We start from the raw sequence: 57,217 nt of genomic DNA, 5'->3' as shown, positions 1-57,217 counted from the left end.
CCGAGGACATGAAGGACGAGGGCGTGGAGTCCGGCGAGCCGTCCGTGGCCGTCGCTGGCTGAGGCCTTCGGAAGGGCTTCCGGGGCGGGGCGCCAGTGGCGCCCCGCCCTTTCGCGTGTCCACCGCCGGGTCTCGGGCATCCGTTGTGCATATTCGGACATCCACGCCACAGGGGTGCGTGACAGAGGTCATCAAGGCTGAATTTGTGAATTGACCCACATGGGGCGGCGTTTCATTGCGCCACACCGCAAAGAACGCGGGGCTTCTCGGTCGAACCTGCAACGTTCGATGGTTCTGTAGCCCAGGTAACATCGCTACTGTTGCCGAGGCGCGTTTCCCCCCTGTTCAGGGTCCGTTCGGATCCGCTCCGCGAGCGCGCCCGGAATCTGTCGCCTGACATCCCCCGAGGAGACCCTGGTGGTTGAGGAGAAGACGGTCGGCGCCCCCGCGCCGGCGGCGCCGCGAAGGACGGTGAAGCAGCGGCTGATGCGGCGCAAGCCGGTGGAGCGGCTCACCGAGGAGGCCGGCCACGGCGAGGGCGGCAGCCTGCGGCGCACCATGGGCCTGCCCCAGCTCACCATGATCAGCATCGGCGCCACCCTGGGCACCGGCATCTTCGTCGTCCTGGGCGAGGCGGTCCCGGTGGCCGGGCCCGCCGTGGTGCTCTCGTTCGTGATCGCCGGGGTCACCGCGCTGTTCTCCGCGCTGGCCTACGCCGAGCTGGCCGGGATGATCCCGGCCTCGGGGTCGGCCTACTCCTACTCCTACGCCACCATGGGCGAGCTGGTCGCCTGGGTCTGCGGCTGGTGCCTGATGCTCACCTACGGGGTGTCGGTGGCCGCGGTCGCCGTCGGCTGGGGCGAGTACATCAACGAGCTGCTGCGGCTGGTCACCGGCGCGAGCCTGCCGGCCGCCCTCACCCAGCCGCCCGGCGCCGACGGCGGCATCGTGAACATCCCCGCCGCGGTCGTGGTGGTGCTGGCCATGGTCGCCCTGATCGGCGGCGTCCGGGAGAGCGCCTGGCTCAACGGCGCGATGGTGGTCGTCAAGGTCGCCGTGATGGTGATGTTCGTGGCGATCGCCGCCACCGCCGTGCAGGACGGCAACTTCGCCCCCTTCATGCCGCTGGGCATGGCCGGGGTGAGCGCGGCCGGCGCGACGCTGTTCTTCTCCTACATCGGCTTCGACGCCGCCTCCACCGCGGGCGAGGAGGCCAAGGACCCGCAGCGGGACCTGCCGCGCGCGATCATGCTCTCCCTGGTCATCGTCACCGCGATCTACTGCCTGGTGGCCTTCGTCGCGGTGGGCGCCATGCCCTGGACCGACTTCCAGGACACCGAGGCGAGCCTGGCGCACATCCTGACCGTGGTGACCGGCACCCCGATCTGGTCGGTGGTCTTCGCGATCGGCGCGGTCATCGCCATCGCCAGCGTGGTGCTGGTGGTGCTCTACGGGCAGACCCGCATCCTGTTCGCGATGTCCCGCGACGGGCTGATCCCCAAGGTCTTCTCCAAGCTGGACCGGCGCGGGAACCCGACGGCCAACATCTGGATCCTGTCGGCGGTCATCGCCGTGCTGGCGGCCGTGGTCCCGCTGGGCCACCTGGCCGACGCGACCAGCATCGGCACCCTGTTCGCCTTCGGCCTGGTGAACGTGGCGGTGATCGTGCTGCGCAAGCGCCGCCCGGACCTGCGGCGCCGCTTCACGATGCCGCTGGCGCCGCTGACCCCGGCCCTGGGCGTGCTGTCCTGCGCCTACCTGATGCTCAGCATGGGCGTGGCGACCTGGGTGACCTTCGGCGTGTGGATGGTGGTGGGGCTGGCCGTCTACTTCGGCTACTCCATGCGCCGCTCCACCCTGGAGACCGAGCCGGAGACGGCCGAGGCCTGAGCCTTTCGGCCGCTGGAGCGATGAGGGGCCGTGCCGCCGAACGCGGCACGGCCCCCGGCATTCCGGGAGGCGCTTCAGGGCGCCCGCCCCGTTCAGGGGGGGGAGCCGTGCACCGGTGTGCGTCTGTGGCGGGGTGTGCAATGAAGCGGTCGATGGTCTCGAAAATACGCAACACATCACCTGTGTCCATGCAATGTATTCGTTGATCCGTGCGTCTACAGTGGGTCCGGCTCAGGTGCGGACCACCCGCGCCGTTCTCCGAGGAAGGGGTGGGGGATGCCGGACACCGGACCCGTGCTGCGGATCGCCCTGGACCAGGGCGCCGGGCGCAGCGGGGACGCCTCCGACGGGCTCGCGCGGCTGGAGCGGGTCGCCCGTGCCGCCGCCGAGGCCGGGGCGGACCTGCTCATCGGCCCCGAGTGCTCGCTCACCGGCTACAACCTGGGCGCCCGCACCGCCGAGCTGGCCGAACCGCTGGACGGGCCCATCGGGGCCCGCGCCGCGCGGATCGCCGCCGGCGCCGGGATCGCCCTGGTGTACGGCCAGCCCGAGCGCGACGGGGACGCCGTGTACAACACGGTGCGCCTGGTCGGCGCCGACGGCGCGCCGCTGGCCGCCTACCGCAAGGCCCACCTCTTCGGCGACCTCGACCGGGACGCCTTCCGCCCCGGCCGCGAGGCGGTCGTCCAGGCCGAACTGCGCGGCGTCCGGGTCGGCCTGCTGATCTGCTACGACGTGGAGTTCCCCGAGGCCGTCCGGGCCCACGCGCTGGCCGGGACCGAGCTGCTGGCCGTCCCCACCGCGCTCATGCACCCGCACACCGGCGTGGCCACCGCGCTGGTCCCCGTCCGCGCCATGGAGAGCCAGCTCTACCTGGCCTACGTGAACCGCTGCGACACCGAGGGCGCCCTGGACTACTGCGGGCTGAGCACCCTGGTCGCCCCCGACGGCACCGAGGCGGTGCGCGCCGGGGCCGGCGAGGAGCTGCTCATCGCCGACCTGCACCGCTCGGCCCTGGAGGAGGCCCGCGGCGCCACCACCTACCTGCGCGACCGCAGGCCCGACCTGTACGGCTCGCTCGCCGTCTGAGGCGGGGGGACCGGCCCCGTCCCCACACCGCCCCCGCCCCGCGGCCGGCCGCCCGCCGCCGGCCGCCCGCCACCGCAAGGAGGATCACCGAATGACGTCCGCCGTGCCCACCGCCGTTCCGGAGGAGCGCACCGAGCGCCGCCCGCTCACCATGTGCGGCCCCGACTTCCCCTTCGGCTACGACGCGTACCTGGAGCACCCGGCCGGCCTGGGGGCGGTGCCGCCCGAGGCGCACGGCACCGAGGTCGCCGTCATCGGCGGCGGACTGTCCGGGCTGGTCACCGCCTACGAGCTGATGAAGATGGGACTGCGCCCCGTCGTCTACGAGGCCGACCGGCTCGGCGGCCGCCTGCGCACCGAGCGCTTCGACGGCGCCCCCGACGACGTGGTCGCCGAGATGGGCGCGATGCGCTTCCCGCCGTCCTCCACCTCGCTGTTCCACTACATCGACCGGGCCGGCCTGGGCACCGTCCCCTTCCCCAACCCGCTGGCGCCCTCCACGCCCAGCACCGTGGTCGACCTCAAGGGCGAGGCGCACTACGCGCGCACCACCGACGACCTGCCGGAGGTCTACCAGGAGGTCGCGCGGGCGTGGAACGCCACCCTGGAGGAGGGGGCGAGGCACACCGAGATGCAGCGGGCCATCCGCGAGCGCGACGTGCCCGCGATGAAGCGCATCTGGGACGGGATGGTCGAGCGCCTGGACAACCAGACGTTCTACGGGTTCCTGTGCGACTCCCCGGCCTTCGCCTCCTTCCGCCACCGGGAGATCTTCGGCCAGGTCGGGTTCGGCACCGGCGGCTGGGACACCGACTTCCCCAACTCCATCCTGGAGATCCTGCGGGTCACCTACACCGGCGCCGACGACGACCACCTGAGCATCGTCGGGGGCAGCGAGCAGCTGCCGCGGTGGCTGTGGGAGCACGCCCCCGACAAGCTCGTGCACTGGGACCAGGGCACCACCCTGTCCTCGCTGCACGGCGGCGCCCCGCGCCCGGCGGTCACCGCGCTGCGCCGCACCGCCGCCCCGGGCGACCCGGCGGGCAACATCACCGTCACCGACGCCGACGGGTCCATCCGCACCTACCGCGCCGCGGTGTTCACGGCGCAGAGCTGGATGCTGCTCAGCAAGATCGCCTGCGACGAGGACCTGCTCCCGATCGACCACTGGACCGCGATCGAGCGCACCCACTACATGGAGTCCTCCAAGCTGTTCGTGCCGGTGGACCGCCCGTTCTGGAAGGACACCGACCCGGCCACCGGGCGGGACGCGATGAGCATGACGCTCACCGACCGCATGACCCGCGGCACCTACCTGCTGGAGGGCGAGGGCGACGGCCCGGCGGCGATCTGCCTGTCCTACACCTGGTGCGACGACTCGCTGAAGTGGCTGCCGCTGTCGGCGCACGAGCGCATGGACGTCATGCTCAACTCGCTGGCGCAGGTCTACCCGGACGTCGACATCCGCGCGCACATCACCGGCGACCCGGTGACGGTGTCCTGGGAGGCCGAGCCGTACTTCATGGGCGCCTTCAAGGCCAACCTGCCCGGCCACTACCGCTACCAGCGCCGGCTGTTCACCCACTTCAAGCAGGACCGGCTGGACCCGCGCCACCGCGGCCTGTTCCTGGCCGGGGACGACATCTCCTGGACCGCCGGGTGGGCCGAGGGCGCGGTGCAGACCGCGCTCAACGCGGTGTGGGGCGTGATGAACCACTTCGGCGGCGCCACCGACCCCGCCAACCCCGGGCCGGGCGACGTCTTCGACGGGATCGCCCCGGTCGAGCTGCCCGAGGACTGACCGGGCGCCGATCCTCGCACCGGCCGAATCCACACCGGCCGAAGCGCCGACCCGAGACGGCGGCGGGCCCACACCCTCGAACCAGGGTGTGGGCCCGCGCGCGCCGCGGAGTCCGGCGTCAGGCGGGGCGCCCCTCGGCGGACCCGGCCAGCATGGGCTGGTCGACCAGCCGCGACAGCACCAGCGTGCTCTTGGTCCGCACCACGAACGGCTCGGCGCAGATCCGCTCGATGGTCTCCTCCAGGTGCTGCATGTCCCGGGCCCGGACCTGCACCATCGCGTCGGCCTCGCCGGTCACCGTGCAGGCCGAGGTCACCTCGGCGTAGCCCGACAGCCCGGCCCGGATCTCCGCCGGGGAGGTGCGGGGGCGGCAGTACACCTCGATGAACGCCTCGGTGGTCCACCCGATCGAGGACGGCTCCAGCACGACGGTGAACCCGCGGATCGCGCCGGACTCCACCAGGCGGTCGACGCGGCGCTTGACCGCCGAGGCGGACAGCCCCACGGCCGATCCGATGTCGGCGAAGCTCGTGCGCGCGTCGGCGCCGAGAATGGCGATGATCCGCTCATCGACCCGATCCAACCGCACTGCCCGCTCCTCACGTCGCGCCGGGCGCGTCCGGGGCCCGGCCTGACCGATGCTACCCACCGGCACCGGGGCGCGGGTCCGGCCTCCGGGGCGGATCGGCCGTGTCGTTTCACCCCATCCGGCGCCGTGACAGGGATGATCGGCAGTATCACCGAGGGTGAGGGGTGTGCGGTGGGGGCGAAAGGTGTACCCGCGGCCGTGCCGGCCGCGCTGCTGCTCGCGCTCGCGGCGACCGCGCAGGGCGCGGCGGCCGCGGACGCGGAGGGGGACGGGGCCGGAGGGGAGCGCAGGGCCGCCCTGGAATGGGGCGCGTGCGACGACCTGACGGCCGAGAGGGTCGAGGCGACCGGGGCGGACTGCGCAGAGCTGGAGGTCCCGCTGGAGACGGCGCGGTCCGACGGCGCGGACGCCCGCGCGGCCGAGACCGTGCGCCTGGCCCTGTCCCGTGTCCCCGCGCGCGGGGCCGACGGCGGGGCGGCCGAGGCGTCGCGCGTGTTGCTGGTCAACCCCGGCGGCCCCGGGAGCGCCGGGCGTGAGTGGGCCCTGCGGATCGCCGAGCAGCTCCCCGACGACCTGCGCGAGCAGTACGACGTCATCGGGTTCGACCCGCGGGGGACCGGGGCGAGCACGCCCGCCGTCACCTGCGACGAGTCCTACTTCGACCCCGTCCGGCCGGACACGGTGCCCGCGTCCCGCGAGGACGAGCGCGCGCTGCTGGAGCGGGCCCGCGGCTACGCGGAGGCGTGCGGGGAGAAGAACGCCGAGCTGCTCGGCCACATGCGGACCGAGGACAGCGCGCACGACATCGACCGCATCCGGCGCGCCCTGGGCGAGAACACCGTCGACTACCTGGGGTACTCCTACGGGACCTACCTCGGCGCCGCCTACGCGACGCTCTACCCCGAGCGCGCCGGACGCCTGGTGCTCGACAGCGTCGTCCACCCCGGCCGCCCCTGGTACGAGAGCAACCTGCGGCAGAGCCGCGCCCTGGACGACGCCCTCCGCAACTTCTTCGACTGGACGGGGCGGCACGACGACGTCTACGCCCTGGGGGCCGACGCCGACGCGGTCGAGAAGACCTACTTCCGCGTGCGCGAAGAGCTCGCAGAGGAGCCCGCCGGGGGAGCGGTGGGGCCGACCGAGTACGAGAACGCCTTCATGTCCGCGGCCTACGCCTCGGCGGTGTGGCCCCGCCTGGCCGCGGCGCTCTCCGACCATGTCTCCGGCGAGGACGAGGCGGCCCTGGTCGACGCGTCCGACCGCTTCGGCGAGGGGCCCGACGACGAACCCGGGTACGCCGCCTACCTGGCCACCCAGTGCACCGACTCCCCGTGGCCGTCGGCGTGGCCCGTCTGGCGCGACGCCGCCGAGCGGTCCTCCGCGGAGGCGCCCGTCAGCGGGTGGAACAACATCTGGTACAACGCGCCGTGCCGGACGTGGCCGGCCGAGGCGGGGGCGTGGCTGAACGTCGGGTCCGCCGCCGGTGCCGAGCGGGGCGCCGCGGACCAGGGGCCGCTGCTGGTGCAGGCCACCGAGGACGGCCCGACGCCCGTCGAAGGCGCCTACGCCCTGCGCGACCGGTTCCCCGGTGCGCGCCTGGTGATCGAGGACGGGGGCCTCAGCCACGGCGTCTCCCTGGCGGGGAACACGTGCGTGGACGAGGCGGTCGCCGACTACCTGCGCGACGGGACCCTGCCCTATGAGGCCTCCGGGCGCGCGGCCGACCTGGTGTGCGAGGCGGGACCGGAACCCGAGGCGAAGCTTCCGCAGAGCGCGGCCGAGGTCGACCGGGAGGAGCGGGTGCGGCTGATCGGCCCCTAGCCGGGAACGCGGCCCGGGGAGGCGGAACGGCCCCGGGCGGACGGGGCGGCCCGGGGAGCGGTCCGGGCCGTCGGGGCACCCCTGCGGAGGGGGCGGCGGCCGGACCCCGGTCCCGCGCTCTGAGCGGGGGCGGAGAGCGACCGAAACCGCGCGGTCGCATAGTCTGGAAACCGGGGCGCGGCGCACTCCGCCGCGGGGCGGGCCCATGCACACGAAGGCGCCCGGAGGTCGGCGGAAGGCGGCCCGTGGGCGGTTGGCGGCTGAAGGCAGGCGGGGTGATGCGGGTGCTGCGAACCTCCTCAGTTCGCGTGCTCGACCGGCGCGATACCGAGGACGTGCACGCACTTCTCGACCGCGACCCCGTGGGCAACGTCTTCGTCAGCTCGCGCCTGCGCGCCTCGGGCCTGGACCCGGCCCGCCTCGGCGGCGAGGTGTGGGGCTACATCGAGAACGGCCGCCTGAGCTCCCTGTGCTACTCCGGCGCCAACCTGGTCCCGGTGGACGCCGGTCCCAGCGCGGTCCGGCAGTTCGCCGAGCACGCGCGCTGGCGCGGCCGCCGCTGCTCATCGATCGTCGGCCCGATCCCGGCCGTCACCGACCTGTGGGAGCGGCTGGGCCCGTCCTGGGGCCCGGCACGGGCGATCCGCGACCGCCAGCCGGTCCTGGAGCTGATGGGGGCCCCGCGCCCCGACCCCGACCCGCGCGTGCGCCGGGTGCGGCCCGAGGAGCTCGACGTCCTGCTCCCGGCCTGCGTCGCGATGTTCACCGAAGAGGTGGGCGTGCCCCCGGACGCGGGCGACGGCGGCGCGCTGTACCGGTCCCGGGTGGCCGAGCTGGTGCGCAGCGGCCGGGCCTTCGCCCGCATCGAGGACGGGCGCGTGGTGTTCAAGGCCGAGGTCGGGGCCGTCACCCCGCACGCCTGCCAGGTCCAGGGCGTCTGGGTCCACCCGGACCTGCGCGGCCGCGGCCACGGGGTGGCGGGCATGGCCGCCGTGGCCCGCCTGGCGCGCGAGCACATCGCCCCCCGGGTGACGCTGTACGTGAACGACTTCAACACCTCGGCTCGCGCCGTCTACGACCGCGTGGGCTTCCGCCAGGTCGGCGAGGTCATGTCGATCCTGTTCTGAGGGCCCAAGCGGATCGGCGGGCGTGCTCGGCGTTGATCTCGGGAGAAACGACGCTTCCGGGCCGCTTTTAGGGGCGCATTTCCCGAGATCAACGACGCAGGGTCTGGCTCCCGGCATCTCAGACGTTGATCTCGACGAAAGTGCTGCCAAATCCGCCGGAATGACAGCACCTTCGTCGAGATCATCGACGAGGGGGCGCCCACTCGGCGGGGCGCCACCCTCATGCCGCGGCGGTCCCGACGGCCGCTCCTGCAATGAGGGTGAAGGACAGCACCAGCAGCGCGATGCCTGTGCGCAGCAGCCGGTACTTCCGCACGACGATCCGGCTGACGGTGCGCAGGTGGCCGAGGAGCGCCGACAGGTCGCCGTCCAGGGCGCTGCGGAGCTCGGTGTCCGTGCCGATCCGCTCGATGTCCAGGAAGGACACCGCCGTGGTCACCGGGCGCCGCTGGGCCGTGGGCAGACGGGGGTAGACGGCCGAGGCGAACGCCGCCGTCGCCGCCCCGAACGCCAGGCACCCGCCCCAGAAGAGCCGGTCCCACGGCGTGCGGAGGGCGCCGGGGGACCAGTCCCCCGACAGGACCGCTCCGAGGAAGGCCCCCAGCACGACACCGGAGGCGGCCAGAAGGATCGCCGCCTTCTGATCGGCGTGCCTGATCTCCGCGTAGGCGTCGGCGACGAGGGCGCGGGCGCGCGAGCGGCGGGCAGCGCGCCGGGAGGCCGCGGCGCGCAGTGCCGCGGACGCGGCGGCCACGAGCGCCGTCAGGGCACCGCGCGGCCGTGCACCTCCGCCCTGTCCGGGCCGCGCACCGCCGCCCCGTCCGGGCGGTGTGGGCGAGGAGCCGGTGCGGTGGACCGGCGCATCGGGGACGACGGCGGGGGAGGGCGGGGACACGGCGGGCGCCGTCCGGCGTGCGCTCACTGCTCCTCCGCTCGCCGCTCCGGGGCCACGCGGACCGGCGCCGGGGTGCGGCCGCGCAGGTCGTCGAAGCGCTCTTCCAGGTCGCGGGGGTGGTAGCGGGCCAGGCAGCGCACCGTCGCGGCCGTGTTGCCCCCGCCGAGCCCGGCGAAGTCCACCGCACCGCCCGGCAGCGGTGTGCGGGAACCGGGCGGCGCCACCGCCCCCAGCTCGTTGAGCGCGGCGGCCACCGCGGGGCCGCTCTCGGACCGGGCGTCGATCAGGCGCAGGCATTCGTGATGGACGTCCTCCCATGCGCGAACGTGCGTGTGCACGGCCGTGCGCGCCCGGTCGCGCAGCCGGTGCAGCCCGGAGCGGCTCCGCCGGGTGCGCACCCGTGCCAGCAGTGACGAGGCGTCGACGAAGGGGGCCACCCGTCCGTCGCCGTCCCGGGCGGCCGCGGCCGAGCGCCTCTGGGCCGCCAGACAGGTCGCGCCCGCCAGTGCCGTCAGCAGCGCGGCACCGACCGCCGTGCCGATGGCGAGTGGGCCGGACGGCGCCGCGGCGTGGCCCCACAGGGCCGCCAGGGCACAGGCCGAGGCCAGCACCGCGCCGTAGAGCAGCGGCGGCCCCCAGCGGGTGCGCCCACGGGGCGGGGACGACCGTCCGGCCGACGCGCCCTCCGTCCCGCGCCGGGGACGGGGCCGCCCGACGGCGATGTGCTCACCCGCTCCCAGCAGGCACACCAGGAGCAGCAGCCCGGGCAGCGGGGCGAGCACGGGACGCGGGTCGACCGCCTCCCCGCCGGCCCCGCCGTTCGCCCCGCCGGCCGCCTCGATGGTCGCCTCGACCAGTTCCGCCCCGGCGACCAGCAGCAGCGCGCCCAGGAGGAGGGCGGACAGGGGGAGGACGGCGCCGAACCGGCGCCGGCGCGGGGTCCCGTCGGTCCCCTCCCGTTCATCCTCCGCCTCCACGGTGCTCGGGAACCCCGGGAACGGTGTCGGCGGAGGGGACAGCAGGGCGGCCGGCTCGGCCCGCTTCACCGGTGGGTCCGGCAGCGCGTCCTCGAACGCGTCGAGCGCGGCCTCGGCGTCCCCGGACGTGCGGGCCAGCCTCTTCGCGCTCTCGGCGAGCCGGTACCGGTTGCCCGCGGGCTCCGGCGCGGGTTCCGGCGCGGGCCGGTCGCGGACGTCGTGCGCGCCTTCGTCGGCCGCCTCGTGTGTGCTGGTCACGGGTGCGCTCCTTCCCGGTCCGTGTCCCTGGCGGTGTCGCCCCCGTCGCCGTCCGCGTCACGGGAGGGGGAGCGGTACCGGCCCGCCGCCGGTTCCGCGTCGCGGGCGAGCCCGTCGATGAGTTCCCGGATCTCGCGCTCGTAGGCCTCGGGCGAGCTCTCTTCGAGGACGCGCCCCGCCTCCCACAGCGACGCGAGCTCGGGGGCCGGGGTGTCCACGTCGCGGAAGACCCGGAAGTAGGAGGCGACCTCCTCCGGGGTGAGCCGGTCCGGGAACGGCCGCTCGGGCAGCACGTCGGTCGGCGACGCGGTGAGCGGTGCCACCGGGCCCGAGCGGCCGTGGACGAACCGGGCGGGAAGGTTGACGCACTGCCACGCGCGCACCACCTCGATCCGCGCCATCGCGAGCAGCTCGTCCCGCCGCGAGCGCAGCGTCGCGTGCGCCTGGCGGTGCCGGGAGACCTGGGCCGTCACCGCCTCGCACAGGCGGTCGCACGTGCTCAGCTCCCGCCTGTAGTCGGCCTCCGCGCGGTCGCGGGCGGCGATGTAGGGGTTGTGCACCATGTACTCCAGCACCACCGCTCCGACCGCGAACGTGCCGAAGAGGGCCATGAACACTTCGGGAGGGACCGTCACCGGGTCCTCGGTGAACGTGCCCGACTCGCCCATGAGCGCACGGAACCGGGCCAGCATGAGGAAGAGGAAGCCCATCCAGCCGAGCGCGAGGAGGGAGATGATGATCCAGGGCAGGGCGGGCCACGACCGCAGGAATCCCGCGGTGGCGCGCCGCGCCCGGCTCAGCGCGCCATCGGGGGCGTCGGGGTCGGGACCGGCCGGCGCGGCGTCGCCGCGCCGGGCCCAGAAGTCCGCCCGATGGGAGAAGACCTGGGACGACAGCATGCGCCCCAGGGCGAAGAGCAGGACCGCCAGGATCGGCCCCATGAACCAGGCGAGGACGGAGGACCACTCGCCGACCGGGATGCCGAGCGAGTCGACGGCGATCCGGTGCAGGAACCACGCCTCCAACAGGCCGATGGCGGCGATGGTCGTCCAAGCGGCGATGCGCAGGGGCAGGCCGGGCCGCACCCTGTCGGCGGGCGGCAGGACCCCGTAGACCCGGTCCAGCTCGTCGAGCCGCCGCCGGGCCGTGCTGAGCGGGCGGCCGCGCACGTGCAGCCGGAGCCGGTGGAGCTCCACACCCACGGCCGCCGCGGTCTGGGTGACGGAGTTGATGAACGCGCCCAGCTCGGCTCCGCGGTTCACGATGATGCGCGTGGCGTTGAACGAGGCGCTGAGCTGGTGCGCCATCTCGTGGTTGGCGACGAGGTGGGGCGCGTCGGCGGGCGGGAAGTGGCCCCGCCCCGACACCGCGTCCTCCAGCGGGCACCCGCAGCTCCCCTGGTGGAAGGAGAGCGGGATGAACCCGTCGCCGGGCAGCGCGGGGAAGTCGCCCTGTGGGCCCCTGCCGCCGCCCGCACCGCCCGCGCCGCTTGGGTCTCTCGGGCCGCCCGGGTCTCTCGGGCCGTTCGGCCCCCACCCGCCGGGGAAGTCGTCGTTTCCGGGCATCGTGCCCCCTCAGTCCGCGATCTCGATGTCGACGCGGCGGTTCTCCTGGGCGCACGCGGCGTCCAGCAGCTCGCCGTCCCGGTAGTCGCCCTCGCACACCGGGTCCCGCTCTCCCGCACCGGACACGCTCACCTCGGCGAAGCCGGCGGACTCCAGGTACTCCGCGACGGCCTCGGCGCGCCGCAGGGAGAGGTCCTCGTTGTAGCCGCCGCTCCCCTTGCTGTCGGTGTGGCCGGTGACCGTCACCCGCGGCGCCTCGTCCGCGCCGTCGCGGAGGTGCGCGGCGGCCTCGTCGAGCAGCGTCTCGGCCTCGTCCAGCAGTTCGGCCGAGTCGAAGGCGAACAGGAGCTGGGACGGCAGGGAGACGGTCCCGCGGTCGGGGAACTCGGCCCGGGGCAGGGCCACCTCCGGATCCTCGGCCTCGGGCGCCGCCGCGTCCACGTAGCCTCCCGGCGCCTGTGCCTCCTCCAGGCAGTCCGTCCCGCCGAACGCCGCGCACACCTGCTCCCAGTAGCTCCGGACGGCCGCGTCCTGCGAGGGGTCGCGCGCCTCGGCGCCGGTGTCCTGCAGGTGCAGCCGCACGTCGACGCCGGACAGCTCCAGCCCCCGGTCCTCGCCGGAGGCCGCGCAGTCGGCCGTCACCTCCTCAGAGCCGAGGCCGTCGCCGAAGTAGCGGTCCATGTCCAGGCACCCGGTGTTGGCCAGGCCGTCGGTGTAGACCAGGAGCCGCCGGTCGGCGCCCTCCCCGTCCTCCGCGTTCCCCGCCTCACCCGCGTTCCCTTCCATCCGTCCGGCCCCGGCGGTCAGTGCGCGCAGGATGTCGCTCCCGGCGCGCAGCGCACCGTCGCCCGGGACCCGCTCCCGCAGCTCCTCCTTCAGGCATTCGGTGACCGCCCGCAGGTCCGTGGCCTGCCGCCCGTCGGCCAGGCCGACGGCCTCGGGCAGCGGGACCCGGTCGAGCGGGAAGGCGGGTGCGCCGGGGCCGCCGAACAGGCCGACCGACAGCAGGCGCTGGTCGGGTCTCCCGAAGACGTCGGCGTCCACGGCCTCGGCCGCGATCCGCTCGGCGAGGTCGGGATACCCCTGGTCGGTCCACATGGAGGCGCTGACGTCGATCAGGACGACCACCTCCGCGGTCACCGGTGCGTCGGAGGCCCCGGTGGAGGACAGGACCGCGTCGCACCGCACGCCGTCCGCGGCCGGGACCGGGTCGGGGAAGCAGGCCGCCGCCGCGGGCAGGAGGAGGGCCGCCGCGGCGGCCGTCACCAGGCGGCCCGCCGGGGGCCGCCGCTCGCTCATCGCGCTCATCCCTCCAGGTCCCCTCTCTCACGGGCCCGCTCGATCTGCTCCACAGGGACGCCCAGGTGTTCGAGGACCGCGCGCAGGGCCGTGTCACTGGCGAAGGCGAACTCCAGCAGGCCCGCCTCGTCCCGCCCGGCGGCGTCGATCATCCCCGCGAGCTGCTGTGCCAGTTGCGACCCCTCCCGGTTGCGGCGGTCCAGCGCCTCCCTGAGCACCGCCTCGGCGCCGCCGGGGGAGGCGTCGGCGTCGGTGGCCATCCGCAGTGCGTCGACGGCCACCCAGTCGGCCTGGTTCTCGTCCACCCGGCCCATCCGCCGCAGGGTCCGGAGGAACAGGTCGTGCCAGTACTCCTGGCGCTCGGCGAGCCGGGCGACCTCCTGGACGGCCAGGGCCTGGCGGCCCGCCCGCCGCGTCTGCTCGAGCCACTGGTCCTGCACCAGCCGGCGCACCGCGTCGCACGGGTCGACCCAGGCGTGCACCTGTGCGTCGACGAGTTCGTAGGGGGCGTCGAGGAGGGAGCGGTCGCGCCCGGGGCGCGCGGCCGGGCCGTGGCGGGGCGGTTCGGGCCGCCGGGGGATCAGGAAGTGCTCGCGCGCGTTGTCCTCGTTGATCAGCCGTTCCAGCTCGGCGGCCTGGTAGGGGGGCAGCCGCCGTCCGAGGGGGCGGACCCTGCTCATCAGCTCGCCGCGCACCGAGGCCCGGCGCTCCTCGACGAAGGCCTCCACGGCCTCCTCGATCTCCCGGCGCTCCTCGGGGTCGGCGCACGTCACGCTCGCGCTCCAGACGACCCTGATCCGCACGTCGAAGGTGAAGGCGTCGTCCCGGGTGGGCGTGGCGAAGTGTTCGAGGTCGTCGGAGATGTCCAGGTGGACCGTCTCGGGCTCCTCCGGCTCGTCGGGGAACCAGCCGGGGCGGTCGTCGGGCTCCCGGCCGCCGAACAGGCGGTCCATCAGGCGGCGGAACAGTCCCGGCCCCTCGCCGGGGCGGGCGCGTCCGAACGTGTAGCGGCCGGTGGCCGGGTCGCGCGGCTGGTCAGGCCGGCCCATCGGCGGCCTCCTCTCCGGGGGATGCGTCCGGCCCGCGGCGGGGCCGGCGCGTGTGGGCGGTGCGGGCGCGGACCCGCTCATAGCGGTCGATCAGGTCGTGCAGGTCGGGGACCCTGCGCAGGTGGGCGAGGAGTTCGTCCATGCGCGCCCGCCGCCCCGGGGCGGTCACGGCCGCCCCGTCCCCGGCGGCGGGGCCCGCGGCGGTGTCCCATTGCAGGAGGATCCGCCAGGCGGTGGGGCCGTGGATGTCGTCGAGCAGCGCCGCGGCCCACAGCCGGGCGATCCCGGCCAGCAGCTCCGACGGGTCGGGGCGGTCGCTCGTGCGGGCGGGGGCCGAGGAGTCCGAAGGCGGGTCCGGCCAGGGGGCGTCCAGCCACGTGAGCAGGTCGGGGTGGGGGCCGCGGGCGGCTCCGGCCTCGGCCCCCGGCGGGCGCTCACGGAGCCGGCAGATGTGCATGAGGGCGATGAGTGCCGCCTTTGAGGCGCCCGGGCGCGCCGCGTCGGCCTCGCGGGCGATGAGGGAGACGGCGCCATCGCGCATCCCCGCGTCGTATGCGCCCTGCAATGCTTCGACGACCAGCATGGTGCGCATCAGGGTCCCAACGGAGTCGATGCCGCGGCGCGTGTTCTCGGCGATGCGGTCGAGCTCATTCCTAATGGTGGCGAAGACGGTGCCCGGGACCCTGCACGCCACCCGGGACCCGTAGGCCAGGACCGCGGTGCGGCGCAGAGGGATGTCGTTCGACCGCATCCAGCGATCCAGCAGGCGCAGCGCGCGGGGCTCCTGCCGGGTCTCGACGACGAGGCGCTCCAGCACCCAGGCCGCCACGCGGCGACAGTGCGTGAACGCGGCCGACCCGGCCCCGCCGGTACTGAAAGCGGGGCGGCGTCGCGCCCACGGTTCCAGGACCGTGCGGGTGATCTCGTCGAAGTCCTCGGTGGCGAGTCGCGCCAGGGTCAGCTCGACGCCGTTCTGGACGCCGGTATCGCCTTCCTCGGATGTCTCGCAGAGCCGGGCCAGCCATTCCAGCAGCGGCCTGCGAGCGGCCTCATGGTCGATCCACACTTGGTCGACGACGGCCGCCCACAGGTCGGGCTGCCTGAGCCGGACGGCGGCGTCGCCCGGGGAGCCGGCCGTGTCGCCGGAGCCGCCGCCGTCGGCGGCGGCGACCAGGTCGACGTGGCGGAGCCGGTGGTTGAGCGGCAGGGAGAACGCCTCGCGCCGCCAGGGGCCGTTCGGCCTTTCGGCTTGGTGGAGCCGTGCCGCCAGGTCCTCGGCGGCGGTGATGACCTTGGCGAGGGAGCAGCCGTCCAGGACGGCGGTGGCGATCACGTAGGCCTGGTCGACGGGGGAGCGGCGGCGGGAGGTCCCGCGCAGCAGGGCGCGGGCGCGGTCGGCGAGGCGGCGCGCCCGCACCTCGCCGACACGGCGGTCGGTGTCCTCGGGGAGGGCGTCCCCGGGATCGGCGAGCGTCGCGAGGAGGTTTCCCAGGGCGGCGGCGTCCTCGGGGGTGTCGGCGGTCTCGGCCCAGGTCCGGGCTGCGGAGGAGCGTTTCTCGGCCTCCTCCAGCACGGGCCGGGCGCGCCTGGTGACCGCGGCGTCGACGGCATCACGGTTCTCCGTCGGTGCCGTCCCCCGCGTGAGCAGGGCGGCGGCGAGGGTCCGTTCCAGGACGCCCCGCAGGTCCACGGGCGTGTGCTCGACGGGGGTCCACTGCAGGTGCCGAACGGTGGCGTCCCGGTCGACCAGGACGCACAGGCGCGCGTCATGCCGGTCGAGCGTGGATGAGAGCGCCGACAGCTCGGCGGCGGCGGCGTCGGCGAGCCACGGTGCACCCGAGGCGTCGAGCACGTACCCGCAGGCCTCATCGTCCGGGTCCCTCAGCATTGCGTCGAGCGCGCCCAGACCTGTCGAGGCGGGGACGGTGCGGATGGGGCGTTCCGGAGTGGGGGCGCCTTGCCGTGCCAACTCGCACACGGCGGAGGTCGTCCGGCCTGAGCCCTCGGGGCCGCGTAGGAGGACGATCCGGTCCCGCTTCAGTCGCCGGGCCAACTCGGTGTCACTCGCCGTTGTGACACGTACGGCGAGCGCCGTTCCGACCTTGTCGACGGCGCCCATCCGGGCCGATGAGCCGTCCCGCTGGGTGAAGACGTTGTAGTAGGTGAACCTGTCGCCGTAGTGGTCGCCGAAGGTCATGTCGCCCTTCTTGACCTTGAACGACTTGCCGCTCGTGCGGGCGTATCTGCTGTCGCGGCGCTTCTGCTCGGAGAAGGCGAACGCCTTGAGCTCCTCTTCCTCCGGGTCCGGGGGCCGTTCGCCGTCCGCCCCGCCTCCCGCGTTCGGATCCTCGGTCGGTTCGGCTCGGTAGGGGCTGGGGGGAGCGGGGGAGTCGCCCGCGCCTGCGGCGGGCGCACCTTCAGGGGAATCGGGCTCGGGGGGCGGTTGCTGGGGGTGCTGGTCGTTGTCCTCGGCCATGGCGCGCTTAGCGGTAGTTGCGGATGTTGGGCCCGTAGTGGTCGCCGAAGGTCATGTCGCCCTTCTTGACCTTGAACGTCTGTGAAGGCGTAGGCGGCTCCGCGCGCCCCGGTCCGGCTCCGTCGTCCGGGGCCTTCCCGGAGGGGGCCGCCGCGGGCGCGGGGCCCTCCGGCGCCGACCGCCCGCCGGAGCCCTCCCGGCCGCCCTGCTGCCCGGCCCCGGTCCCCTGGCCGGAGGCGGAGGAGACGCAGAGCCAGGCCTCGGCGCGGAACGCCTTGGACGGGATCTCGATGGCGACCCGCTCGAAGGGCCACCGGTACAGGCCCGCCGTGCCGTCGGCGACGGCGTCCTTGTACAGGTCGTGCGACAGGACGGTGACGAAGTCGGCGCCGGGGGCGTCGGCGAGGGCGTTGCGGACCAGGTCGCAGTCGCGCAGGCGGCAGGCCTCGTTGATCGGCGTGCCGACGAACCCGTTCCGGCCGTAGGCGACGTTGCCCTGGTGCACGGCGACCCGCAGGCGCACGCGGTAGGCGTCGTTCAGCGGCCGGTTGTGGTGGTGCAGCGCCTGCGCCAGGCCGTCGAGGAACGCCGAGAGCGCGGTGTCCTCCGGGGTCCCGACGGGGAGCACCGCGATCTCCCCGTCGCCCTGCACCTGCAGCTCCCATGAGGCCCGGTCCAGGCCGCCCTCGGTGCAGGCCGCCTCCAGGACCTCGTGGAGGTCCTCCTGGAGGCGCACCTGCCCGGTGTAGTCGCGCGCGCTGTAGGCCTCGGCGTCGGTGGCGATGATGAGCCGACGCGTGCGTTCGGGGATCCTGCCGCCCATTCCGTCCCGTCCTTTCCCCGCTTTGTTCCTGAACCGGAAGCCGGTTCGCGGTTCTCGGGGGCAACTATGGGCGGAAGGCCCGGGACGAAAGGCGGGTTTATCGGCAATTCGAAAGAGACCTGGAGCTCACCGGCATCAGGGGGCGGCGGGCCCGTCGGCGGCGACGGGGGCGCGGGCCACGGTGCCCACCTCCGGGTCGAAGTACTCCATCAGCGCGTTGATGTCGGCGATGTCCTTGGCCCGGCCCAGGCGCCGCTTCCAGCGCAGGACCCGGTCGAGCGGTGCGAAGGGCAGGCCGTGGATGTACTCGCGGGTCTCGATGAACTCGTCCAGGTCCCACATGGACGGGAACCAGCCGTTGAGCACGTCCAGGCGGCCGCCGTCGAGCACCACCCGCCGGACGCCCTCCCACGGCGCGGTGACCACCGGGCCCAGCGTCCGCGCGATGTCCCAGGCGCGGCCGCGCACCACCACGTCCAGGTCGGTGATGTCGGCGCGGATGCCGCGCGCCAGGAGCGGCCCGCTGCCCGCGATGATGTAGTCCTCGGCCGGCAGGCCGAGGCGGGCGAGGTCGACGAAGAGGGGATGGCTGTGCAGGAGTGCGTGCTGCTGTGTCACCCGAGTGCCTTCTCTCCTAGGACGATGCGGATCACCGCGGCGATCAGGAGGGCCAGGCCGATACTGCTCATCGAGCCGATGAGGAAGTACTCGGCGAACCGCTTCTGGTTGCTCTGCAGTTCGGGGAAGCGCGCAAGCGCCTTGATGCCGACGACCACGACGATGGCCTCCGGCCGTCCCGCGACGGTGAGGGCGTAGGTCATGGACCGCTCCAGCCATCCGATGGCGGTTCCCGCCCCTTTCAGGGGCTCCATCTCCTCCGCCTCCGCCTTCTTCAGTTCGGCGTAGAACGGGTGGAGCGTGTGCGTGACGACCTCCCCTCCGATGAACGTGGCGATCAGAAGCCCCGACACCGTGATCGCCGTCCTGTCGTCCAGGATAAGATCACGCGCCCCGGTGAGGACCTGCGTCCCCGTGTGCAACGCCGCGGCCGTGACCGCCAGGGCGGCGGTCAGCCCCAGCGGGGCGAAGATGGTCCCGGCCACCGACCGCGAGATGAGGATGCGCGGGGAGCCCTGCATGTGGGCGTCGGTGCGGGCCAGCCGCCACAGCCCCCAGGACGCGGCCGCCGTCAGCGGCAGCAGGACGGCGGTTGCGGGGGAGGGCAGCACCGGTGCCAGCGCGTAGGCCGCGTACAGCACGGTCAGGGGCAGTGCGAGCAGCGGCCGGGGGCGGACGGGCGGGACGGAGTAGGGGAGCAGCAGGGCGGCGACGAGTCCGATGACGACGCGTTCCAGCTCCAATGCGGCTCCTCTTCAGTTGTCCGGGACCGGCCGCCCGGACGGCCGCGCCAGGAGCGGCCGGCGGGCGGGGCAGTCGATTATCGCCCGGGTAAATGCCCGAAAACAGGGGGAAGAGGGCCCATTTCCGGCATGGGTGCGCCCCGGTCGCAGAAGGCCGTTCGGCTCACTCGGGAAGGGAAGAAGGGAGGGAACGGGGCGTTTCGGGTCCGCTCCCCCCGCTCTGCGCTGGGGCGCCGTGGAAGGGAGGCGCGGCCGCGGCGGTCCGCGCGCGGGCGGCCGGCGGGGAAGGAAGGGCGCGGGGGACCGGGCGGGGCGGCCGGTTCCGGCCCCGCCCCCGCACCGTTGATCTCGGGAAAAGCGCCCCTAAAAGCGGCCCGGTAGCGTCGTTTCTCCCGAGATCAACGCCGAGAACACACGCCTGTCCGCGCGGGCTCTCAGTCCCGGAACTCCGGGATCACGTGCTCGGCGAACATCTCCAGGTTGCGCTTGACCGTGTCCAGCGGCAGCACACCCTGCTGGCCCTGCATGAACAGGCCGAACCACTCCAGGTCGGGGATCTCCTTCAGCATCGCCTCGATGCCGCGCTTGACGTCGTCCGGGCCGCCGATCAGGGCCATCTGCACGTCGGCCATCCGCTTGAAGTCGCCCTTCTCCGGGCTGATGGGGGCGGCCGCGTCGTCGTCCTCGGTGCGCAGCACCTCCAGGTACCCGAAGGGGCCGAAGAACGACGCGAAGTCCTTGTGCATCTTGGACCCGTAGGTCGCGATCGCCTCCTCGCGGGTGTCGGCCATGCCCACGATCTTGAGGATCCCGGTGTGCTCGCCCAGCCGGTAGTCGCGCCCGTGCTCGGCGGCCACGCGCCGGTACAGCTCGGCCTTCTTGCGGTGCTCGCCCGGCAGCGGGGTGAACATCCACGGCAGGATGTCCTCCCGGGCGGCCCGCACCACCGACCGGTCGCTGACGGTGAAGGGCTGCCACAGCTCCGGGTGCGGGTCCTGGTAGGGGCGGGGGACCACGCTCACCCGCTGGATGCGGCCCTGCTCGTCCAGTTCGCCCGGGGCCCCGAAGGTGCGCGTCCACTCCTGGGCGGGCCAGCCCTCGATGCCCTCGTAGGGGTCGGGCACCTGGTAGTCCAGCACGTCGCTGCGGTAGCGCAGCGTCTCCTGTGTCCAGGCCATCCTCATGATCTTCAGCAGCTCGCCGAAGACGTCGAAGTTGCGGTCGTCGGTGCGCGAGCCGTCGCTGCGCGCGGCCCGCGACCTCCACCGCTGGCCCAGCACGTCGGCCCAGCGCGACTGGTACCCGCGGGCCACCCCCAGGCGCAGCCGCCCCTGGCAGAAGTGGTCGAGCAGGGCCACGTCCTCGGCGGCGCGGATGGGGTCCCAGGCCGGCAGCACCAGCCCCAGCGGGGCCAGCAGGATCCGCTCGGTGCGCGCCGCCAGGTCGGCCAGCACCATCAGCGGGTTGACCGAGAACTCGAAGCCCTCGGAGTGGAAGTGGTGCTCGGTCAGCATCAGCGCGTCGAAGCCGATCCGGTCGGCGTGCACCGCGATCTCCCGCACCTCGTGCAGCAGGCGCTGGTAGGAGGCGGGGTCGCGGCCGATGGGGCGCAGGGCGCGGGCGTTCTCCTCGGCGGCGTACCCGGAGCCGGGGATCTGGGGGTTCATGAACAGGCTGAACTTCACTGCGCTCTCACCTCTCGTGGTCGTCTCCGGCCAGCCAGCCCTCCAGTGCCCGGAGGAACTCGGCGGGCCGCTCCTCGTGCAGCCGGTGGCCCGCGCCCTCCCAGCACTCCACCCGGGACCCGGGCGGGAGCAGGGGGCGCTCCCAGGCGGCCCGCCCGGGGTGGTGCCACAGGGACAGCGCGGGCTGGGGGCGCCGGGCCAGGTGCCCCTGTGCGGCGGGGCGCGGCCCGATCGCCCCGGGGTCGGTGAACATCCCGGCGAAGGCCTCGGCCAGCACGCGGGGCCGGGCGGCCCGCAGCCGCCGCTCGTGCCAGGTGCGGATCCAGCCGGGGGTGGCGGGGGTGGTGCTCCAGGCGTCCAGGGCCAGGGCGGTGCCCACCGGGTCGGGCCCCCTCAGGGCGCGCACGGCGGCGGGCAGCGGGTCGGTCTCGTCGGGGCCGAAGCCGTAGCCGGGGTCGACGGTGACCACCGCCTCCACCAGGTCCGGCCGGTCGGCGGCGAGCAGGCTGACCACCTGCCCGCCCATGGAGTGGCCGACCGCGGTGACCGGGGCGGCGCCGGCGCCCTCGACGAGGCGGGCCAGGTCGGCGGCCATGGCGGCGGAGGTGCAGGGGGTGGCGGGGCCCGAGGATGCCCCGTGCCCGCGCAGGTCGGGGGCGAGCACCCGGTGCCGCTCGGCCAGCGGGCCGATGTGGTGCACCCACTCGTGGGAGTCCGATCCCCACCCGTGCACGAGCAGCAGGGTGCGCCGGGGGTCGGCCGGGCCGTCGTCGGTGTGGAAGAGCCGCACGTCGGAGAGGTCGGTGAAGGCCATGGACGCTCCCGCGGGGGATGCGAGCGGTCAAAAAGCAGAACGTGTTTCAGTTTTTCGGGCGTGTTCACGGTAACCCGTCCCCACCGGCCCGATCAATCGCCGCGGGGTCCGTTCCGAGGGCGGGAGGGGAATGGGGGCGGCCCTCGGGGCGGCGCCGTCGGGCGGCAGGCGCGTGCGCGGTCGTCGAAGGGGCGGCGACGGTGAGGGCGGGGCGGTCCCCGGCCCCGGCGGACGGGCGCTGGGCCTCCCGGTGGCCCGGTGGCGGCCCCCGAGGCGGCGAAGGCGGCGGTTCCACCGCCCGGTCACCCTTGAGGCGACCGTTCCACCGTGCTGGACGGCCGATCCGGCGTACCCGCGCCCCGAAGGCCCGGTACGCACCGCCCTTCCGGGCACGCCGCCCGCCCGCATGCCGGTGCTCACGCCCCCGGGACGACGAGCGCGCGGGCGGTCTCCCCGTTCCGGACGCGGCCGATGGCCCCGTTCACGCCGTCCAGGCCCACGCGCTCGGTGATCAGCTCCTCCAGGCGCAGCCGCCCCGCCCGGTACAGGTCGACCAGGCGCGGCAGGTCCGTGTGCGGGGACGCGTCCCCGCCCTGGCAGCCCATCAGGCGCCGGGAGGCGAACAGCGCCCCGGCCGGCACCGCCGCCTCGGCGCCAGGCGGCGGGCTGCCCACCATCACCGTGGTCCCGCCCGGCCGCGTCGCGCCGAAAGCCCCGGCCAGCGCCCCCGGTGCCCCGGTGGCCTCGATGGCGTAGTCCACCCCGCCCGGGACCAGGTCGCGCACCCGCTCCTCCAGGCCCTCCCCGGCGGCGACGGTGTCGGTGGCGCCGAAGCGCTCCGCCGCCTTCGCCTTGGCCTCGACCAGGTCGGCGGCGATGATCCGGGCGGCGCCCGCCACCACCGCCCCCTGCACGGCGTTCAACCCCACGCCCCCGCAGCCCACCACCAGCACCGAGGCGCCGGGCCCGACCCGCGCCGTGGTGAGCACCGCACCCACCCCGGTGACGACCGCGCAGCTCAGCAGCGCCATCGGGGCGAGCGGGACGTCTCCGGGCAGCGGCACCAGCGCCCGCTCGGAGACCACCGCGTACTCGGCGAAGGCCCCGATGCCCAGGTAGGGCCGCAGCTCGGCGCCGTCCATCCGCAGGCGCGTGCCGCCGTCGGGCATCATCCCCATGATCGCCTTCAGGCGCGCGTCGTCCGTGCACAGGTGCGCCTGGGCCCCGGCGCACATCCGGCACCGCCCGCACGGCCGGTTCATCGCGATGAGCACCGGGTCGCCGGGTGCCACGGCCCCGACCCCGGGGCCGACCGCGTCCACGGTCCCCGCGCTCTCGTGCCCGCACACCACCGGCGGCCGCGGCACCACCGGGCTGTGCCCGTCGATCGCCTTGAGGTCCGACCCGCACACGCCCGAGGCGGCGACCCGCACCCGCACCTCGCCGGGGCCGGGGTCGCCCGCCTCCACCTCGCGGACCTCGAGCGGGGCGTCGAAGGCGGTCAGCACCGCCGCGCGCATCAGCATCCGTCACGTCCTTCCCGTCCGGGCCGCCTCAGCCCGGCTCGATCCACACGGCCTTGAGGGTGAGCCACTCGCGCAGGGCGCCGGGGCCGTTGGAGGGCAGGTTGCCGCTCTGCCCGCGCCCGCCGAAGGGGACCGCCCAGTGGATGCGCCGGAAGGTGTTGATCCACACCGTCCCCGCGTCGATGGCGGCGACCGCCCGCCGGGCCCGCGCCAGGTCGCGCGTCCACGCGCCCCCGGCCAGCCCGAACTCGGTGGCGTTGGCGATGGCGTAGGCCTCCTCCTCGGTGGTGAAGGGCAGCGCCACGGCCACCGGGCCGAAGATCTCCTCCTGGCAGATCCGCAGGCCGGCGTCGTCGGCCCGGAACAGGGTCGGCTCGACCCAGTACCCCCCGGCCAGGCCGGGGTCGGGCTCGGTGAGCGCGCCGGGGCCCGAGCCGCCGCCGAACAGCAGCTCCGCGCCCTCCTTGGGGCCCAGCTCCAGGTAGGAGAGCACCTTGCGGTACTGCTCCTCGAACGCGATCGGGCCCATATCGGTGCCGGGCGCGCCGGGGGCGCCCACCCGCAGCGCCCGTGCGTGGGCGTGCACCCGCTCGGTGAACTCCTCGAAGACGGTGTCCTGCACCACGAACCGGGAGGCGGCCACGCACGACTGCCCCGCGCCGCCGGTGTAGACCGCCCCGGCGGCCCCGGCGGCGGCCGCGTCCAGGTCGGCGTCGTCGAAGACGATGCAGGGCGACTTGCCGCCCAGCTCCAGCGAGAGGTCGGTGATCCCGGCGGCGGACAGCCCGATGACCCGCCGCCCGGTGGCGGTGGAGCCGGTGAAGTGCACCTTGGCGACATCGGGGTGGGCCACCAGCGCCTCTCCCGCGCGCTCCCCGGTGCCCGCGACCACGTTGACCGCGCCGGGCGGAAGGCCCGCCTCCTCCAGCAGCGCCCACCCGGCCAGCACCGAGCAGCAGGCCTGTTCGGCGGGCTTGACCACGACGGCGTTGCCCGCGGCCAGGGCGCCGGAGACCTTGGCGAAGAACATGGCCAGCGGGGCGTTCCAGGGCAGGATCACCCCGACGACCCCGTAGGGCTCCAGGAGGGTCGAGACCGCGGCGGTGCCGCCCAGGTCGAAGGTGTCGCCGGTGACGGTTTCGGCCAGGCCCGCGTTGTACTCGATGTGCATGGCGTCGCCGGGCAGGTCGGCGCCGCGCGTCTCGCGCAGCACCCGTCCGTTGTCGCGGCTCTCGATGCGGGCCAGGTCGTCGGCGTGCCCGGTGACGGCGTGGGCCCAACGGCGCAGCACGGCGGCGCGCCGTGCGGGCGGGACGGACCGCCACTCGGGCGCGGCCCGCCGGGCGGCCCGCACGGCCTCGGCGACGTCGTCGGGGCCGGAGTCGGGCACCCGCGCCCAGACCCGCCCGGTCGCGGGGTCGGTGCTGTCCAGCCACCCGCCGCCGATCGCGGGCCGGGACTCGCCGCCGATGTGGTTGAGGTAGGTGGGCAGCGTCATCGGGGGTGTCCTTTCGCGGCCGCCCGTGCTCCGGCGGCCGGGCCGCGGGTCCGGCGGAGTGCGGAGGCGGGGGCGTGGGGGAGTCGTGCGCGCATCGTAACCCGCATACCAAGCGAGCGCTAGGTTGTAAGAGGGGTGGGGTCCCCCTCGGTCACGTCCCGGCCGGGCGGGGCCGGGACCCGCCGCCCCCGCCTCGTTGATCTCGGGAACTGCGCCCCTGAAACCGGCCCGGAAGCGTCGTTTCTCCCGAGATCAACGCCGAGCACACGCGGTGCGGGGCGGCTTGGGCGAGGTTTTGCTGTTCGGATGGCACCCCCGCGGCACGCCCGGCCGGGCTCCTCCGGCCCCCGGGGCTACCGTGGGGCGGGGACCCCCGTCCCCCTTCCGGGGCCGGGGCCGCCCGGGGCACGGGGCGCGGCCGAGGGCGCGCCCGGGACTGCGCGAAAGGCGGGGGCATGACGCGGGGCGTCTACATCGCGGCCACCGACGCCGACAGCCAGCAGGCCGTCGTCGCGCTCGGGACCGCCGAGCAGCTGTCCAGCACCGTCCACTCGGTCGGGGTGTTCCGCCCCGTCGTCGACGGGCGCGGGCGCGACCCCATCGTGGAGACCCTGCGCACCCGCTTCGGCCTGGGCGACGACTACGAGGACTGCGTCGGCGCCACCTACGGCGAGGTGCGCACCGACCCCGAGCAGGCGCTCTCGCGCATCGTCGACGCCTACCACGCGGCCGCCGCCCGGCACGCCGCCGTGGTCGTCGTCGGCTCCGGCTACACCGACGTCGGCTCGGCCACCGAGTTCTCCTTCAACGCCCGCGTCGCCGCCAACCTCGGCACCCCCGTGCTGCTGGTGGTCTCCGGCGCCGGGCGCGGCGAGCCCGAGGTGCGCGACGTCATCGCCATCGCCCGCCAGGAGCTCGACCGCGAGCACGCCTCCCTGCTGGCCACCGTCGTCGACCGGGTCGACCCCGACCAGGCCCACACGCTGCGCCGGGAGCTGGCCGGGGAGGGCTACGTCCTGCCCGAGGTGCCCCGGCTGCGCGCCCCCACCCTGCGCGACCTGCAGCGGGCCTGCGAGGCGCGGCTGCTCTTCGGCGAGGAGAAGCGGCTCGGCCGGGAGGTGTCCGGCCTGCTGGTGGCCGCCATGTCGCTGCCGAGCATCCTGGACCGGCTCGAACCCGAGCACGCGGTCATCATGGCCGCCGACCGCGCCAGCGCCCTGCTCCCGGCGGTCAACGCCGCCCACACCTCGCCCGACTTCCCGCCGCTGGCCGGGGTGGTCCTCACCGGCGGCGCCGACCTCCCCGAACCGGTGTGGCGGCTGCTCACCGGGATGGACATCCGCCTGCCGGTGCTCGCCACCGACCTGGACACCTTCCCCACCGCCACCCGGGCGGCCCGCACCCGCGGCCGCATCGCCCCCGGCGCCGGGCCCAAGATCGAGACGGCGCTGCGGGCCTTCGCCGAGTCGGTCGACGGCCGCGACATCGTCGAGCGCCTCCAGGTGGCCCGCTCCGCCGCGGTCACCCCGCTGATGTTCGAGCACACCCTGCTGCAGCGGGCGCGCGCCGACCGCCGCCGCATCGTGCTGCCCGAGGGCACCGAGGAGCGGGTGCTGCGCGCCGCCGACCTGCTCCTGCGCCGCGACGCCGCCGACCTGGTGCTGCTCGGCTCGCCCCGGAACATCGCCGCCCGCGCCGCCGACCTCGGCCTGGACGTGGGCGCCGCCGAGGTGGTCGACCCCGAGGCCTCACCGGAGCTGGTGGAGCGCTTCGCCGACGAGTACGCCCGGCTCCGCGCGCACAAGGGCGTCACCGTCGAACTGGCCCGCGACACCGTCCGCGAACTGTCCTACTTCGGCACCCTGATGGTGCAGTGCGGCATGGCCGACGGCATGGTCTCCGGCGCGGTGCACACCACCGCCCAGACCATCCGCCCCTCCTTCGAGCTGTTGCGCAGCTCCCTGGTGTCGAGCGTGTTCTTCATGTGCCTGGCCGACCGCGTGCTGGTCTACGGCGACTGCGCGGTCAACCCCGACCCGGACGCCGAGCAGCTCGCCGCCATCGCCGTCGACTCCGCCCGCACCGCGCGCGGCTTCGGCGTGGAACCGCGGGTGGCCATGCTGTCCTACTCCACGGGGGCCTCGGGCACCGGCGCCGACGTGGACAAGGTGCGCCGCGCCACCGAGCTGGTCCGCGAGCGCGCCCCGGAGCTGGCCGTCGAGGGGCCCATCCAGTACGACGCCGCCATCGACCCTGGCGTGGCCCGCACCAAGCTGCCGGACAGCGAGGTCGCCGGGCGCGCCACCGTGTTCATCGTGCCGGACCTGAACACCGGCAACATCCTCTACAAGGGCGTGCAGCGCAGCGCGGGGGCGGTGGCGGTCGGCCCGGTCCTGCAGGGGCTGCGCCGCCCGGTCAACGACCTGTCGCGCGGAGCGCTGGTGGGCGACATCGTCAACACCGTCGCCATCACCGCGGTCCAAGCGCAGCAGGCCGACGGGGATCCTCGTTGATCTCGGGGAAGTCGGGGTTAAACCGGACACGATAACCCCGACTTCCCCGAGATCAACATGAGGAGGAGGGAGCGGTCTACTGTCCGGCCGCCTCCGGCGCCTGGAGGTCGGCGTCGGACGGGGGAAGGGACAGCTCGAAGTCGGGCGTGTCCGCGATGAGCGCGCGCGTGTACTCGTGCCGCGGCCGCGCCATCACCTCGCCCACGTGCCCGTACTCCACGATCTCGCCCTTGTTCAGCACCGCGACCTTCTGCGCGATGTTGGACACCAGGGCGATGTTGTGGGTGACGAACAGCAGCGCCATCCCCTCGTCCTGCAGGTTGCGCAGCAGCTCCACGATCTCGGCCTGCACCGACACGTCCAGCGCGGAGGTGATCTCGTCGCAGATCAGCAGGTCCGGGCCGGTGGAGATGGCGCGGGCGATGCTCACCCGCTGCCGCTCGCCGCCGCTCAGCTGCTCGGGGTAGCGCGCCGCGTACGACGCGGGGAGCGCCGCGCGCTCCAGCGCGCGCGCCACCACCGCGTCGGGGTCCTTCGGCTTGCCCGCCAGGTGCCGGTACGGCGCCAGGATCAGGTCGCGCACCCGCTTGCGCGGGTTCAGCGCCTCGTAGGGGTTCTGGAAGATGTACTGCACCCGGCGCCGCTGCTCGGCGGTGCGCTTGTAACTGCTGTGCGCCAGCGCCTCCCCGTCGAACACCAGACCGCCGGAGAACTGCGTGTGCAGGCCGGCGACGGACCGCGACAGCGTCGTCTTGCCCGAACCGGACTCGCCCAGCAGCGCCACGCACTCGCCGCGCTGGACCTGCAGGTCGATGTCGCGCAGCACCGTGGTGCCCCCGTACCCGGCCTGGAGCCCGCTCACCTCCAGCACCGGCCCCTCGGCCGGGGCCTCCGGCTCGGGGTGCCCCTCGGTGCGCAGCAGCGGCACCGCGCGCAGCAGCCGCCGCGTGTACGGGTGCTCGGGCTCGGCCAGCACCTGGGACGCCGCGCCGCGCTCGACGACCTCGCCCTTGTACATCACCGCGATGTCGTCGGCCAGATCGGCGACGACCGCCATGTCGTGGCTGATGTACACCCCGGCGGTGCCGTAGTCGCGGGTCATCGACCGGATGGTCTGCAGCACGTGCGCCTGGGTGGTCACGTCCAGCCCGGTGGTGGGCTCGTCCATGACGATCACGTCGGGGTACCCGGCGAAGGCCATGGCGATGGCGACCCGCTGCTGCTGGCCGCCGGAGAGCTGGTGGGGGTAGCGCCCCAGGAAGGCGTCGTCGTCGGGCAGCGCCACCTCCCGCAGCACCTCGCGCACCCGGTCGGCGCGCGGCCCGCGCTCCTGCTCGTCCCACTCGTGCAGCGCCTCGGTGAGCTGGGTGCGCAGCCGCAGCGCCGGGTTGAGCGCCGACGCCGGGGACTGCGGGATGTAGGCCACGGCGCGGCCGCGCAGCGCCCGCACCTCGTTCTCGCCGAGCCCGGTCAGCGCGGTTCCGGAGACCTCGATGGAGCCCTGGGAGACCTCGGTGGCGCGCTTGCAGTGCGCCAGCAGGGACAGCCCCAGGGTGGTCTTGCCCGAGCCGGACTCGCCGACCAGGCCGAGGATGTGGCCGCGCTCCAGGGTGAGCGACACCCCGGAGATGATCTCCACCTCGGAGGGGTGGCCCACCACGGCCAGGTCCTCGACGCGCAGCGCGGTGCCGCCGCGCCCGGCGGCCGCGCCCGTTCCCGTACCTGTGTCCGCGCCCGTGTCCGCGTTCGCTTCGGAGCCGGTCATTACTTCTCCACCCCCCGGTCGATCCCGATGGAGGCCCGGGAGAGCCCGTCGGTGATGAGGTTCGCGCCGATGGTGAGCACCGCGACCGCCGTGACCGGCAGCACGACCGCCCACGGCTGGATGGTGATGGCGGTGCGGCCCTCGTTGATCATCAGGCCCCAGTCGGCCTGGGGCGGCTGCAGGCCCATGCCCAGGAAGCTCAGCGTGGCGATGGTGCCCACCGAGTAGGTGATCCGCAGGCCCAGCTCGACCAGCAGGGGGCTGGTGATGTTGGGCAGGATCTCGGTGGCCATGATCCGCCACCGGGGCACGCCGATCGCCTCGGCGGACTTGACGAAGTCCTGTTCGACCACCTTGAGGGTGGCCTCGCGGGTCACCCGCGCCACCCGGTTGGCGTGCGAGACCGCGATGATGGTGACGATCAGCCACACCTTGGGGCCCAGGATCGACAGCAGCAGCAGCGCCAGCACCAGCTGCGGGAAGGCCAGCAGCATGTCGTTGGTGCGCATGATCAGCTCGTCGGCCCAGTTGCGCAGGTACCCGGCGACGATGCCGAGCACGGCGCCGGCGGTCACACCGGCCAGGGCCGAGGCCACGGCGATGGTCACCAGCGTGTAGCCGCCGTGCAGGAAGCGGCTGAACACGTCCCGGCCGACGTCGTCGGTGCCGAACAGGGTGCCCGCGGCCGAGGCGCTGTTGGGCATCCCCGCCCCCTCGGTGGGGGAGAACGGGCTGACGAACGGCCCGGCCACGGCGACCAGCAGCACGGCTCCGGCCAGCAGGACGCCGATCTTGGTGCGGTGGAAGCGCCAAGCGGTGCGCAGCAGGCCGGGGCGGCGGACGGGGGCGGCGGGCGCGGCGGGCGCCGCGCCGGATGCGGTGGCGGCGGTGCTCATCGGGACGACACCCTCACCTTCGGGTTGGCGGCCAGCCCGACGACGTCGGCGATCAGGTTGACCAGCACGTACACGGCGGCGATCAGCAGCGTGACGGCCTGGATGACCGGGAGGTTGCGGGCCTCGATGGCCTCCATCAGCGCCTTGCCGATCCCCGGGAAGTTGAACAGGAACTCGATCGCGACCACGCCTCCGGCCAGCCAGCCCAGCTGCAGCGCGATGACCTGGGCCACCGGCCCGATCGCGTTCGGGGCGGCGTGGCGCCAGATGACGGTGCGCTCGGGCAGGCCCTTGAGCCGGGCCTGCTGGACGTACTCGCTCTCCAGGACCTCGATCATGGAGGCGCGCATCATCCGGATGATGGGCGGGCTGACCGCGATCGCCAGCGTCAGCACCGGCAGCACCAGCTGGTCGGGGTTGGCCAGCACCTCGGTGGAGCTTCCCGCGTAGACCGCCGGCAGCAGCTTCAGGCCGCCGGTGGCCAGCAGCAGGATCCCCGCGATGCCGATCGCGAACTCGGGCACGGCGGCCAGCACCAGGGTGGCCATCGAGGAGGCGTGGTCGAAGCGGCGGTCCCGGCGCAGCGCGGCGAAGGCGCCGATCGCCATCGCGACCGGGGCGGCGATCACCGCGGTGACCAGCATCAGGGTCAGGCTGGCCTGGATGCGCGGGCCGAGCAGCTCGGAGACGGGCATGCCGCCCGACAGCGAGGTGCCGAAGTCCAGGACCGCGACTCCGCTGAGCCAGCTCCAGTACTGCAGGGCCAGCGGCTGGTCGAGGTTGAGCTGTTCGCGCAGCGCCGCCAGCCGGGCCGGGTCGGCGGCCTCGCGGCCGAGGATGGCCTGGGCCGGGTCGCTGGGCAGGGCCTGGGTCGCCGCGAAGACCACGAGCGAGACCACGAACAGGGTCAGCAGCCCGTAGAACAGGCGGTACAGGATGAGTCGGAGCATGGTGACCTTCGGTGTCTGCGGGAGCGGGCGTTCGTCGAGGGCGGCGCGCCGGCGCGCCGCCCCCGTCCGGTCAGTGCTCGACCGTCAGGCTTCGACGGTCACCGCGTGGAAGTTGTAGCCGCCCAGAGGGTGGCCGACCACCGAGGGCTCGAAGCCCTTCACCTTCTTGCTGAGCCCGTCGATCATGCTGGGGAAGCCCCAGACGATGTAGCCGCCGCGCTCGTACTCGATCTTCATCGCCTGCTGCACGAGCTTCTCGCGCTCGGCGTCGTCGGTCTCGGCGCGCGCCTTGTCGACGATCCCGATCCACTCCTCGTCCTCCCAGTGCGTCTCGTTGAACGGCGCACCGGGGTAGGAGCCCTGGGCGGTCTGGGACAGGTAGTGGCGGGCGCTCCAGAAGTCCTGGGCGAAGGTCCACTTCAGGTAGTTGTCGCCGTAGAACTCCTCGCTGGTCACCCGCTTGAGCTTGACGGTGACCCCGGCCTCCTTGGCCTGCTCCTTGAACACCTGGGCGGCCGCCTCGGCACCGGCGTTGATCGGGCCGGTGACCAGCTCGACCTCCAGGTCGTCCTCGTAGCCGGCCTCCTTGAGGAGCTTGCGGGCCTCCTTGATGTCCTGCTCGCGCTGGGGCAGCTCCTCGTCGTAGAACGGGTCGAACCGGCCGTACACGTCGTTGCCGACGAGCCCGTGGCCGTTGAGGGCCTGGTCGATCATCTCCTGGCGGTCGACGATGAGCCGGAACGCCTGGCGCACCTTCTCGTCGTCGAACGGCTCCTGGTCGACCCGCATGGTGAACGGCAGCCACATGCCCGACTCCGACTCCATGATCTGGAGGGACTCGTTGGACTCGATGACCTCGATCTGCGAGTGCGGCACCTGGGCGATGGCGTCGACCTCGCCGCTGACCAGGGCGTTGACCCGGGCGCTCTCGTCGGCGAAGTTGATGATCTCCACCTCGTCGATCTTGGGGCGGCCGTCCCAGAAGTCGTCGAAGGCGGTGAACACGCTGCGCTCGCCCTTGGTGAACTCCGAGAAGGCGAACGGGCCGGCGCCGACCGGGTTCTCCGGGTCGTAGCCCTCGGGCACCAGGCCCATGGCGTACTCGGCGCACAGCTCCTTGAAGGTGACGTAGCCCTCCTCGAAGGGGATCTCGACGGTGAGGTCGTCCACCTTCTTGATGTCGTCGCGCTTCATGGTGGACAGCTGCTGGGCACTGGTGCCCGGCTTGTCCGGGTCGGTGATGCGCTTGAGGGTGAAGATCAGCGCGTCGGCGTTGACCGGCGAGCCGTCGTGGAAGGTCAGGTCCTTCTTGAGCACGGCCGTCCACACGTCGGCCTTGTCGTTGGGCTCCAGCGACTCGGCCAGCGCCATCTCGATGGAGAAGTCCGCGGCGAACCGGCACAGGCCGGCGTACAGGTTGTAGACGCGGGCGATGTCGGGGTTGTCGGTGGGGTTGTGGGCGTCCACCGTGTCGTTGGACGACCCGCCGGCCACGCCGACCCGCAGGCGGCCGCCGCCCTCGCCGCTCCCGCCGCCGGAGCCGCAGGCGGACAGGGCGGGGATGACGACGGCGCCGGCCGCGCCCGCCATCAGGACGGTGCGGCGGCTGGGCGCCGCCTTCGCGTCCGCGGCGGGCTGATGGTCGGACTCGGTGGGCAGGGACGACACGTGACACCTCGGTTCGACTGGGGTCGGGACAGGGTGCGCTTCGACGCCGCGTCGGGGGGAGGCGCGAAGGGAGGGGGCACCCGCGGCGCACGCATGCGCCGACCCGATCGATAGTCATCACCACGAACATGCACGTCAAACCGTGGTCAAGCGGTGACACAGGGTGAAATCGGACTGTGACGGACACCCGATGGCATTTCGTCACGGCGCGTAGTTAAAATGGGTGTGACCAGGGGTGATGCGATTATCGCAAGTTGCGTCAGGCGCACCGCCGTCCGGATGGCGCGAGTGTGCGTCGCGGCCCCGGAAGGCGCCTCCGGGGCCGCGAGGTCGTGACCGAATCGATGCGGGCGATACGCGAAAACGTGTTGTTTGAGGTTGATTTCGCCCGTTTTGGGTTATATCAAGCGCACGCTTGGTAAAGATCGGATCAGCGCGGCCCCGCCTCCGCGCCGGCCAGGGTCCGGCGGCTCTCGGCCAGCGCCTCGGGGCCGACGGTGAAACCGGGGTCCACCTGCGCCCGAAGGTCGCGCCCGGTGGCCGCCTCGGCCCACGCCTCGGCGTTGCGCAGGTGGAACTCCACCCCCTGGCGGGTGAACTTCTCCCAGTCCTTGGGTGTGGCGTCCACCGCGTCGCGCATCCAGGCCAGCGTCTTGAGGTTGGCCTCCTCCAGCTCGCCGAGCGCGGGGTGGCGGCCCTTCTCCATGGCGCGCACGAAGCGCGAGTGGCCGAACGAGGCGACCAGCGCGTCCCCGACGTGCTCGCGGAGGAACTCCAGGTCGGCCTCGTCCTCCACCTTGTTGCCGACCACCATGATCCGAACGTCGTGCTCGCGCGCGTAGTCGGCGTACTGGCGGTACACCCCCACCCCGCGCAGCGTCGGCTCGGCGACCAGGAACGTGACGTCGAACCGGGTGAACAGGCCGGAGGCGAAGGAGTCGGCCCCGGCGGTCAGGTCGGCCACCGCGTACTCGCCCGCCCCGTCCACCAGGTGGTTCAGGTAGAGCTCGGCCGCGCCGACCTTGGAGTGGTAGCAGGCCACCCCCAGGTCGTCGGGGGTGAACGGCCCGGTGGCCATGAGCACGGCGCCGCCGGGCGCGCGCAGGCCGAACCGGCGGTGCACCGGGTTGTCCCCGTCCAGGCCGAGCAGGCGCGAGCCGCGCCCGGGAGGGGTGGTCTTGACCATGTCCTCGGCCGAGGGGATGCGCGGGTTGGTTCCGCGCAGCAGCTCCTTCAGCTCGGCCAGGTGCCCGCCGAGCGGGGGGAGGCCGGCGAGCTCGGCGGCGGGCACGCCCAGCGCCGCGCCGAGGTTCTGGTTGATGTCGGCGTCGATGGCGGCCACCGTGTGGCCCGACTCCGCGAGGAATCGGGTGAACAGGGCGGACAGGGTGGTCTTGCCGCTTCCGCCCTTGCCCGCGAACGCGATCTTCATCTGGTGCCTTCCGAACGTGGTCCCTGGGCCCCGCGGTGCGGGGTGCCCGCGATGATAACGATTATCGTTCCGCAATGAGGCGGTGTCGGGGATTTCACCCCGGCCGCATCCCGGCGCGTCGCGGGGCGTCCGGCGGGCGGCCGCGGCGCCCCGGCCCGCCGCCCGGCGCCGGTCAGGGGCGGGAATTCCCAGGTCGGAAAGGGTGTTGACGCCCGGGCGTGTCCTTTGTCGTATCGGGACCGGACACGGAGGCGCGTTTTGTGGGGTTGCCGCCGCCCCTCGGGCCCGGATGTGCTGTCCTGGTCATGGTGCGCCTTTGTCTAAGGTGAGGTCGGCGGCTACCGTCGGCCGGTGATGGGAGTGACACGGGGATGACCGAATCGCAGCGACTCCAGGAGTACGCCGCTGCCGACCCCGTCGCCGCCCCCGGCCTGGCCGAGGAGGAGTTCGCGGAGGCCGCCACCGACCACACCGTGTGGAGCTGCGTGGGCAACCTGACCGCCGTGCGCTCGATCCGCGCGCGCGTGCGCGATGTGCTGGAGAGTGTCCGGCTCCCCGGCGGCCCGGTCCCGCCCGACTCCGTGGACGACGCCGAGCTGGCCGCCAGCGAGCTGGCGACCAACGCGCTGCTGCACTCGCGCTCCGGGCAGGTGGGCGGCGTGATGACGCTGTCCATCCGCACCGAGCGCGGCCTGGTCCGGGTCGCCGTGGCCGACCAGGGCGAGAAGAACGCGGAGGCCGGTCCCGACGGCGAGTTGCGCGACGCCGACGGGGACTACGGCCGCGGCAAGCTCATCATCGAGAGCTGCACCTCCCGCAGCGGCGAGTACCGGGGCGAGGGCACCCACGTCGCCTGGTTCGAGATCGACCTCCCCGAGTCCTGACCCCGTCGGTCCCGGGAGAGGCGGCGCTACGGGAGCACGCCGGGTCGCGGGTCCACGCCGTCCGTGCGAGCGCCGCCCCTGCGTCGTTGATCTCGGGGAACTCGGGGTTAAACCGGACACGATAAGCCCGACTTCCCCGAGATCAACAACAATGCGCACCCGCCTGTCCTCGCAGGCACTGAAGCGGGCACCTGCGGTCCGTCCCGCCCACCCGCACCGCGGAGACCCGAAACGGGAGGTGTCCGTTTCGACCCCGGGTCCCCGGCATCGGCGGGGAGCGGGTGTGGTGCTGTCCGTTATGTACCTGTTTTCTCCGTGATGTGAGGGTCGACCGTGGAGCGGGTAGGTTCGCTCCCGGCCGGGGCGTCCCCGGCGGCGCCGCCCCAGGCGCCCGGCGAGCGGAACAGGAGACGGGCGGCATGGCGGTCGACCCCGAACTTCAGGCCTACATCGACACCCTCACCGAGGTGGTCTTCGACGACGCGCTGGACGTCCCGGCCGAACGGGCCCGCGAGCGCGCGGAGGCGCTGGAGGCGCCCCGCCTCGCGCGGCTCCACTCCGTTGAGGACCGCACGGTCCCCGGCCCCGACGGAGCTCCCGAGATCCCCGTGCGCGTCTACCGGCCCACCGCCGAGTCCGGCCTGCCCGCGGTGCTCTACCTGCACGGTGGCGGCTTCGTCGTCGGAGGCCTGGACACCCACGACAACGCGGTGCGGCTGCTGGCCGAGCAGGCCGGGGCGCTCGTGGTGTCGGTCGACTACCGGATGGCGCCCGAGCACCGCTTCCCCGCCGCCCTGGAGGACTGCTTCGCCGCCTACGCCTGGCTGCGCGACAACGCCGCCGCCCTGGGCGCCGACCCCGCCCGCATCGCGGTCGCCGGGGACAGCGCGGGCGGCTTCCTGTCCCTGAGCACGGCCTTCATCGCCGCCGAGCGCGGTGTGCCCGGGCCGGTCCACCTGGGCCTGGTCTACCCCGGCACCGGCGCCGCCTCCGGTGAGGGCTTCGCCGGGCCGGGCACGGACGGCGCCGACGAGTCGGGCGGCATGAGCGCCGACGAGCTCGGCTGGTACCTGCGCACCTTCCTCGGCGACTTCCCGCTGTCCGAGCTGCCGCACTACGTGCCCCCGGCGCGCGCCCGCGACCTGTCGGTCCTGCCGCCCACGTTCATCCTCACCGCCGAGCATGACCCGCTCAAGGAGGACGGCACCGCCTTCGCGAAGCGCCTGGAGCAGGCCGGGGTCCCGGTCGAGGCCTGGGACGCCCCCGGCATGGTGCACAGCTTCCTGCGCTGGATGCACGCCGTGCCCGCGGCACGTCGGTCGGCCCAGCCCTTCTACGACGCGATGCACCGGGCGCTCCATCGCTGATCCCGGGGAAGTCGGGCTCATGCTGTCCGCTCACGTTTTGCGTTTTCGGCGTGGGAGCGGGCGGCTGGGCAGGTACCCCGCTTCAGGGCCCCGGCCGGGCGGCGGGTGGCCGGGCTGCGGGGCGGCGCGGCCGGGTGGGTGGTCGCCCGCGCTCGTGGCGGCCGTCGGCCCGGTGCGCCCCTGCGCGGCGATGATCTCGACAAGGGTGCTGTCAAAACTGCCGGAATGGCAGCACTTCTGTCGAGATCATCGCCGGGGGACGGGGTTCGGCGGCGGAGTCGGCGGGGCCGGACCCCTGCGGTCCGCCCGCGCCTGTCCGTGCGGGCTCTCATGGCGCCCCTCTCGGCCCCGGCTCTCCCGAGATCGGCGGGGACGTCGGCCCCGGTCCGGGGCGGGGAGGTGCGCCGGCGGAATCGGACGGGAGCCGACGCACCTCCCCTGGACCGGGTGCGCGCATCAGCCGATGCGCGCGGGGGCGGGCGACCCCTGCACCGTCACCCCCAGGGCGGCCAGCTCCGAGGGCGGCGCGCCGGGGGAGGCCACCACCGAGGCCCCGCTCCACAGCGCCACCGCGGCCAGCACCACCTGCTCCGGCTCGGGCATGGCGGCGTCCAGGGCGACCGTGTCCTCCGGGGTCAGGGCGAGCTGGGCGTCCAGCGCGCGGAACCGGTCCAGGAGTTCCTCCTGCCCGTGCACCGCGGTGCGCACCGACCGGGCGTCGGCCCGGTAGGTGAGCAGCCCGCCCCCGGCCTCCCCGGCGGCCCGGTCCGGATCGGCCCCCTCGGGCCCGGGCAGGAGCAGCTCGTCGAACGGCGTGGTCTCGGGGGCCTGGCCGAAGGCCACCACCTGGCGCACCCGGGACCGGTCGGCCAGCGCCAGCGCGTCGGAGGCCAGCGCCTCGGAGACCAGCAGCATCCGGGTGTCGGTGGAGGTGAGCACCTCGGCCGCGGCCGGGTCGGCCCCCTCCAGCGGCAGCACCACCGCCCCGGCGGCCAGCGCGGTGAACACCGCCAGCAGGCGCTCGGGGGAGGGCGGCACCAGCACCGCCACCACGTCCCCCGGGTGCACGCCCCGGCGGGCCAGCCCCGCGGCGGCCCGCTCGGCGGTGGCCGCGAAGACGATCGCCGGGGTGCGCGCGCCGCCGGCCGCGGTGACCGCGGGGGTGCGCGCCGAGCTCTGCAACCGCTCCAGCAGCCCCTCGGTGAGCGAACCGGCCGGGGTGCCGTGCGCGGGCAGATCCCTCATCCCGTCCCCCACATCGCCTCGCTCGCGCACCGGTCCGCCCGGTGCCATCGCTTGCCGGGCTCGTCACGCCCCCTCCACGTGGCGAGCCCGGTAGCGCCGTGCCCGTCGGCGCCGCGGGTGCCTCCCCTCTCCGCACCCGCGGCCGCACGGTCCTCCAGCGATTCCGCGGTGCCGCCGCCGGACCCCCGCTCCGCCGCCCCCGAGGGGACGGAGCGGGGCCGCCGGGCGGGTGCCCCGCACGGCCGCTCCGCGGTGCCCTGGAGACTCGCACCTCCAGGACCTCCGAGGGCCTCGCCCCTCCGCCTGACGTCGGCGGGGCTCGGCGTCCTCATGTGCACGACACTAGCGCGCGAATCGGCGTTTGCACATGCATTCACGTGTGCACCTGCATATGTATTTTCCGTACCCAGGGGCGTCGTGATCCTGAAATAGCAGGTCGTAGCGGTTATCGGGAGGGAGGTGCGTCAGCGGCCCGGGTGGCGCGGCTCACCGTGTGCGCCCCGGGCCGCCGACCCACGCCGCGATCTGCCGCCGGGAGTGGAAGCCGAGCTTGCGGTTGATGTTGGCGACGTGCCGGGCGACCGTCGCCGGGGCGATGAACAGCTTCACCGCGATGTCCCGGTTGCCCAGCCCACGGCTGACCAGGCGGGCCACCTCCAGCTCGCGGGCGGTCAGGTCGCGGCGCTCGGGCACCTCCTCGCGCCGGGGCGTGCGCGGCCGGGGCAGCCGCCCGGTCTCGGCGACCCGCAGCGCCAGCGCCGCCGCCGCGCCCGGGTCCATCCGCCGCCCCTCGTGCCACCAGGCCGCCATCGCCGCCGCGTCCACGCCGAGCTCCTCGGCGGTGCGGGCCCAGGACCGCACCGGGCGCCCCGGGGAGGTCCGCTCGCGCAGCGCGGCGCCCGCCCCGGCCAGGCGGCACGCCTCGGCGACGTCGCCGTCCCCGGCCGCCACCCGGGCGATGGAGGCCAGCCCCACCGCGACGCCCTCCCGCTGGCCCGTGCTCTGGCTGAGCACCAGCCCCTCGCTCAGGTAGTCGTAGGCCTGGGCGGCCGACCCGAGGGCGCGGGCCACCCGGCCGACCCCGTACAGGCAGCGTGCCAGCTCGGGCGCGGCCCCGATGTCGCGCTGGACGTCCAGCGACTCGCGGTAGCAGCGGTCCGCGGCGGCCAGGTCGCCCTGCCGCTCGGCGGCGGTGGCCTGCCCGATGAGCACCACCCCCACGCCCCAGCGGTGGTCCATCCCGCGCAGGATCATCAGCGCCGCGCTGTAGCGGGAGTCGGCGGCGGCGAGGTCGCCCCGGTGCGCCGCGAGCGCGCCCTGCCCGCTCATCGCCAGCGCCTCGTTCCACAGGTCCCCGGCGGAGCGGGCCAGCGCCAGCGCCTCCGACAGGCGCGCCTCGGCGGCGGCGCGGTCACCCGCTTGCAGGTCCAGCAGGGCCAGGAGGTTGAGCCCCATGGCGACCGTCGCGGCGTCGTCGTCGGCCCTGCACCGGGCCAGGCCCTCCTCGGCCAGGCGGCGGGCGGTCCCGGTACCGCCCCGGGCCCACTCCAGCTCGGCCCGGCACAGCAGCGCCCGCGCGCGGGCGCCGCCCCCCTCGCCCTTGGGGTCCGGCGCTCGGCCGGGCGGGACGGGCGCCCCGGAGGGCGTGCCGTCGGCGTGCGTCCCGTCGCGGTCCGTCCCGTGGTGGTCCGGCCCGTTCAGGAAGCACCCGCTCCACTGCACGCCCTCGGTGAAGTGGTAGCCGGTGACCCAGTACGCCCGCAGCCCCGCGCAGAAGCGCAGCCCGGCCTCGGTGTCGCCGCGCCGCGCCGTCCAGCGCAGCGCCGCGCGCACGTTGTCGTACTCGATGGACACCCGCCGCCACCGGCCGAACCGCTCGGCCCAGGGCATCAGCCGCCCCGCCACCGCTGCCGAGCCCAGGTCCTCCACGGCGGCGAGCATGTGGTCCCGGTGCCGCAGCAGCACCCGGTCCCGCTCCCCGGAGGCCTCCAGCAGCTCGGCGGCGTAGCGGTGCACCGCCCCGGGCAGCCGGTAGCGCACCCGCTCCTGCAGCTCCGCGGTGAGCGCGATCAGCCCCCGGTCGACCAGGGAGGAGACCAGGTCCAGCACCGCCCCCTCCTCGACCGGGCCGCCCGGGCAGACCCGTTCGGCCGACTCCAGGTCCCAGTCGCCGAACACCGACAGCCGCCGCAGCAGCACCCGCTCCTGCTCGCAGAGCAGGCCGTGCACGTGGTCCAGCAGGGCCCGCAGCACCGCCTCCCGGGAGGCGAACGGGCGGGGGCGGCCGCGACGGGGCGCCGGGGCCGCCCCCGTCTGGTCCCGCAGGCACGCGGTGACCTGCGCGGCCACCTCATCCGGGGACAGCCGGCGCAGCCAGGCCGCGGTGAGCTCGACCGCCAGCGGGATGCCGCCCACCGCCCGGCACACCGCCGCCGCGGCCGCCACCGTGCGCGGGTCGGCCGACAGGTCGGGGCGGGCCTCCCGGCCGCGCTCCAGGAACAGCCGCACCGCCTCGGAGCCGCGGACGTCGCTCTCGCCGTCCGGGCAGGGCAGCGCCAGCGGCGGCACCCGCCAGATCGCCTCGCCGGGGATGCGCACCGGCTCCTCGGAGGTGATCAGCAGCGACACCTCGGGGCAGGACTCCACCAGCGAGGCGCCCAGCCGGGCCACCGGCCCGGCCACGTGCCCGCAGCCGTCCAGCAGGAGCAGCACACGCCGCGAGCGCAGGGCGTCGCGCAGCGTGTCCTCCAGCGGGCGCCCGGCCTCCTCGGTGACCCCCACCGCCGCGGCCACCCGGGCGGCGACCTCGTGCGCGGTGGCCAGCCCCGCCATCTCGGCCAGCCACACCCCGTCGGCGAAGGAGCCGGTGGCGTGCGCCGCCACCCGCAGCGCCAGCCGGGTCTTGCCGATCCCGCCCACCCCGCACAAGGTCACGACCCGGTCGGCCTCCAGGAGGCGGAGCAGGTCGCTCAGGTCGCGCTCGCGGCCGATGAAGCTGTCGGATTCCAGGGGGAGGTTCTGCCGCGCCGGCGCGGTACGAGGTGCCATGGCCATCACGCGATCAGGCGGTCGGGGGCCGCTCTCACCTTGCCTGAGGGTAAGGGCGTTGAGTGGGGGTCGTGGGCGTGGTTTGGCTCTGTTCTTAGTAGGTGAGCACGGCGCGTGCAAGCGGTACGGGGGAATCGGAGGCCTCCCGTTTCCGGCACGCCGCGTGTCCGCGCGGATCCGCGGCGTGTCCGGGCGGCGTCCCGCCGCCGCGCGGCCCGGATCACGGGTCGAGCCGGTGCTCGTGGGCCCACTCGGCCAGCTGCGAGCGGGACGTGAACAGCAGCTTGCGGAAGATGTTGGCGATGTGCCGGGCGGCGGTGGCCTGGCTGATGGTCAGCCGGTCGGCGATCTGGCGGTTCGACAGCCCTTGGCTGACCAGCACCGATATCTCCTTCTCCCGGCGGGTGAGCAGGGACGGCAGCGCCTTGCGCGGGGTGGGGAAGTACAGCGCGTTCTCCACCACCTGCTCCAGCGGCAGCCCCCGCCAGGCATGCCAGGCCTTCTCCGCGGCGTCGTCGCTGAGCACCGACCGCGCCTCGGCCAGCAGCGCCTCGGCGTGCGCCGCAGGCACCCCCAGCGACTCGCGCAGCAGCGCGCCGGATCCGGCCAGCGAGGCGGCCCGCTCGGGCTGCTCCTCGGCCAGCGCCAGGTCGCCCAGGGCCTCCAGGGCGTGTGCCACGGCCAGCCGCCGCCCGCTGGCCACGCTCATCCGCAGGCCGGCCGAGAGCCGCCGCCGCGCCCCGGACACGTCGCCGCGCACCAGGTCCAGGTAGCCCAGCCCGGCCGTGCAGCGGGCGATGTCGGGCACCAGCTCCATCTCCACGAACACCTGCAGGGCCTCGTGCAGCTGGCGGGCGGCGGCGTCCAGGTCGCCGCGCCGGGTGGAGAGCATCCCCAGCGCGTTCAGGCACCGGGCCACGCACCACCGGTCGCCGATCTCCTGCCCGATGCCGATGCTGCGGGTCAGGAACACCTCGGAGGAGTCGTCGTCCCCGCGGGAGCGGGCGAGCTGGGACAGCGCGCCCAGGGAGCAGATCTCGGTGAACCGCTCGCCGGAGGCGATCGCCAGGCGCAGCGCCTCGCGCCCGTGCCGCAGCCCCTCCTCGGCGTGCCCGCGGCGCAGCGCGGTCATTGCCAGGGTGGTGCGGGCGATCCCGGCGGCGGCCCCGTCCCCGCACTCCTCGGCGGCCTCCAGCGCCTCCCGGGCGGCGGTCTGGGCCGGTTCGGGGCCGTGCAGGCCGAGCATCAGCTCGGCGCGGACCGCGGCGGCGCGGGCGCGCAGCGGCGCGGCGCCCTCCCCGCTCTCCAGCAGCCGCTCGATCGCCCGGCAGGCGGGCTGGTGCAGGTCGCGCACGTACCAGTAGCTGCGCAGGGCGGCGCAGATGCGCAGCCCCTCCTCGACCATGCAGGCGCCCACCGCCCGCTCCAGCATCTGCAGGGTGTTGTCCAGGCAGTGGTCGAGCACCCGGATGTGCTCCAGCCGCTCCTCCCAGGCGAGGCGTTCGGCGAGCCGCTCGGCCAGCGCCTCGTACCACTCGGCGGCCGTGGCGAGCATGCGCCGCCAGACGCGCCGCTCCTCGCCCGCGGCGGCCAGCTCGGCGGAGGCGAAGGCGCGCACCGTGTCGGTGAGCCGGTAGTGGCGCTCGGAGCCGACCTCGGTGTCCAGGGCCACCAGCGACTTGTCCACCAGCCAGGCGTGCGCGCGGCGCGCCTGGGCGGGGTCCAGGTCGCCGAAGGAGCACACGTGCACCGCCTTGTCCAGGCTCCAGGTGCAGAACACCGCGAGGCGGCGCAGAAGGAGCTGCTCGGCGGGGCTGAGCAGGCCGTGGCTCCACTCCAGGGCGGCCCGCATGGTGCGCTGCCGGGCCGGGACGTTCGGCTCGTCGGTGGCCAGCAGCCGGAACCGGTCGTCCAGCCGGGCGAGGACCTGCTGCGCCGAGAGCACCCGGATGCGCGCGGCGGCGAGCTCGATGGCCAGCGGCACCCCTTCGAGCATCCGGCACACCGCCACCACCGCCCCGGTGTTGGCGGGGGTGAGCTCGAAGCCGGGCCGGGCGGCCAGGGCGCGGGAGACGAACAGCCGCACCGCCTCGGAGGCCAGGGCCCGCTCGGGCGTGATCGGCGGGGCGCCGCAGCGCTGGTGGGCCCCCGGGTCGGGCGGCACCGACAGCGGGGGCACCCGCCACACCGCCTCGCGCTCCACCCGCAGCGGCTGGCGGCTGGTGGCCAGGATGTGCACGCCGGGGCACTGATCGATCAGGTGCGCGCACAGCGCGGCGGCCGCGGCGGCCACGTGCTCGCAGGTGTCCAGCACCAGCAGGACGCTGCGTGGGCGCAGGGCCATGGCGACCGCGTCCAGCGGGGAGCGGTGCCCCCGCTCGGAGACCCCGGTGGCCAGGGCGGCCGCCGAGGCCACCTGCTCCGGGGAGGCGACCTGGCCCAGGTCGACGAAGCGGGCGCCGTCGCCGAAGGAGGCGGCCGCGCCGTCGGCCACGTCCACGGCCAGTCGGGTCTTGCCGATCCCGCCGGTGCCGACCAGGGTGACCATCCGCGTGCCGGTGACGATCCGGCGGAGGTCGGCGACGTCGCGTTCGCGGCCGATGAGGTCGTCGGGGGGCACGGGCAGGTTATGGCGAGGGTCTGACATGGCCTCGTTCACTGGGCGATGCGCAACTGAGGGATGCCGCTCCGCCGTGCCGACCCGGGACCGGCACACGTGAGCCCTGCTTCAAGTGTTCCACGCGGGGCGGCCCGTGTCCGCGAAACTGGCCGGACCGGGCCACGCCTGCGGGTCCCGCGGCCCCCTACCGCGCGGGGCGCTCCCAGAGCGCGGGGTCGGCCTCGGCCTGCTCGCCGGTGGCCATGTCCTTCACCTCGTGCGGGCGGCCGTCGGCGAACGGCGGGAACCACACGAAGGGGATGCCCTTCTTGGAGGCGTACTGGAGCTGCTTGCCCACCTTGGAGGCCTGGTGGAAGACCTCGGTGTTGAACCCGCGGGAGCGCAGCAGCGCACCGGTGCGCAGCGCCTCCTCGCGCCGCTCGGCCGAGGGCACCGCGACCAGCACGTCGGTGGGGCAGGTGCGCCCGGCCGGGAGCCGCCCCTCGGCGACCAGCTTGGCGAAGATGCGGGTCAGGCCGATCGAGATGCCCACGCCCGGCAGGTTGCGGCGGATGAACTGCCCGGCCAGGTTCTCGTAGCGGCCGCCGGCCACGATGCTGCCGTAGCCGGGGTCGTCGTCGAAGGCCGCCTCGTAGACGGTGCCGGTGTAGTAGTCCAGGCCGCGGGCGATGGACATGTCGGCCACCACGCTGCCCTCGGGCAGGTCGGCCAGCGAGTCGAGGACGAAGCCCAGCTCCTCCAGGCCCTCGGTGAGCAGGTCGGACTCGGCGCCGAGCTTGGCGACCGCGTCGACCACCGAGCGGTCGGCGCCCTTGACGCGGGCCAGCTCCAGGCAGGAGTCGATCTGGGCGCCGGACAGCCCCTCGTCGGTGAGGATCGCCCGCACCCCGTCGTCGCCGATCTTGTGCAGCTTGTCGACGGCGCGGATGACCGCGAGCGGGTCGGCGATGCCCAGCCCCTCGTAGAAGCCCTGCAGCACCTTGCGGTTGTTGATGCTCAGCGTCCAGGCGGGCAGGTCGAGTCCGGCCAGCACCTCGTGCACCACGCGCGGCATCTCGGCGTCGAAGTGCAGCGGCACCCCGTCGACGTTGATGACGTCGATGTCGCACTGGGTGAACTCGCGGTAGCGGCCCTCCTGGGGGCGCTCACCGCGCCAGACCCGCTGGATCTGGTAGCGCTTGAACGGGAATGCCAGCTCGTTGAAGTGCTGGGCGACGTAGCGGGCGAAGGGCACCGTCAGGTCGAAGTGCAGACCGAGGCGGGCCTCGGAGTCCCCGCCCTCCTCCTCCTGCACCCGGTGCAGGGTGTAGACCTCCTTGGAGGTCTCGCCCTTGGCCATCAGGACGTCCAGGTTCTCCACCGAGGGCGTCTCGACCGAGGCGAACCCGTACCGCTCGAAGCCAGCGCGGATATGGTCCAGCCAGCGCTGCTCCACGGACCGAATCTCCGGCAGCCACTCGGGGAAGCCGCTGATGGGGGTCGGGCGGATGACGCGCTGTTCGGACATCGGTTCGGTTGGCTCCTTAAGCCGGTACAGGGATCAGACCAATGGTAGGCCCTGGCGGGGGGCCGGACCGCACCGCCGGGCGCGCGGCAGCGGGGACGCCGGGAGCGCAGGGGGAGGAGCCGTGGCGGGCGCGGCGCCGCGCGAAGGGCGCCGGGAACGCCGCCACCGGCCCACCTGGACGGTCGAGTGGGCCGGTGGGGCCACCGCGCGCCGCAGGGGCCGGGACGTCGGGCGTCCGGACGCCTCTGCGCGTCGGTGAGGACCGTTCCTATGCGGCCGCGCCGAGTTCGCTGTGCCAGGAATGCGAAGAAGGCGGTCGCCGCGTCGAAGGCCTCCCCTCCACGGTAGTCCGGGGCCCCTCGCCGCCGACACCGTTCCCGGCGGCCGAAATGGGCCGCTCACAATGTCGTAAAGTCCGCGTGCTCCGGTGGTCCCCGGGGCCCTCCGCCGCAGCGCTCGCCGCCGCGGCGGGAAGAGGGCCGCTAAACATCCGGCATTCTTGATATTCGGCACGAATCGGGCGGAACCCCGGGAGGGCGCATGAAGCTGGGCTGGACGCTGTACGGAGACGGGAGCGCGCCGCCCCCGGGCGAGTCCGTCGCCCCGGGGGAGCGGCTGTCGTGGGGCCGCACCGTGGGCCTGGGGGCCCAGCACGTGGTGGCCATGTTCGGGGCCACCTTCGTCTTCCCGGTGCTCATGGGCCTGGACCCGAACCTGGCGATCATGATGTCGGGCCTGGCCACCATGCTCTTCCTGCTCATCGTGGGCGGGCGCATCCCCAGCTACCTGGGCTCCAGCGCCTCCTTCGTGGGCGCCTCCGCCGTCATCGCCGGGGCCGGGGGCGGCCCGGCCGTGCTCACCGGCGCGGTCTGCGTGGCCGGGATCGTGCTGGCGCTCTCCGGGTTCGCGGTGCACCTGCTCGGCCCCCGGGTGATCACGGCGGCCTTCCCGCCCGCGGTCACCGGGGCGGTGGTGCTGCTCATCGGCTTCAACCTGGCGCCCGTGGTCGCCGAGAACTACTGGCCCTTCGACCAGTGGACCGGGCTGGCCGTGATGGTCTTCGTCATCCTGGCCACCGTGCTGCTCAAGGGGTTCCTCGGGCGCATCGCCATCCTGCTGGGCCTGGTGTTCGGGTTCGCCCTGTCGCTGGCGGCCGACGTCCTGCTCGGCCCGGCGGCGGGTCCCGACGGCCCCGCGCCGCGGGTGGACCTGTCGGCGGTGCGCGAGGCGCCCTGGGTGGGCCTGCCCGAGTTCCACGCGCCGCAGTTCGAGGCCTCCGCGATCCTGGTGGTGCTGCCCGCGGTCATCGCCCTCATCGCCGAGAACGCCGGGCACGTCAAGGCGGTCCAGGAGATGACCGGCGACGACCTGGACCCCTACATGGGGCGGGCGATCGCGGCCGACGGCATCGCCACCGCCCTGTCCAGCGCGGTCGGCGGCGCCCCCACCACGACCTACGCGGAGAACATCGGGGTCATGGCGGCCACCCGGGTCTACTCCACGGCGGCCTACTGGGTGGCGGCCGCGGTGGCGGTGCTGGTCGGACTGTGCCCCAAGTTCGGGGCGCTGGTGGCGGCCACCCCGGCGGGCGTGCTCGGCGGGGTCACCGTGGTGCTGTACGGGATGATCGGCCTGCTCGGCGCGAAGATCTGGGTCGAGAACCGGGTGGACTTCGGCGACCCGGTGGTGCTGGTGCCGCTGGCGGCCGGGCTGGTCGCCGGGATCGGCGGGGTGGGCCTGCGGATCAGCGAGGGCTTCTCCATCGAGGGCATCGCCCTGGGCACGGTCATCACCCTGGCCGGCTACCACGCGCTGGCCCGGCTGTCCCGCCGGGGGCGCGGGGCGGATCCGGTCGCCGGCGCCGCGCCGCCCTCCGGGGACGCCGCCGGCTGACCCCGACCCGCCCTGTGCCGACCCCCTCGCGGGCACCCGCGCCGACCTGCGCGGGGCCCACGAGCCCGACGATCCGGTCACGCGGCGCGACCGGTCGGTGCTAGGTTCACTGCATGGTCCCCGGGTGCGGCCGCGAGGACCGTATCCCTTTTGCGGCGGGCCGTCCCGGTTATTCAGGCCGCCCCCCGTGAACCCGGAGTCGTGAGGACTTGAACAGACAGTGAACGAGTCACCGAAGCTCTCTACGAAGATCATCGTCGCCGGCGGGTTCGGGGTCGGCAAGACGACGTTCGTCGGCGCGATCTCGGAGATCCCGCCGGTGCGCACCGAGGCGGCGGTCACCGCGGCGAGCGCGGGCATCGACGACCTCTCCAAGACGCCGGACAAGGGCAGCACCACGGTCGCCATGGACTTCGGCCGGATCTCGCTCGACACCGACCTGGTCCTCTACCTCTTCGGCACGCCCGGCCAGCAGCGCTTCTGGTTCATGTGGGACGACCTGGTCCGCGGCGCGCTCGGGGCGGTCATCCTGGTCGACGTCCGCCGCCTGGAGGACTCCTTCCAGGCCCTCGACTACTTCGAGAAGCAGTACCGGCTGCCGTTCCTGATCGCGGTCAACGACTTCGACGACCCCGCGGGCTACTCCGACGAGGAGCTGCGCGACGCCCTGGACCTGGGCGCCGGAGTGCCGATCGTGCACTGCGACGCCCGGGACCGACAGTCCGTGCTCAACGTGCTCGTGTCCCTGGTCAAGCGCGCGATGGCGGTGGAGGCCATGGGGCGCCAGGGCCAGCCCGCCTGAGCGCCCGGGCCCGGCGCGGCCCAAGACTCACGACGGAGCCCCGCCGGTCCTCCCCAGGAGGTCCGGCGGGGCTCCGCTGTGCTCCGCGCGGCCGTCAGCGCCCGGCCAAAAGCGCCTCCACGCGCGCGCGGACGTCATCGGTGTCCAGGCCTCGGACGGTGACGGTGGTGCGGCGGCGCAGCACGTCGTCCGCGGTCTCGGCCCACTCGTTGTCCCGGGCGAAGACCGCCTGCGCCCAGATGTCCGGGCCGTCGGGGTGGATGCGCTCGCCCAGCGACGGGTCCTCGCGCACCAGGTCGGCGAGGTCCAGGGCGACGCTGCCGTAGTGGGTGGCCAGGTGCCGGGCGACCAGCGGGTCCATCCGCCGCGGCGGCTCGGCGTCGGCGGTCAGCCGGTGCGCCACCGCCTCGGGGCGGGCGATGCCCGGCAGCGGCACCGTCTTCAGCGTCGGCGACATGTCCTCGGCCAGGGGCACCGAGCGGCTGCGGCGCAGCCGGTCGATGACGGTCCGGCCGATGTGCCGGTAGGTGGTCCACTTGCCGCCGGCCACCGACAGCATGCCCCCGCGCCCGCGGGTCACCACGGTCTCCCGCTTGGCGGCGCTGGTGCCCCCGGGCCCACCGGGCAGCACCCGCAGCCCGGCGAAGGAGTAGGTGATGTTGGCCGGGTCGAGCACGTCGGCGCCGACGGCGGTGCCCGCCTCGCCGAGGATCTGGTCCACGTCGGCCCGGTCCGGTGCGACCTCGGCCGGGTCGCCGGTGAACTCCTCGTCCGTGGTGCCCAGCAGCAGGTGGTCCTCCCACGGGATGGCGAAGGAGACGCGGTACTTGTCGACCGGGACGGTCAGCGCCGCGCGCCACGGGCGGTTCGGCTTGACGACCAGGTGCGCGCCCTTGGACAGGCGGATGCTGGGCTCGGCCGCGGGGTCCTCCATGCGGCGCAGGTGGTCGACCCAGGGGCCGGTCGCGTTGAGCACCAGGCGTGCGTCGATGCCGAACTCGGTACCGTCGACGCCGTCGCGCACCTCGGCCCCGCTGACGCGGCCGTGCGTGGTGCGCAGGCCCTGCACCGGGGCGTGGTTGAGCACCACGGCGCCGGCCTCCACGGCGGCGCGCACGGTCATCACGGCCACGCGGCTGTCGTTCATCTGGTGGTCGTGGTAGGCGGCGACCGCCTTGAGGCCGTCGGTGCGCAGGTCGGGCACGAGGCGGCGGGCGTGCGCGGGGGTCATCACCCGGCCCACGCCGTCGCCGAAGGCCGACAGCGCCGAGTACAGGAACACCCCGGCGCCCATCTTGGCGGCGCCGTGCGGGCCGCCCTTGTAGACCGGGACGAGGAAGGGCATCGGGTTGACGAGGTGCGGGGCGACCGAGCCGGACAGGGCGCGCCGCTCGCGGTGGTTCTCGGCGACCAGGCCCACGTTGCCGGTCTGCAGGTAGCGCAGGCCGCCGTGGACGAGCTTGGAGGAGGCGCTGGAGGTGGCCCCGGCGAAGTCGCCGGCGTCCACCATCGCCACCCGCAGGCCCGCCTGGGTGGCCATCCAGGCGACCGAGGTGCCGAGGATGCCGCCGCCGATGACCAGCAGGTCGAAGGTGCCGCGGGTGAGTTCGGCGCGGGTGTGCTCGCGGGCGGGGGAGATGGGGCGGGTCACGGTGGAGGTGCGCATCGCTGGTGTTCCTGACTCTCCTGATGTCGACCGGCGTACGACAATGCCGAACGCACCGCCCAGATTGCCCCCGCCGCGGCCGTGTGTCAACTCCCACTCACATGGGCCGCGTGCCCGGCCGCGGGCCCCGCGTCCTGCGGCGCCGCCGGGCACGGCGCAGCGCGGGGGAGCCGTGTACCGCGCCGCAGAGGGGCGCGGGCGGGGGTCGAGCGGAATGTGCCGGAACACACATCCGTGCGGGCGCGTTAGTCTTGCGTGGTGTTCGGACGAATGGCGGAAGGCGTCCGCAGGCTGCTGGGCAAGCCCGGAGCGGTGGACATCAGGCCCTATAGCAGACTGCTGGAACAGATCGAGTCCCGCGAGGAGGAGCTGCGCGGTCTGGAGGACGCGGAGCTCACCCGCAGGGCCACCGACCTCGGCAACGCCGAGCTCCCCTATGACCGGCCCGACCTGGTCGAGCTGTGCGCGGTGGGCCGCGAGGCCGCCCGGCGCGCGCTCGGCGAGCGCCCCTTCGACGTCCAGCTCGTGGGCACCATGGCCCTGCTGGACGGGCGCATCGCCGAGATGGCCACCGGTGAGGGCAAGACGCTGACCGGCGCGCTGGCCGCCGCGGGGTTCGCCCTGCGCGGCAAGCGGGTGCACGTGCTCAGCGTCAACGACTACCTGGCGCGGCGCGACGCCGAGTGGATGCGCCCCCTGTACGACCTGCTGGGGGTCGCCCCGGCGTGGATCGCCGAGGACTCCACGGGCGAGGAGCGCCGCACCGCCTACAGCGCCGACATCACCTACGCCTCGGTGAGCGAGCTGGGCTTCGACGTGCTGCGGGACCGGCTGGTCACCGACGCCGGCGACCGCGTGCTGCCCGAGCCTGAGATCGCCATCGTCGACGAGGCCGACTCGGTCCTCGTCGACGAGGCGCGGGTGCCCCTGGTGCTGGCCGGCGCGGCCGAGGCCTCCGACGCCGACGCCGAGATGGCCGACCTCGTGCGCGGGCTCAAGCCCCGCATCCACTACGAGGTGGACGAGGAGGGGCGCAACGTCCAGCTCACCGACGACGGGATCGACGCGGTGGAGAAGGCGCTGGGCGGCGTCGACCTCTACGACGAGAACGACACCTCGGTGCTGCCCCGGGTCAACCTGGCGCTCCACGCCCACGTGCTGCTCCAGCGCGACGTGCACTACGTGGTCCGGGACGGCCAGGTGCGGCTGATCAACGAGTCCCGCGGGCGCATCGCCCTGCTGCAGCGCTGGCCGGACGGGCTGCAGGCCGCCGTCGAGGCCAAGGAGAAGGTGGAGGTCTCCGAGACCGGCGAGGTGCTGGACTCGGTCACCGTGCAGTCGCTGGTGCTGCGCTACCCGACCCTGTGCGGCATGACCGGCACCGCCATGGCCGTGGCCGAGCAGCTCCGCGAGTTCTACGAGCTCGAGGTCGCCCAGATCCCCTCCAACAAGCCCTGCGTGCGCGAGGACGAGCCCAACCGGCTCTACGCCACCCGGGAGGAGAAGGAGGACGCCCTCGTCGCCGAGGTGGCGCGGGTGCACGCGGAGGGGCGGCCGGTGCTCATCGGCACCCAGGACGTGGCCGAGTCCGAGCTGCTCGCCAAGCGCCTGGCCGACGAGGGCCTGGAGTGCACGGTCCTCAACGCCAAGAACGACGCCGACGAGGCCGCCGTCATCGCCGAGGCGGGCACCCACGGCGCGATCACCGTGTCCACCCAGATGGCGGGGCGCGGCACCGACATCCGGCTCGGCGGCAGCGACATGGCCGACCGCGACCGCGTGGTGGAGGCGGGCGGGCTGTACGTGCTCGGCTTCGGGCACTACCCGAGCAGCCGCCTGGACGACCAGCTCCGCGGGCGCGCCGGCCGCCAGGGCGACCCCGGCGGCTCGGTGTTCTTCGTCAGCCTGGACGACGAGCTGATCACCGCCAACGGCGGGGAGACCACCGGCTACACCGCCGACGCCGACGGGCGGATCGCCGACGAGGGCTGGCTGGCCATGGTCGACCGCGCCCAGCGCATCGCCGAGGGGCGCCTGCTGGAGGTGCACCGCAACACCTGGCGCTACAACAAGATCATCGACGTGCAGCGCCAGGTCGTGCTGGAGCACCGGGAGGCGGTGCTCACCCAGGGGCTCGGCGACCGGCAGCTCGCCGTCGACTGCGCCGCCCGCCACGGCGAGCTGGTCGAGGAGGCCGGCGAGGAGGAGACGGCCCGCGCCGCGCGGCTGATCACCCTGTACCACCTGGACCGCGGGTGGACCGACCACAACGCCTTCTTGGCCGAGCTTCGGGAGGGTATCCACCTGCGCTTCCTGGGGCGGCGCGACCCGCTGGACGAGTTCAACCGGGACGCGGTCCCGGCCTTCAAGGGGTTCCTCGACGAGGCCCGGGCGCGGGCCGCCGAGACGTTCGAGGAGGCCGAGGTCAAGGACGGCACGGTCGACGTGGCGGCGGCGGGGGTGAAGCGCCCGTCGATGACCTGGACCTACATGGTGCACGACCACCCGTTCTCGTCCGACATCGAGACGGTGGTGGGCCGCCTGAAGGGCCGCAAGTCGGACTAGGGTCCGCGCACACCGCGCACCGCACGCACGGCTCAGGGGTAGGGGTGGCCCTACCCCTGAGCCATGTGTAGGGCCATGCCGCTCCGGACCGGAACCGCATAGCTTGGTCACCATGCCCGACGACCGCCCGCGAACCCTGCTCCAGGCCATGGCCCGGCCCGGCTACCTGCTGAGCCCGTGGCCGCTGCGCGCCGTGCTGTACGGGATCACCACGCCTTTGTCGGCGCTCCTGTGGGGGATTCCGCTCGGCCTGCTGGGCACGCCGTGGCTGATGCTGGCCGCCGTGATCGCCGACGACGCCCACAGTGGGTCCCCGGGGGAGATCGTCTTCCTCGTGGTGTTCGGCGCACTGCTGCTCGCCACCGCGGGGCCCCTCGTCGCCGTGCCCGGGGCCGCGCTGGAGCGCCTGCGCGTGCGCCTGACCGACGACCGGCCCTTTCCGACCCCGCACCGGGAGCCGCGCCGGCCCGGCCTGGCCGCCTGGTTCGCCACCCGCTACACCGAGGGCGCCACATGGCGGGGGCTGGCCGTGCTGGTCGTCACCGCACTGCTGTTCCTGCCGATCACCGGTGCCGTCGGACTGCTGCTGGTGCTGGGGGCGACGATGGCGGGCACGCCCTTGCTCGTCTTCGTCTACGGGGACAACGTCTCCCTGGGGCCGTGGGAGGTCTCCACCCTCCCCGAGGCCTGGCTCCCCTCCCTGGCGGGCGCCGCGGTGCTGGCGGTGGGCGCCTACATCGGCGGCCTGGCCGTCGCCGCCCAGGTCGAGCTGGTCCGGTTCATGCAGCGCGACCGGGGCGAGGAGGCGCTGCGGGCCGAGCTCACCGAGGTGACGCGGTCCCGGGCGCGGCTGGTGGACGCCTTCGAGGCCGAGCGCCGCCGGATCGAGCGGGACCTGCACGACGGGGCCCAGCAGCGGCTCGTGGCGCTCTCCATGCAGCTCGGGCTGGCGCGGCTGGACCTGCCGGAGGGATCGCCGACACGGGAGCGCATCGCCGAGGCCCAGGAGCAGGCCAAGCGCGCGCTGGTCGAGCTGCGCGAGCTGGTGCACGGCATCCACCCGCAGGTGCTCACCGACCGCGGCCTGGTGGCGGCGCTGCCGGAGCTGGCCGACCGGTGCGCCGTGCCCACCGAGGTCGTCGTCGAGCTCGACGAGCGCCCGCCCGCGCACACCGAGGCCACCGCCTACTTCGCCGTCGCCGAGGCGCTCGCCAACACCGCCAAGCACAGCGGGGCGGGGAGCGCCCGGGTGAACGCGCGCATGGAGGCGCGGACGCTCGTCGTGGAGGTCGCCGACGACGGCCGGGGCGGGGCCCGGGTCGCCGAGGGAGGCGGGTTGACCGGCCTCGCCGACCGGGCGGCGGTGGCCGACGGGAGGATACTGCTGTCCAGCCCGCCCGGCGGGCCGACCCTTCTGAGACTGGAGCTGCCGTGTCCGTGACCCCCGGTGACCACCCGAACGGCGCCGTCCGCACCGTCCTGGCCGAGGACGGGGTGCTGCTGCGCGAAGGGCTGTCCGGACTGCTGGAGCGGTTCGGGTTCACCGTCGTGGAGGCGGTGGGCGACGCGGCCGCGCTGGAGGAGGCGGTGCGCCGGCACGACCCCGCCCTGGTGGTCACCGACATCCGGATGCCGCCCGGCTTCAGCGACGAGGGGCTGCGCGCGGCGGTGCGGCTGCGCCGGGAGCGGCCCGGCCTGGCCGTGGTCGCGCTCAGCCAGTACGTGGAGCAGAGCTACGCCGCCGACCTGCTGGACTCCGGAGGGGGCGCAGGCGTGGGCTACCTGCTCAAGGAGCGGGTGGCCGACGTGGAGGAGTTCGCCGCGCAGCTCGGGCGGGTGGCGGCGGGCGGCACCGTGGTCGACCCGGAGGTGGTGCGCCAGCTGCTGCGGCGGCGCCGGGACCCGCTGGAGCGGCTGTCCGCGCGCGAGCGCGAGGTGCTGGCCGAGATCGCCGAGGGGCACTCCAACACCGCGATCGCGCTGCGGATGCACCTGAGCGAGGCGGCGGTCGGCAAACACATCGGGAACATCCTGGCCAAGCTGGACCTGCCGCCGGACGACGGGCTGAACCGCAGGGTGATGGCCGTTCTGGCCTATCTGCGGAGCGCGTGAGGCGGGTGGGACCAAAGTCCCCAGCGGGATTCCATCTCCGACACTTCGCGAAACGGACGGTAAATGCGGGTCGCCGGTCATATGCATTTACATTCACGGGGGGTAGAGTTCGGAGAATCCGCGCGGGGCCGTCAGGGGGCGCCGCGTCGCTTTTTCGGCCGCGTCGGGGGGAGCGGCCGCCGATGGAACGGAGACGGTTCGGTCTTGATCCACGAGGTCGGGGCGCAGGAGAAGATCACCTACGGCCGGAACGACCGCTTCAAGGGCGGCCCGGTGGGCGGAGGGAGGTTCTGGCGTGACGACGACGGACGCCCGACGGCCAAGATCGGCGGCCCCGAGGAATGGCGTCCCAGCGGAATGCTGGTCGTGCATGTCGGCGACACCTTCACCGTCGGCGGGCAGACGTGGAAAGTGACCGAGATCGGTGAAGAGGAGACCTCGAAGGCCTATCTTCTGTGCATCCGCCTGAGCTGATTCGGGACGCCCGTTTCCCGGCGGAATGCCACCCGCGAAGAGAAGCGACAGGCCCGCCCAAAGGCGCATGGCCCCCTGCCGGAGAAGCCGCCCCGCCGCCGTGTCGCGTGGCCGCCGTGACGGGCGGCGACGGAGGGAGCCGGGCGGTTCCCGGCCGTCCCCGCCGTCCGCCCCCTCCGCGTTGATCTCGGGAAAAACGACGCTACCGGGCCGGTTTTAGCGTCCTTTTCCCCGAGATCAACGAGGGGACGGCGGTGCGGGGGCGTGCTGTCGTTGATCTCGGGCAAGTCGGGCTTATCGTGTCCGGTTCAACCCCGAGTTTCCCGAGATCATCGCCGAGGAGCGTCGCCGCCGAGTGCTCTGGTCGGACCGGGCTCAGGCCCGTTCTTATGGATCGGCCCGGTCCTCTGCCTCGTCCCGTGCCGTCGCGAACGTCTTGGCCGCCATGACCGCCACCGCCGCCGTCTCCATCGACGTGAAGCACGGGATGCCCGCCTCCCGCGCCGCCGGGCGCAGGGTGTCGAGGAGGTCCGGCGGGCCGCATTCCACGTTGCGCAGGACCAGCGACACCCGGGTCCCCGGGACCTCCTCCTGCAAGTGACCGAGGTGGCCCACGTACTCCAGCAGACCGGCGCGCACCGCCTCGGCCGTGGACGTGTCCCCGGCCCCGCCCCCGGCCGGGGGCGCGAACGCCGCGAAGCTCTGCACATTGGCGTGCGCCACCGCGTCCGGATAAGGGCGGGCGCCGCAGACCGCCGCCACCGCCGCCCGCGCCAGGTCCTTCGGGCCGAGCGGACCCAGCGGGATCTCCAGGGGATTGCCCGCCGCCGCGCGCGGCACCGCCGCGCGGAGCGCCTCCTCCGCCTCGGGGCCCAACGGGGGCAGCGCCGCCCCCGCCGCGTCGAAGGCGTCCGCCGCCAGCACCCCCGCCCCGCCGCTCGGGCCCACGACCAGCACGTCCGAGCCGCCGCCCGCCGGGCGCCCGGCCTGCAGGTCGAACATCTCCAGAACAGCGAGCAGCTCCTCCTGGCTCCGCACCAGCGCGAAACCGCACCGGGCGGCCAGGCCCGTCCACACCCGCGCGTCCCCGGCCAGTGCGCCGGTGTGCGAGGCGGCGGCGCGGCGCCCCTGCCGGCTGCGCCCGCCCACCAGGACCGCCGTCGGCACCCGCCCCCGCGCCGCACGCAGCGCACGGGCCAGGGCGCGGCCGTCCGGCGGGCGCTCCACGTACAGCCCCACCACCCCGGTCCCCGGGTCGTCGACCAGGTACCGGACCAGTTCGTCCGGGCCCACGTCGGCCGCGTTGCCGACGGTCGCCGCGGTGGAGAAGCGCAGCCCGCGCCGCTCGCCGACCCGGACGACCTCGCCCGCCAGGCCGCCGCTCTGCGCGACCAGGCCCACCCGGCCCGGCGCGCCGGGCGGCCCGCCCAGGAAGGTCTGGCCGCCCGCGGGGGAGTAGACGCCCATGCAATTGGGGCCCAGCAGCCGCCCCCCGCCCTGCCGGGCGGCGGCGACCAGCTCGGCCTCACGGGCCGCGCCCTCGGGCCCGGACTCGGCGAAGCCGTCCCCCACGACCTGTACGAACGGGATTCCGCGCGCCTGCCGGACGGCATCGGCGCAGGCGGCGGCCGGGACGGCGACCAGGGCGTAGTCGGTCTCCGGGGGGACGTCGGCCAGCGTCGGGACCGCGGGCACGCCCTCCACCTCGCGGGCGGTGGGGTGCACGGCGACGAGCGTGCCCGGGTAGCCGGACGAGCGGTAGTTGGACAGGAACATGCTGCCGAAGCCCCGCCCTCGGGTGGAGGCGCCGACGACGGCGACCCCGCGCGGCGCGGACAGCCGGGTGAAGTCGGTGGGAGGGGCGCCGCCGCTCGACCGCCCGCCCGCGACCGCCGGGGGGAGGTCCCCGGGAACGGGGGACCCGTCGGCGACCAGCAGGCGGGCATCGGCCGCCATCGCCCCATCCGGCCCGGCGATCACCGGGTTCAGCTCGAACGAGGACAGGGCCGGGCCGAGGCGCTCCACCAGCCCGCCGGGGCCGCCGACCGCCTCGATCACCGACGCCAGGGCCGCTCGGTCGACCGGCGGTGCGCCGCGCCCGCCCCTGAGCAGGGCGGCCCCGCGCAGCCGGTCCGGAAGGCGCGCGGCCTCGCCGGGCTCCAGGGGGCAGGGCAGGACCACGGTGTCGTCGAGGGCCTCGGCCCAGACCCCGCCGAGGCCCACCAGCAGCAGCGGGCCGAAGGAGGGGTCGGCGACGGCGCCGACGATGACCTCGGCGCCGGGCGGGCACTGCTCCTCCACCAGGAAGCCGTCCGGGGCGAGGCCTTGGGCCTTCAGGTCCCGCAGCATTTCTTCGGCGGCCGTGTGGACCCGGCCGGGCCCGTCCAGGCCGAGGCGCACGGCGCCGGCGTCGGACTTGTGCAGGAGTCCGGGGCCGAAGGCCTTGAGGACCAGCGGTGGTCTCAGGGACGCGGCGCCGGTGGCCGCCTCCTCGGGGGTGGGGTGCGCGGTGCCGCGGGGGACAGGGACGCCTGCCTGCGCGGCGAGGCGCTTGGCCTGTATCTCGGTGGCGGCGACGGGTGCCATGGGAGCTCCCTCGGTGTCGGCACGAGGCGGTGGGGCGGGGCCGCGCGTGGTGTCGTCTCAGGTGATGTCCGGTAGACCGGCGTCACCCGGTGCGGGCGCGGCGCGGGGCTCCGCTCGCTCCGGCCCTCGGCGGCGGCGGAATCGGTGGCCGGGGCCCGCGCCGCGCCACCGAACGGCACCGGACGGCGGGCACGGCTTTGGGCCCGTGGGCCCTAAAGGGGGTCCAACGGCCCAAATCGGGATCAGGGCCTGTGGTGGGCCTATCGGGGCAGGTGGCGCGGGCGGGAGAATCCGTTGGTGAGCGGCCCGGAGCCCGGCCCCCGCCGGCCGTGCTCCGGGACCAAGGCGCCCGAGGACGCCCGCGCCCGCTCCGCGGGCGTGTGTCGGAACCGGGCGCCGGAGCCGGAGCGGCGGTCGGGCCGCCGTACAACGCACCACCATCCCCGACGGCCCGCCACCGGTCCGCTCGGCCCCGCCCTCCCGACCCCCAGAGGAGGGCGGGGCGCCGGCTCCTTCCGGCGCGGTCCGGAGCCCCCGTCCCGTGCGCGGCACCGGCACGGCCGTCCGGCGGCCGACCCGCACGGTGGCGTGCCGCGCGGAGCGGTGCGGGGGCTGGGCCCGCCGGCCCGGGGACGCGTCCCCGGGCCCGGGCGTCCGGGGGCCGTAGCGGGTAGGACGGAG

The 57,217-nt window shown here is 74.5% G+C and carries 39 protein-coding genes; 14 read left to right on the top strand and 25 right to left on the bottom strand.

Annotation, left to right across the window (positions count from 1 at the left end):
- Nucleotides 1–417 precede the first annotated feature (417 nt).
- The 3 genes from O4J56_RS15730 (at nucleotide 418) to O4J56_RS15720 (ending at nucleotide 4,780) form a co-directional block, all read left to right on the top strand.
- Nucleotides 418–1,890 carry an amino acid permease gene (locus O4J56_RS15730; protein ID WP_270686545.1) on the top strand — a complete coding sequence of 491 codons (1,473 nt, stop codon included), beginning with the start codon at nucleotides 418–420 and terminating at the stop codon, nucleotides 1,888–1,890.
- A 276-nt stretch (nucleotides 1,891–2,166) separates the two neighbouring features.
- Complete coding sequence (locus tag O4J56_RS15725) at nucleotides 2,167–2,979, top strand: carbon-nitrogen hydrolase family protein (RefSeq protein ID WP_270686544.1); 813 nt, start codon at nucleotides 2,167–2,169, stop codon at nucleotides 2,977–2,979.
- Nucleotides 2,980–3,070: 91 nt separating this feature from the next.
- Entirely contained in the window at nucleotides 3,071–4,780 is a 1,710-nt protein-coding gene (locus tag O4J56_RS15720) for a flavin monoamine oxidase family protein (RefSeq protein WP_270686543.1), read from the top strand.
- Nucleotides 4,781–4,898: 118 nt separating this feature from the next.
- Here O4J56_RS15720 and O4J56_RS15715 read toward each other — a convergent pair whose 3' ends face one another.
- The gene (locus tag O4J56_RS15715; protein ID WP_270686541.1) at nucleotides 4,899–5,369 is read right to left on the bottom strand and encodes an Lrp/AsnC family transcriptional regulator; all 471 of its coding nucleotides are present in this window, start codon (nucleotides 5,367–5,369) and stop codon (nucleotides 4,899–4,901) included.
- Nucleotides 5,370–5,504: 135 nt separating this feature from the next.
- Between O4J56_RS15715 and O4J56_RS15710 the strand changes: the two genes are divergently transcribed.
- Together O4J56_RS15710 and O4J56_RS15705 are read left to right on the top strand one after the other, a co-directional pair.
- Nucleotides 5,505–7,190, top strand: coding sequence for an alpha/beta hydrolase (locus O4J56_RS15710; RefSeq protein WP_408639125.1), 1,686 nt, complete (start codon nucleotides 5,505–5,507; stop codon nucleotides 7,188–7,190).
- Between the two features lie 284 nt (nucleotides 7,191–7,474).
- Entirely contained in the window at nucleotides 7,475–8,317 is an 843-nt protein-coding gene (locus O4J56_RS15705) for a GNAT family N-acetyltransferase (RefSeq protein WP_270686547.1), read from the top strand.
- Nucleotides 8,318–8,537: 220 nt separating this feature from the next.
- Here the strand turns inward: O4J56_RS15705 and O4J56_RS15700 are convergent, their stop codons facing one another.
- The 13 genes from O4J56_RS15700 to O4J56_RS15640 form a co-directional block, all read right to left on the bottom strand.
- Nucleotides 8,538–9,239, bottom strand: coding sequence for a Pycsar system effector family protein (locus O4J56_RS15700; RefSeq protein ID WP_270686539.1), 702 nt, complete (start codon nucleotides 9,237–9,239; stop codon nucleotides 8,538–8,540).
- Complete coding sequence (locus tag O4J56_RS15695; protein ID WP_270686538.1) at nucleotides 9,236–10,447, bottom strand: hypothetical protein; 1,212 nt, start codon at nucleotides 10,445–10,447, stop codon at nucleotides 9,236–9,238. The genes O4J56_RS15700 and O4J56_RS15695 overlap by 4 nt, the downstream gene beginning before the upstream one ends.
- A complete protein-coding gene (locus O4J56_RS15690; RefSeq protein WP_270686537.1) occupies nucleotides 10,444–12,012 on the bottom strand; it encodes a hypothetical protein in 1,569 nt (522 codons plus the stop codon). The genes O4J56_RS15695 and O4J56_RS15690 overlap by 4 nt, the downstream gene beginning before the upstream one ends.
- A 9-nt stretch (nucleotides 12,013–12,021) precedes the next feature.
- Complete coding sequence (locus O4J56_RS15685; protein ID WP_270686536.1) at nucleotides 12,022–13,320, bottom strand: OmpA family protein; 1,299 nt, start codon at nucleotides 13,318–13,320, stop codon at nucleotides 12,022–12,024.
- A complete protein-coding gene (locus O4J56_RS15680; RefSeq protein ID WP_270686535.1) occupies nucleotides 13,317–14,360 on the bottom strand; it encodes a hypothetical protein in 1,044 nt (347 codons plus the stop codon). Before O4J56_RS15680 ends, O4J56_RS15685 begins: the two co-directional genes overlap by 4 nt.
- Nucleotides 14,347–16,836: a hypothetical protein gene (locus tag O4J56_RS15675; RefSeq protein WP_270686533.1), complete on the bottom strand. Its 2,490-nt coding sequence runs from the start codon at nucleotides 16,834–16,836 to the stop codon at nucleotides 14,347–14,349. The genes O4J56_RS15680 and O4J56_RS15675 overlap by 14 nt, the downstream gene beginning before the upstream one ends.
- Nucleotides 16,837–16,843: 7 nt before the next feature.
- The gene (locus tag O4J56_RS15670; protein WP_270686532.1) at nucleotides 16,844–17,659 is read right to left on the bottom strand and encodes a hypothetical protein; all 816 of its coding nucleotides are present in this window, start codon (nucleotides 17,657–17,659) and stop codon (nucleotides 16,844–16,846) included.
- Nucleotides 17,660–17,794: 135 nt separating this feature from the next.
- The gene (locus O4J56_RS15665; protein WP_270686531.1) at nucleotides 17,795–18,277 is read right to left on the bottom strand and encodes a hypothetical protein; all 483 of its coding nucleotides are present in this window, start codon (nucleotides 18,275–18,277) and stop codon (nucleotides 17,795–17,797) included.
- On the bottom strand, nucleotides 18,274–19,020 hold the full coding sequence (locus O4J56_RS15660; protein ID WP_270686530.1) for a hypothetical protein: 747 nt from the start codon (nucleotides 19,018–19,020) through the stop codon (nucleotides 18,274–18,276). The genes O4J56_RS15665 and O4J56_RS15660 overlap by 4 nt, the downstream gene beginning before the upstream one ends.
- 434 nt (nucleotides 19,021–19,454) lie before the next feature.
- The gene (locus O4J56_RS15655; protein ID WP_270686529.1) at nucleotides 19,455–20,705 is read right to left on the bottom strand and encodes an LLM class flavin-dependent oxidoreductase; all 1,251 of its coding nucleotides are present in this window, start codon (nucleotides 20,703–20,705) and stop codon (nucleotides 19,455–19,457) included.
- 7 nt (nucleotides 20,706–20,712) lie between these two features.
- Nucleotides 20,713–21,519, bottom strand: a complete 807-nt coding sequence (locus tag O4J56_RS15650; RefSeq protein ID WP_270686528.1) for an alpha/beta fold hydrolase — start codon at nucleotides 21,517–21,519, stop codon at nucleotides 20,713–20,715.
- 416 nt (nucleotides 21,520–21,935) lie between these two features.
- Entirely contained in the window at nucleotides 21,936–23,045 is a 1,110-nt protein-coding gene (locus tag O4J56_RS15645) for an alcohol dehydrogenase catalytic domain-containing protein (RefSeq protein WP_270686527.1), read from the bottom strand.
- A 28-nt stretch (nucleotides 23,046–23,073) separates the two neighbouring features.
- A complete protein-coding gene (locus tag O4J56_RS15640) occupies nucleotides 23,074–24,543 on the bottom strand; it encodes an aldehyde dehydrogenase family protein (protein ID WP_270686526.1) in 1,470 nt (489 codons plus the stop codon).
- Nucleotides 24,544–24,998: 455 nt separating this feature from the next.
- Here O4J56_RS15640 and pta point away from each other — a divergent pair, with 455 nt between their 5' ends.
- Nucleotides 24,999–27,056 (top strand): phosphate acetyltransferase, encoded by a 2,058-nt coding sequence (pta, locus tag O4J56_RS15635; RefSeq protein ID WP_270686525.1) that lies wholly within the window; start codon nucleotides 24,999–25,001, stop codon nucleotides 27,054–27,056.
- Between the two features lie 76 nt (nucleotides 27,057–27,132).
- Here pta and O4J56_RS15630 read toward each other — a convergent pair whose 3' ends face one another.
- The 5 genes from O4J56_RS15630 to O4J56_RS15610 all read right to left on the bottom strand — a co-directional run bounded on the left by O4J56_RS15630 (nucleotide 27,133) and on the right by O4J56_RS15610 (nucleotide 33,767).
- Nucleotides 27,133–28,821, bottom strand: a complete 1,689-nt coding sequence (locus tag O4J56_RS15630) for an ABC transporter ATP-binding protein (RefSeq protein WP_270686523.1) — start codon at nucleotides 28,819–28,821, stop codon at nucleotides 27,133–27,135.
- Nucleotides 28,821–29,717: an ABC transporter permease gene (locus O4J56_RS15625; RefSeq protein WP_270686522.1), complete on the bottom strand. Its 897-nt coding sequence runs from the start codon at nucleotides 29,715–29,717 to the stop codon at nucleotides 28,821–28,823. The genes O4J56_RS15630 and O4J56_RS15625 overlap by 1 nt, the downstream gene beginning before the upstream one ends.
- Nucleotides 29,714–30,667, bottom strand: a complete 954-nt coding sequence (locus O4J56_RS15620) for an ABC transporter permease (protein WP_270686521.1) — start codon at nucleotides 30,665–30,667, stop codon at nucleotides 29,714–29,716. The genes O4J56_RS15625 and O4J56_RS15620 overlap by 4 nt, the downstream gene beginning before the upstream one ends.
- 84 nt (nucleotides 30,668–30,751) lie before the next feature.
- Complete coding sequence (locus O4J56_RS15615) at nucleotides 30,752–32,335, bottom strand: ABC transporter substrate-binding protein (RefSeq protein ID WP_270686520.1); 1,584 nt, start codon at nucleotides 32,333–32,335, stop codon at nucleotides 30,752–30,754.
- A 430-nt stretch (nucleotides 32,336–32,765) separates the two neighbouring features.
- A complete protein-coding gene (locus O4J56_RS15610; RefSeq protein ID WP_270686519.1) occupies nucleotides 32,766–33,767 on the bottom strand; it encodes an ATP-binding protein in 1,002 nt (333 codons plus the stop codon).
- A gap of 371 nt (nucleotides 33,768–34,138) precedes the next feature.
- On the opposite strand from O4J56_RS15610, the gene O4J56_RS15605 reads away from it, so the two are divergent.
- Together O4J56_RS15605 and O4J56_RS15600 are read left to right on the top strand one after the other, a co-directional pair.
- Nucleotides 34,139–34,651 (top strand): ATP-binding protein, encoded by a 513-nt coding sequence (locus O4J56_RS15605; RefSeq protein WP_270686518.1) that lies wholly within the window; start codon nucleotides 34,139–34,141, stop codon nucleotides 34,649–34,651.
- Between the two features lie 419 nt (nucleotides 34,652–35,070).
- Entirely contained in the window at nucleotides 35,071–36,018 is a 948-nt protein-coding gene (locus O4J56_RS15600) for an alpha/beta hydrolase (RefSeq protein WP_270686517.1), read from the top strand.
- 456 nt (nucleotides 36,019–36,474) lie between these two features.
- Here O4J56_RS15600 and O4J56_RS15595 read toward each other — a convergent pair whose 3' ends face one another.
- The 4 genes from O4J56_RS15595 to hisS all read right to left on the bottom strand — a co-directional run bounded on the left by O4J56_RS15595 (nucleotide 36,475) and on the right by hisS (nucleotide 44,438).
- Complete coding sequence (locus O4J56_RS15595; RefSeq protein ID WP_270686516.1) at nucleotides 36,475–37,263, bottom strand: AMP-binding protein; 789 nt, start codon at nucleotides 37,261–37,263, stop codon at nucleotides 36,475–36,477.
- A gap of 486 nt (nucleotides 37,264–37,749) precedes the next feature.
- Nucleotides 37,750–40,317, bottom strand: a complete 2,568-nt coding sequence (locus tag O4J56_RS15590) for a helix-turn-helix transcriptional regulator (RefSeq protein ID WP_270686515.1) — start codon at nucleotides 40,315–40,317, stop codon at nucleotides 37,750–37,752.
- A 214-nt stretch (nucleotides 40,318–40,531) separates the two neighbouring features.
- Entirely contained in the window at nucleotides 40,532–42,931 is a 2,400-nt protein-coding gene (locus O4J56_RS15585; RefSeq protein WP_270686514.1) for a LuxR C-terminal-related transcriptional regulator, read from the bottom strand.
- A 184-nt stretch (nucleotides 42,932–43,115) separates the two neighbouring features.
- On the bottom strand, nucleotides 43,116–44,438 hold the full coding sequence (hisS, locus tag O4J56_RS15580; protein ID WP_270686513.1) for a histidine--tRNA ligase: 1,323 nt from the start codon (nucleotides 44,436–44,438) through the stop codon (nucleotides 43,116–43,118).
- 540 nt (nucleotides 44,439–44,978) lie between these two features.
- Between hisS and O4J56_RS15575 the strand changes: the two genes are divergently transcribed.
- Nucleotides 44,979–46,331 (top strand): uracil-xanthine permease family protein, encoded by a 1,353-nt coding sequence (locus O4J56_RS15575; RefSeq protein WP_270686512.1) that lies wholly within the window; start codon nucleotides 44,979–44,981, stop codon nucleotides 46,329–46,331.
- 220 nt (nucleotides 46,332–46,551) lie between these two features.
- Nucleotides 46,552–47,133, top strand: coding sequence for a GTP-binding protein (locus O4J56_RS15570; RefSeq protein ID WP_270678977.1), 582 nt, complete (start codon nucleotides 46,552–46,554; stop codon nucleotides 47,131–47,133).
- 94 nt (nucleotides 47,134–47,227) lie between these two features.
- Here the strand turns inward: O4J56_RS15570 and O4J56_RS15565 are convergent, their stop codons facing one another.
- Nucleotides 47,228–48,799, bottom strand: coding sequence for a glycerol-3-phosphate dehydrogenase/oxidase (locus tag O4J56_RS15565; protein ID WP_270686511.1), 1,572 nt, complete (start codon nucleotides 48,797–48,799; stop codon nucleotides 47,228–47,230).
- A gap of 270 nt (nucleotides 48,800–49,069) precedes the next feature.
- Between O4J56_RS15565 and secA2 the strand changes: the two genes are divergently transcribed.
- From secA2 to O4J56_RS15545, 4 genes are all read left to right on the top strand, one after another.
- Nucleotides 49,070–51,364 carry an accessory Sec system translocase SecA2 gene (secA2, locus tag O4J56_RS15560; RefSeq protein ID WP_270686546.1) on the top strand — a complete coding sequence of 765 codons (2,295 nt, stop codon included), beginning with the start codon at nucleotides 49,070–49,072 and terminating at the stop codon, nucleotides 51,362–51,364.
- A gap of 112 nt (nucleotides 51,365–51,476) precedes the next feature.
- On the top strand, nucleotides 51,477–52,805 hold the full coding sequence (locus O4J56_RS15555) for a sensor histidine kinase (RefSeq protein ID WP_270686510.1): 1,329 nt from the start codon (nucleotides 51,477–51,479) through the stop codon (nucleotides 52,803–52,805).
- Nucleotides 52,796–53,476 (top strand): response regulator transcription factor, encoded by a 681-nt coding sequence (locus tag O4J56_RS15550; RefSeq protein WP_270686509.1) that lies wholly within the window; start codon nucleotides 52,796–52,798, stop codon nucleotides 53,474–53,476. Before O4J56_RS15555 ends, O4J56_RS15550 begins: the two co-directional genes overlap by 10 nt.
- 204 nt (nucleotides 53,477–53,680) lie before the next feature.
- On the top strand, nucleotides 53,681–53,950 hold the full coding sequence (locus O4J56_RS15545) for a DUF6406 domain-containing protein (RefSeq protein WP_270686508.1): 270 nt from the start codon (nucleotides 53,681–53,683) through the stop codon (nucleotides 53,948–53,950).
- Nucleotides 53,951–54,337: 387 nt separating this feature from the next.
- Here the strand turns inward: O4J56_RS15545 and O4J56_RS15540 are convergent, their stop codons facing one another.
- A complete protein-coding gene (locus O4J56_RS15540) occupies nucleotides 54,338–56,536 on the bottom strand; it encodes an acetate--CoA ligase family protein (RefSeq protein WP_270686507.1) in 2,199 nt (732 codons plus the stop codon).
- Between the last annotated feature and the right edge of the window lie 681 nt (nucleotides 56,537–57,217).

The organism is Nocardiopsis endophytica, from assembly GCF_027706725.1.
Taxonomy (GTDB): domain Bacteria; phylum Actinomycetota; class Actinomycetes; order Streptosporangiales; family Streptosporangiaceae; genus Nocardiopsis_A; species Nocardiopsis_A endophytica.
Note: the sequence above shows the minus strand (reverse complement) of the source record. Positions and strands in the feature narration are given on the sequence as shown.

What these genes read in the sequence shown, in the direction of transcription:
- hisS (WP_270686513.1), bottom strand. Translation starts at nt 44,438, where the DNA reads ATGTCCGAACAGCGCGTCATCCGCCCGACCCCCATCAGCGGCTTCCCC.
- O4J56_RS15640 (WP_270686526.1), bottom strand. Translation starts at nt 24,543, where the DNA reads ATGACGCTGCCCACCTACCTCAACCACATCGGCGGCGAGTCCCGGCCC.
- O4J56_RS15600 (WP_270686517.1), top strand. Translation starts at nt 35,071, where the DNA reads ATGGCGGTCGACCCCGAACTTCAGGCCTACATCGACACCCTCACCGAG.
- O4J56_RS15710 (WP_408639125.1), top strand. Translation starts at nt 5,505, where the DNA reads ATGATCGGCAGTATCACCGAGGGTGAGGGGTGTGCGGTGGGGGCGAAA.
- O4J56_RS15555 (WP_270686510.1), top strand. Translation starts at nt 51,477, where the DNA reads ATGCCCGACGACCGCCCGCGAACCCTGCTCCAGGCCATGGCCCGGCCC.
- O4J56_RS15590 (WP_270686515.1), bottom strand. Translation starts at nt 40,317, where the DNA reads ATGGCCATGGCACCTCGTACCGCGCCGGCGCGGCAGAACCTCCCCCTG.
- O4J56_RS15625 (WP_270686522.1), bottom strand. Translation starts at nt 29,717, where the DNA reads ATGAGCACCGCCGCCACCGCATCCGGCGCGGCGCCCGCCGCGCCCGCC.
- pta (WP_270686525.1), top strand. Translation starts at nt 24,999, where the DNA reads ATGACGCGGGGCGTCTACATCGCGGCCACCGACGCCGACAGCCAGCAG.
- O4J56_RS15725 (WP_270686544.1), top strand. Translation starts at nt 2,167, where the DNA reads ATGCCGGACACCGGACCCGTGCTGCGGATCGCCCTGGACCAGGGCGCC.
- O4J56_RS15595 (WP_270686516.1), bottom strand. Translation starts at nt 37,263, where the DNA reads ATGAGGGATCTGCCCGCGCACGGCACCCCGGCCGGTTCGCTCACCGAG.
- O4J56_RS15685 (WP_270686536.1), bottom strand. Translation starts at nt 13,320, where the DNA reads ATGAGCGCGATGAGCGAGCGGCGGCCCCCGGCGGGCCGCCTGGTGACG.
- O4J56_RS15565 (WP_270686511.1), bottom strand. Translation starts at nt 48,799, where the DNA reads ATGCGCACCTCCACCGTGACCCGCCCCATCTCCCCCGCCCGCGAGCAC.
- O4J56_RS15680 (WP_270686535.1), bottom strand. Translation starts at nt 14,360, where the DNA reads ATGGGCCGGCCTGACCAGCCGCGCGACCCGGCCACCGGCCGCTACACG.
- O4J56_RS15620 (WP_270686521.1), bottom strand. Translation starts at nt 30,667, where the DNA reads ATGCTCCGACTCATCCTGTACCGCCTGTTCTACGGGCTGCTGACCCTG.
- O4J56_RS15675 (WP_270686533.1), bottom strand. Translation starts at nt 16,836, where the DNA reads ATGGCCGAGGACAACGACCAGCACCCCCAGCAACCGCCCCCCGAGCCC.
- O4J56_RS15690 (WP_270686537.1), bottom strand. Translation starts at nt 12,012, where the DNA reads ATGCCCGGAAACGACGACTTCCCCGGCGGGTGGGGGCCGAACGGCCCG.
- O4J56_RS15670 (WP_270686532.1), bottom strand. Translation starts at nt 17,659, where the DNA reads ATGGGCGGCAGGATCCCCGAACGCACGCGTCGGCTCATCATCGCCACC.
- O4J56_RS15630 (WP_270686523.1), bottom strand. Translation starts at nt 28,821, where the DNA reads ATGACCGGCTCCGAAGCGAACGCGGACACGGGCGCGGACACAGGTACG.
- O4J56_RS15540 (WP_270686507.1), bottom strand. Translation starts at nt 56,536, where the DNA reads ATGGCACCCGTCGCCGCCACCGAGATACAGGCCAAGCGCCTCGCCGCG.
- secA2 (WP_270686546.1), top strand. Translation starts at nt 49,070, where the DNA reads ATGGCGGAAGGCGTCCGCAGGCTGCTGGGCAAGCCCGGAGCGGTGGAC.
- O4J56_RS15605 (WP_270686518.1), top strand. Translation starts at nt 34,139, where the DNA reads ATGACCGAATCGCAGCGACTCCAGGAGTACGCCGCTGCCGACCCCGTC.
- O4J56_RS15650 (WP_270686528.1), bottom strand. Translation starts at nt 21,519, where the DNA reads ATGGCCTTCACCGACCTCTCCGACGTGCGGCTCTTCCACACCGACGAC.
- O4J56_RS15720 (WP_270686543.1), top strand. Translation starts at nt 3,071, where the DNA reads ATGACGTCCGCCGTGCCCACCGCCGTTCCGGAGGAGCGCACCGAGCGC.
- O4J56_RS15575 (WP_270686512.1), top strand. Translation starts at nt 44,979, where the DNA reads ATGAAGCTGGGCTGGACGCTGTACGGAGACGGGAGCGCGCCGCCCCCG.
- O4J56_RS15610 (WP_270686519.1), bottom strand. Translation starts at nt 33,767, where the DNA reads ATGAAGATCGCGTTCGCGGGCAAGGGCGGAAGCGGCAAGACCACCCTG.
- O4J56_RS15645 (WP_270686527.1), bottom strand. Translation starts at nt 23,045, where the DNA reads ATGCTGATGCGCGCGGCGGTGCTGACCGCCTTCGACGCCCCGCTCGAG.